Origin of the sequence: Parabacteroides sp. PH5-46 (assembly GCF_029892785.1) — a bacterium.
Classification (GTDB): domain Bacteria; phylum Bacteroidota; class Bacteroidia; order Bacteroidales; family Tannerellaceae; genus DFXE01.
This window is the reverse complement of record NZ_JARXXA010000001.1, coordinates 403698-461368: the sequence shown is the minus strand read 5'-3', so window position 1 is coordinate 461368 and position 57671 is coordinate 403698. Positions and strand designations below refer to the sequence as shown.

The following is a 57671-nucleotide window of genomic DNA, read 5'->3' as shown; positions in this document are numbered from 1 at the left end:
GATTCAGGCAATCAGCCCGAAAGGATTTGATATAGCCAAAGGAAAGATCCGATGCTGTGATGAATTGAACAAACCGGAACATTGGAGGGATGATGAATCTGATCGATAATAGTACAATAATCAGAGGGATTCGTCCCTCTGAATTTCCTTTAATTATTCTCTTCTCCCTTATGGATTAAAACTATTGATAGTGGCCGGTTCCATATCCATGACTTCGCTGATAATCGGCAATCAATCATATATTTTTTATCGGCTCACCTATGTGAACTAAGTGGCTCACAGGGGTGACCTACTCGGCTCACCTAGGTGAACCGATATAGTTCACTAAGGTGAACTGATTAATTAATTGGTACAAAAACACAAAATAAATGCAAGTAGAACTATACTGATTTCCCTCCATTATCCAATTAAGAGAATTGCTCCGCTTGCCATAATAATATATCTCTGATCAACTCTTTGGGGAACGGCTTACTCCAGGGAAGTTGCACAGCTCCTTTCGAGGTCTTATAATCAACCAATCGTGCCTTGAACACCACGATTGCTTCTTCACCCGGATAGAAGCCAAGATGATGTTTATGTGTGGCAAAATGTGCAAGATTCTTGCCCTGTAGTTTGAATGTAGGCATTCCCCAACTGATGGTTTCCTGAAGCTGAGGAACCGTTTGTAGAATCAGATATCTGATTTCGTTTAAGCGCGCATGGGTTTCTTCGGGAGAAGCGGCAATATAAGCATCGATATCTCTTTTACCTGTTTCATTACGGATATAATCTTCCAGTCCGGTTTCTAACTTGATCGGAATTATATCACTTTTGGGCTTGTCTTCTCCGTCAACCAAAGTTGCTGTCATAGCCGCCATATTCTGTGCGGCATCAGTAGAAAAGCCGGCACTAATCAGTGTTTGTACCCACTCCTCACGCGGTATCCGATTTGGCACAACTTCCCGTTTGTAATATTTGGCGTAAACACGAGCGACGTCTTGTGTACTATAATCCTGTGGTCCGGTAAGTTCAAAAACCTTTGTGGTAAAGGTTGGATTCGTGCAAATGGAAGCGGCAAACCGGGCTATATCCTGTGGTGAAACCATCGGGATTTTCTGTTCAGGTTCAAAGAAAGTGGGTAAAATGCCATACTCTTTCACCACATCGGCGTATGCTAGCCAATTACTGAAATAATAGGCCGGACGAATAAAAGTAGTTTCGACAGGCAGATACTCAAATGCTTCCTCCAGCCAGTGCGAGATCATCAGGTTGCCCGTACCGTTTCCCAGATGAGCACCCATAGAAGACAAGCCAATAATCCGCCGGATACCTGTCTGTTGGATGGCCTTGCGGTAAGCGGCAATTATCCGTTGGCCGTCTCCAAGTACATCTTCCGAATGAAAATTCTCCGGAGTAAGCAGGAATACAGTTTCTCCACCATGGAAGGCTTTAATCAGCGATTCCGCATCAAACACATCGGCAATCCGTACCTTCACGTTTGAATCAAATATATTAGCCTTGCTCTGATTCCTTATAACGGCAGTAACAGGCATTCCGTTTCTATTCAATTCTTTTACTAATGCCGAACCTACCTGTCCGCTGGCTCCTGTAATTATATTCATATTATTGGTTCTTTTGTAAGATTACAAATCTAATAAATACTTTACTGTAATTGAGTACTTTTATCCTCAAATTAAAAAACTATTCAGATATTTACGGACTAAAAGATATCTTTATTTTATGAGTAAATACTTTGAGTTTGATGCGATTATTCAGAAAGTACCGGATATGGACGCCGCTTATGTGGAAATCCCATTTGATGTGAACGCAACCTTTGGAAAAGGTCGCGTTCCAGTCGATGCAACCTTTGACGGCGTTCCCTATCAGGGAAGTTTGGTAAGAATGGGAACTCCCGGCCATATTATTGGCATACGAAAAGATATACGTAAACAAATCGGTAAGCAGCCCGGCGATACTGTTTCTGTTACTATAAAGGAGCGAGAATGATATGAATTTAAAATAACTGAAGTAATTATGGATAATAACAAAGTGTACAAAATGTCTTTCGCCCGTGTATATCCGATGTATGTTCAGAAAGCAGAGAAAAAAGGTCGGACAAAAGCGGAAGTAGACGAGATTATTTTCTGGCTGACAGGCTACGATAAACAGACGCTGCAACAACAGATTGATAATAACAACGATTTTGAGACCTTCTTTACCCAAGCACCCCGGATCAATCCGAACGCTTCTAAAATTACCGGAGTTATCTGCGGCTATCGGGTGGAGGAAATTGAAGAGAAACTGATGCAGCAGATTCGCTATTTGGATAAATTAATCGATGAATTAGCCAAAGGAAAGGCTATGGATAAGATATTAAGAAAGTAATGTTATGACACCAAAAGAAATTCTTGAAGAGTGGATAAGGTTGTTCAATGCAGCAGAAGCAGAGAGTATTGCCGAACTCTATCATGATGATGCCGTGAACCATCAGGTAGCCAACGAACCGATTATTGGCAAAAAAGCGATTAGAGAGATGTTCCAGTCTGAATTTGCTACAGCCGAAATGGTTTGTATTCCCGAAAACCTGTTTGAGGATGGCGAATGGGCTATTCTCGAATGGCGCGACCCGCTGGGATTACGAGGCTGCGGTTTCTTCCATATTACAGACGGAAAGATTAAATTTCAAAGAGGGTATTGGGATAAACTATCGTTCCTACGCCAACATGGCTTGCCGATACCAGAGTAAGATTTTGAGGGAAATCGGTTATACATTGATTTAGTACAAAATTTCTATTTATTTCATTCGTAATTTTGCGAATTACAAATCTATTCGTATATTTGCGAACTGAAAATAATTAAGTAATGAAAAAACAAGAACTTACAAAGGAACAGGAACAAATGGCACGATTTGCTAAAGCAATGGGGCATCCTATACGGATTGCAATACTCCAGATGCTTGCCAACCAGACATGTTGTTTTCATGGAGATATGTCAGAGCTACTACCTATTGCGAAAAGTACCTTATCCCAGCATTTGAATGAACTGAAAGATGCTGGATTGATACAAGGAGAAGTTGCACCTCCGACAGTTAAGTACTGTATCAACCGAGAAAATTGGGCTTTGGTGAAAAAAATGTTAGGTGGATTTATAGAAAGTGTAGCTACTTCAAAAAGTAGCTATTGATAGCTATTTTTTTTGGCTTTAATGTTCGTATGTTTACGAATTACAAACAATTGATTTAAATATACCTAAAATGGAAATAAGAAAAGTAACATTGGACGATGCCCGTAGGATTTGCGAAATATATAACTACTACATAGAGAATACGGCTGTAAGTTTTGAAACTGTTCCTGTTTCGGAAAAGGAAATGAAAGAACGTATCAAAGGAATAATTGATTCGGGATTTTCTTATTATGTAGGCGAAGTAGAGGGCCATATCGTTGGATATTATTATGTCCATAAATGGAATAACAGATGTGCTTATTCATCTACAAAAGAGGTTACAATTTATTTAGATAAAGACCAAACCGGAAAAGGGTTCGGCACAATGCTATATGAGCATTTATTCCAAAATTTAGATAAAGAAAATAGCCATGTATTAATTGCCGGAATCTGTATTCCCAATGAAGGTAGTGTGAAGTTGCATGAGAAATTCGGATTCAAACAAGCTTCCCACATGAAAGAAATTGGTTGGAAACTTAACCAATGGCAAGATGTCGGTCATTGGCAACTTATTATTAATAATAAAAGGACAAACTAACATATCACTAACCAATAAAAAGATAAAAGATGAAGAAATCTATTTTAGTAGGATTTTTAGCCATATTGCTGGCTGCCTGCGGTGGTAACACACAGAAAAACAATGAACAACCTACAGGTACCGAAACAAAAGGACAGATGGTGGATACTTCTGCTGTGAACGTTTATTATTTCCATGGCAAACAACGTTGCAAAACGTGTATTGCGGTAGGCGATCTGACAGAAAAGACTATAAAGGAACTTTATACGGATAATCCTCATGTGAAATTTATTGAAGTAAAAACAGAGGAGGAACAAAATGCTTCACTTGTAGAGAAATACGAAGTAACCTGGAATGCCCTCATAATTGCTAAAGGGAATAACCATATCGAAATAACCAAAGAAGCTTTCGCCAATGCTTTGAACAGTCCCGAAAAGCTTATTGACCTTATCAGAACCGAAGTCGATAAAAGGTTATGATGGATTATTTACAAAACCTTGCTGACGGATCGAGTTGGCCGCTACTAACGGCCTTTGTTTTAGGCTTGATGACAGCTATCAGTCCTTGCCCGTTGGCAACGAACATTACCGCAACTGCTTATCTGAGTAAAGATATAGGAGTGAAACACCGTGTATTGTTCAATGGCTTATTCTATACACTTGGACGGATGTTTACTTATACGGCGCTGGGACTTATCTTTTATCTCGGAGCAAGCCAGTTCCAGGTAGCACGTCTATTACAAAATATCGGTGGTCTGTGGTTGGGTATAGCACTTATTGTTATCGGGATTCTGATGCTCGATATAATCAAGTGGAATATTCCGGCAATGGGAAAACTGACTTCTAGACTCGAAAAGAAAGAAGGGAGGAAGAGTTACCTCGATGCGTTTCTGCTCGGATTACTCTTTGCTCTTGCTTTCTGTCCATACAGCGGTGTACTTTACTTTGGAGGTTTGATTCCTCTGACTATTGCAAGCCCGTCGGGATTGCTACTTCCTCCGGTATTCGCTATTGCAACAGGGCTTCCGGTCATAGTCATAGCATGGCTGTTGGCATACAGTGTCAGCAATGTCGGCAAGTTCTATAATAAAATGAACATCTTTCAAAAATGGTTTAAGCGTATAGTTGCAGCCGTATTTATTCTGGTTGGGATTTATTATGTCGTAATAAGTATTTAGAAATAAATTTAATATATCAAAGTATGGAAATTATCGTATTAGGTACAGGTTGTGCCAAATGTAAAACAACCTATGAAACAGTAAAGAAAGTAATCGAGGAAAACAATCTGGACGTAAATCTCTCCAAGCAGGAAGATATTATGGAAATCATGAAATATAACGTGATGTCCTTGCCTGGAATTGTTGTAGACGGCGAAGTAAAGATCAAAGGTCATGTGCCTTCCGAAAGCGAAATCCGCAAGTTGTTAGGAGTATAATATACTACGAATGGAAACTAAAAAAGAGTTGAAAATCCTATTCTGGATGGTCGCTGTCTTCGCAGCGGTATTTTTCCTGCCGCTGGGAAGTGAACGTTTTATGACAGCGATTGATGCTACGCTCGACTTATCGAAATGGTACGCACAGGAACATGTTGTAATGTGTCTTCTGCCTGCTTTTTTCATTGCAGGTGTGATAGCCGTCTTTATCAGTCAGGGCGCGGTATTGAAATACTTCGGAGCCAATGCAAAAAAATGGTTGTCTTATACGGTTGCTGCCGTTTCTGGTGCGATATTGGCGGTATGCTCCTGCACCATTCTCCCGTTATTTACCAGTATCTATAAGCGTGGGGCAGGATTAGGACCAGCTATTGCATTTCTCTATTCCGGCCCGGCGATCAGTATACTATCGATCATTCTTACATGGCGTATCCTCGGAACAGAGATGGGCGTTGCACGTATGATCGGTGCGATTCTCTTTTCTGTCATCATCGGTTTGGTAATGGCTTTTATCTACCGGAAAGAAGAAAAGGCAAAAAAGGAAGAACAGATGAATATAACAGTTCCTCCGGCTAAACGCCCGATGTCGCAAACGATGTTTCATTTCTTCACATTAGTTTTGATACTTGTCTTTGCGAATTGGGGGGCTCCGGCTGCGGATGATACGTCAAGTGTTTGGTTTTATATATTCACCTATAAATGGTATATCACAGGGATATTAGCTCTTATGCTTGCTTATTCGCTTATTGCCATTCTGAAGATTAAATGGCAGTGGGTTGTAACGGGAGTTGTTGTTACGACAGCTTCGGCCGTATTAGCCAGCCTGTTTATACCGAACCCGAAACTGGTTCCGCTCGTGCCTATGATAGTCGGTATCGCCTCACTGTCGCTTATGACGCTACGGGATAAACGTGACCCTGAAAACCGCGAATGGACACTTTCGGCATGGGGATTTGCCAAGCAGATTATGCCACTCTTGGCTATTGGTGTAGTAACGGCAGGTTTCCTGCTTGGCTCTACCCACGACAATACCGCGATTGCGGGTGTAATACCCAATGAATGGATTGAGTGGGCGGTTGGCGGAAACTCCCTCTTATCTAATTTCTTCGCCAGTTTTACAGGAGCATTTATGTATTTTGCTACCCTTACAGAAGTACCGATCATTCAAGGATTACTTGCTTCCGGTATGGGGAAAGGCCCCGCGTTGGCTTTGCTGTTGGCAGGCCCTTCGCTTTCCTTGCCGAATATGCTTGTTATACGAGGTGTGATGGGGACGCAAAAGACCATTATCTATGTAACCTTGGTTATTATCATGGCAACGATCTCCGGTCTTATTTACGGAACATTTTTTTGATTACATATCTATCTTCACTTCAATAAAATAAAAGCAAAACAATGAATCAAAGATCATCCTTAGGTAATAAATTCTATATTATAACAGGAGGACCAGGGGTAGGGAAGACCACTTTGTTGAATGAGCTGAAAATTGAGGGTTATGAGGTAATACCCGAAGCCGCAAGGGATATCATCAATGAACAGGTAGATAGAGGAGGAGTGGGGATTCCTTGGAAAGATAACAGTCTTTATACAGAGCTAATGCTTCATCGTTCTGTGGAAGATTATATGACTGCAAAAGCCCGTCAGCACACTAAAGCCGTTTTCTTTGACAGAGGAATCCCCGATTCTTTATGTCATTGGGTGATGAGTGGGAATCCGATTACCGAAGAAATGGAAGAGGCTGTCCAAAAGTGCAGGTATGAAAGTATTGTGTTTATACTCCCTCCCTGGAAAGAAATATACTGTACGGACGAAGCCAGGAAACAGGATTGGGAGGAAGCAGAATACACCTATCATAAGATGGTGGAAATCTATGAAAGCTATGGTTATCAATTAGTCGTTGTACCCAAAGATACTCCGGAGAATCGGAAACGTTTTATTTTGAACCATATTTATGATGTTGAATGATATCCTCCTATGCGTCTGATTTATGAAAAATATCAATAACTTTCAATCAAATTTACCTTATTTTGAAAATGAAAAGCGATTATTTGCAATTCTATAAATAATAATGTTTTGTTTTGGATTATTACCTTTAGGATTTCCAGGGGTTTTATATTATTATATGTTGAAAAATAAACAGTTATAATATTCATTTATTCTATAATTTGTTTCATTGTTACAATTTTTCTTATATATTTGTACATAAATCTAATTTGTTACTGTGTTTAATCGTTAGTGAGGCTGGACAAGTGCAAATTTAAGTGTGATTTCTATAATATCCATTTGTGTTGATTTGAGCAATAAAAACAAATACTTTGAGTCGAAAAATCACATATATTATTGGATGTATCATCGCGTTGGTGAGTTTTATTAGCTGCATAAAAGATGATACTAGTGGCTGTTCATCCAAAGGACATTTACCTGTAGATGTGGCCATCCATTGGGATGATATAGCCGATGATAGTAAGACAACTCTTCCTAAAGACATGACTGTGCATTGGTATCCGACAAAATATTCTCTTATCTCCTCCGATATGGGTTTATATGGTGGGCGAGAGTGGCTTGATCCTGATATCTACGATGTGATGTGTATGGATTTTTCAGGAAACTCCAATCTTGCTTTTCGAAGTGATGGTACGCGGGAAGACTTTGAAGTCTATAATATCCGTATGACAAGTACATACAATGAATTGGTCCCTCCACTTCCCGGTGGCGAGACAACCGTAGCGGAAGCATATCCCTATCAATTTTATATAGATAGCCGTTCACAAAATATTACGGTTAATACTCTGTCTAAAGACACGGTTAAGGTAGATTTTTATCCCCAGAATGTGTTGAGAGAATTTACTTTTTTAATATATGATGTAGCGGGAGCTCAAAACGTGAATAAAAATAGTGGTGCTATATCCGGTATGTCGGGTTCCTATTTCCCGGCAAACGGTCGGTTGGCTTCTACACCTTCCACGATATTGTTCTCTCGTGTGGATACTATTCACAACGCTCAAACCAGTTCGCGCTGGACGGAAGAAGAGAAAGCTCTCTTTGCTGCTAAAAACTCCCATTGGGAGGATACTGATACGCTTGTAGGCTGGACGCGTGACTGGATAACCGGTAAGTTCGTTACTTTCGGACCTCTTGATACAGAAAAAAATCGATTTCGCCTGACAGTGGAAGCCTACAGCAAGGCCAACAACCAATACCACGGCTCGTGGGGATACTGGCATGGCGAATGGGAAAATACCGTTGCCGAGCAAATCCGGAACGCGATGGGTGAACACGGGACACTGGAAGAACAGTTAGCTTGGCGGCAACGCAACGGTGGATATGACATTATACTTTACAACGATCATCGCCTGATTATACCTAATGGTGACAATGGCGACAGTGGCAGCAATAAGCCTTCAAACGGTGGCTTTATGGTAAATGTAGATAACTGGGGTGATATAATAGACATACCAATGGGAAGAAACGCGCGTAACAGTGCCTCTCTTGCTCCGAAAACGCGTGCGACCGTAAATACATATGCCACCATTCCCGACTTTGTGGTGAACGGGGTACATACCGATGGCAGCGACTGGTCGTTTATTTTCCATGAACAGTATGTATACAAACCCGAAAGCGGCTTGATATGGGATTATCAACCCACAAAATACTGGCCACAATCGGGTACAGTTGATTTTTACGCCTATGCCCCCGCAGGAGTGAAAAACTTAGTGAAAGGACTTAATAATAATGGCGACAATAGCAATCCTCCTGTTATTGAATATACAATGCCATACAAGGAGTACGAAGAACCGCCCTACGGAACCGGCGAGCCGACCGCTCCTCTGGTAGTAGACGACAAGCAGGATGACTTGTTGGTAGCGGTAGAACGTCTCTCAGCACCGCAAACGGATGCTGTTACGATGCACTTTCGTCATGCTTTCAGCCGGGTAGTCGTAAAGGCAAAGACCGAGCAGAATTACAGTAATTATCGTGTAAAGGTAGTACGCCTGGATTTGCGCAATGTTTATACAAGCGGTAAGCTGAAACTTGATAACAGTTCAAGTTGGTCTGAGCAGGCAGACTTGGCTAACTATCGTTTCAACCTGTTGGCACCCGCAGTAACTGTAGAAAGTGAATACACCACGCTGCTGAACGATAATGACGGTATATTCGTTATCCCGCAGGTAGTACCAAGTGGAGCCGAAATATATGTAGAATATGATATTTATACGGTCTCGTCTACAGCCGGTGAGCAATATCATACAACGGTAAAAAAACAACTACCCCTTGCTTCCGGACTCACCTTTAATATAGGTAAGCAATACCAGTTACAGATACCATTGAATATAGATAACCCATAATAATAAATAACCCATAAATATTAATAACCCAGTAAATTAGAACGATTCGGAAAATAATTTTATTTTAAATTCAAAATCATGAGACAAAAAATCATTTTAGGAGTCTCCCTTCTGGCGATAGCCGGAATGTGGACAGGATGTTCAAATGAAGAAGATGCAACCACCTTCTCTACACCCAAAGACGCTATTTCATTCCGTACGCAAGGTGGTATGCCGGAATCCAGAGCGACAGAAACGACAAAAGACCATGTAGATGCTTTTGTAGTGTATGGTGCTGATACTGATGCCAGTAATAATACGACTACTCTTTTTGATGGTGTAACTGTTGCACGCCAGGCTGGTACTGATAATTTTGCCTATAGCCCTATAAAGTATTATAGTGAAGGTGCTACAACTGCTGATTTTGTTGCGTATTCGCCTGTAAGTAAAAAGATAACAAACCCGGTAACGGCTTTTACAGGAACCGTGAGTTTTGATTATGAGGTAGATGTTCCTGTCGCTACAGGTAAAACGTCCCAAGAAGACCTATTGATTGCGGGTACGCATGTAGATCCAGTTTCAGCTACGGTATCACTTGGTTTCAAACATGCTCTTTCACGCATATTCGTGAAAGCTACAAACGCATTGAGTGAAACTGTTGTGATCAAAGGACTAACACTAAAAAACCTAAAGTCAACAGGGAAAATTAGCAGTTCTTCCACCGCATGGACATGGGCTTGGAGTGATCAGAATGATCCAATTGATTACGTCTATGTACTTGCGCCAACAGGTGTTGCTGTACAACCTGTTGTTGCCCCATCAACGCCAACACCAACTCTTGTCACTTCTATGGAGCAAGGAATGATGGTGCTGCCACAAAAGACTGTAAATCCCTCTAACGATCAAACATTCGATACTGGCGACTTCGCCCTTGAAGTAGAGTATGATGTGGCAAACCTTACAAGTCAAAAAGCGTATGTTTTACTTCCGGATGAGTATGAATTTAAAATGGGTAATCAATATGCTATAACGGTAGCGTTTAATCCGACTTCTATTCCTAACTTGATTGAAATCACCTTTAATATTACTGTTGCTGCATTTGAAAATGATCCAGACGGAACATATCCTGTAACTCCCTAATAAGTCTTTAAAGGTTCTTTCTGCATAAGCAGTAAAAGACTTGAAAGATATACCCATACGTCCTTGATTGGACGTATGGGTACAAAACACTGTGTAAAATTCGTTTGACAATGGAAAGTAAGGAACACCTATTTAAATATATATGTAGCCTGCGATTGTGGTTGTTTACCGCTTTGCTGATTGTTTCGCATGGTTTTATACAGGCACAACAAATTGTAATTACTTATGACAACCCAAATTCAGCTCCCGGAGCGAGTTCTTCAGGTAACTCAGAACCAAGTGCTGCATACGCTTTTAGTGCCCAGATTCCTGTAAGCGCTAACGCTGTAACAGGAAAAGCATACGGTGGTGGTGGTGGTGGCGGCAGTAGAGGTTCTGGATCGGTTTACCATGCTGGTGGTGGCGGCGGTGGTGGTTATATAGAAAAAATATTCGGAAATATTACGGGTTTTGCTTTCGGACAAGTTGGTGCAGGGGGGAAAAGAGGAGAGCTCAATGGTCTATCTGGAGGCCCCGGTAGTCCCGGCTCACCAAGTCATATCTCATTTGGAGGTATTACCATTACTGCTAATGCTGGTACTGCCGGCACCAACAACGGAAATGGGCAAGGAGGAGGAACTTCGGTAACTGATGGAACTGCGGATTATTCCCAATCTGGCACGAATGGTCAAAATTATGGTTCCGGCAATGGTGGTGCTGGTGGAAATAGCGGAGGTTATCCTGACTATGGCGGTGGTGCCGGTGGTGGATATCCAACAGAGGCTTCTTCAGGTTATAATGGTTATAATCCGGGTGGCGGTGGCGGCGGTGGTCGAGCTAATATTATTACTCCCAGTCCTGGTGGGCATGGTGGTGGCGGACGGGTTATCCTGTCGTATACTATCAGTGAACTTACTGTTTCCTCCTCAGAAACCAGGTGCCAGGGTAGTAATATAACCCTTACGGCCTCTTATGGTACGGAAATGAACATTACTATGCAGTGGTATAAAGATGGCGCGCTTATTCCCGGTGCTACAGAGACTACATATACCATCTTCGATGCTCAGGTAGCTGATAATGGTAGTTATACCGTCAAGGCAACCTATAATATTGATTACTCCTCTGCTACCAAGGTTACAGGAAGTTCGCTTCCAAGCGGTTTGTCGGTTTCCGGTACCAGCCTTGTAGGAACTGTTACTTCCTCTCCATATAATCTAACAATTAGTCCTATTCCGGTTATATCTAGTAGTAGCTACATTGCTTGTAGTGGTGAAAACATAAATTATACACCTTCGTCCGCTATGAATATTATTCCTGTGGGGACAACGTATTCGTGGAAGGTGAATTCAGTTACAGGAACAATAAACCCAGCTCCCTCAGATGGCTCGGGTAGTAGTATCAACTTAGGAGCATTTACTAATAATACAGCCGGAAACACTACCGTAGTTTATGATGTTACACCTAAAACAACCGCAGGCTGTGAGGGCACACCCTTTACTTTTACTGTTATTGTCACTAATGTTCCTACTATACTATCTACTCAATCAACTGTTTGCAGCGGTGATACCCTGCATTTGTGGTTGAACAACCCTGTCGGCGGAACGTATAGTACTTCTGATGAAAGTATTGCATATGTAAATCCTACTACCGGAGTGCTTCATACTGATGTGGAGCTCATAAACGGTATTCCTACTCTACGTCCTTCTCACAGTGTCAACGAAGGCAAGGGAGGTACTGTTACCATTACTTTTACGACCAGTGGAGGGTGCACCACAAAAAAAGTGATAACCGTAAAACCACGTGTGAAGACTCCACGTACTCGCTGGGATTTCAATAGCATTTGTCCTGTGGACGAAGAAACAGTAGCGCATACCAAACAAGATTCTCTGAATATTGCTACTCCGCTGAATCCTGGTGGTGTTTATTTTGCTAACCACATTGTATGGGATTCATTAGTAATAAACAGCGGGAATAAGAATATTGACTTGTCACAAATAATGTGGTATGCCGATGCAGCAAAGACTACCTTTATTCGTCAGGGAGGAACGGCTTCACCGGCAGTGGGTTCGGGAGGGCAGATGGCTAACTTCTGGCAAAACAAAGCGCACACATCAGAAACGTATTGGGCTACTATAACGCATCCAGACAGTTGTGAAAGCCGTCCCATTCGTGTTACAGTTCATATTTATGATAATCCTGAGCAGATAGGTATTACTGATTTAATAGGCTATGTGCAGCCGTCGGGCACCTCTCATCTCGATTTATCGGATTATCTCAACCTCAACCTTGATGAGTCGGAGCAGCTGTTATGGTACACCCAAGCAGACACGGCCGCTACGAACAGAATAGAGGAACCTCCGGCACTTGACCCTACACAACCCATAAATATAACTTATTGGGTTGTTAAATCAGACGTATACGGTTGTCGTTCGTTAGCTACGCCATTCCGTATATGGCTTGTTCCCATGCCTAAAATAACGATTAAACCCGATACGCTTGTTTGCCCGGGAGAGTCGGTAAATATCAGGGTCAATATTACCGACGGTACGGCTCCTTACAACTTTAAAATAAGCAATATGGCTACGGGAGCCGTTGATTCTAAAATAAATTGGAATGATGATACGTATTCATTCGCTACCAATTCGCTGGTTAGTGTTACCCGGCGCATAACCGAATTTACCGATGCTCATAGCTTGCGGGTTACTTATGAACCGTATGGTTTACGTGTTCCTGAAACGGGTTATTTTTCCCAAAATACATTATCTGTAGTAGTAACCGAGATAACCAGTATAAGTCCCGCTTCAGGTCCTACTACCGGAGGTACCTACACAGGCAATCCCGATACTCCTGTCAACCCCAATGGTACAGTAACCATCAGTGGAAGCGGTTTCAAGCCGTTTGACGATTCTATTGTATCGTTGATTACTTTTGATGGTACGCCTGCAACAAACATAACGGTAATAAACGATGATACAATCACTTGTACTCCTCCTGCTCATGTATCCGGCTATGTTACCGTATCCGTAACGGCTGGGTGTGGAACCACATCGTTTACAAATGGTTATTATTATGAGCCTATCAATATTTCCGTGCTTGAACCCGCTTACGCACCGGTAACCGGAGGGACACGTATTACTATACGGGGAACAGGCTTGCTGGCAGCGTCGAAAGATTGGACTTCGGTAGAGGTTACCCTTGCCGGTGTGCCTGCTACGGTTGAATCCGCAAACAATACTGTAATTGTATGTATAACAGGTCCGTCCGATTATTCATTGTTGGATACAATCATTATTAATAACGGTAGCGAAATACGCAAATTTCCGGAAAGATTTACATATTACCCGGTAGAATTTATTGAAAACGGTAAGTGGAGTGAGCCTCAACGATGGAAAACGCATACGGCCGACCATATTCTTCCGTATCCCGGTGCGCGGGTTCATATCAAAGCAAATTGTTTGCAAGATATCACTGTGGATATGGACAGCATTACGGTACATCCGTCAAAAGCCTATACACTCAATAATAATACGATACTTGAAGCCAATGTATTTACGCTGAAAGAGAATGCTTCTTTCCTCAATAACCATCCCAATAACGGAAATATGCAGGCCGTGCAGCAAAATGTAGAACATATACTGGCCAAAGGCCGTAATTGGTATGTAAGCAGCCCTGTTAAGAGCAATGTGACAACCCCTACGTATATATATCCTACCCTTGGCAAAGATGTATCAGGTAACGACCTGACAGGATGGCGTATGGAGTCATACAACGAAGCTCAGCATGCCTGGGTGAGAGAGGATAAAAACAATCCTTTTGTTTCTGGTTTGGGTTATACAGCCTATTCCGAAAATGCTAACATAGCCGTAAAATTCTCAGGAGAATATACGGATGGCGATCAAACAACACCGTTTAATGTAACTCGCCAAAACGATGAACATGCCAAAAGTGGCTTTAACCTGGTGGGTAATCCTTTCCCTTCGTATTGGCATTGGACATCCGAAATTGCGCAGCAGTCCAATCTGTACAGTACGATATGGTATCGTACCTGGGTAGGCGGTGTGTATGAATTCTGGTCATACAATGCATCGGGTGATGTGGCAGTAGCACCTAGTTGGATAGACGCGACACCTACCGGTTCTTATTCGTTGGGCTACATACCTCCCATGCAGGGCTTTTGGGTACGACTTAAAGAGGGAGCCACTTCAGGGATACTGACTTTCAGTAATACAGGTCGCACACATTCCGATCATGCTAGTAATATGCTGAAATCTGCAGCAGAAGAGAATAATACGGAAAGCCGTCCGCTGCTGCGTCTTGTGGCTGGTAATGACAAAAGACTAGACGAAACAGTAATATATGCCGAGCGGGAAGCTACAACGGGATTTGACACGTATGACAGCGATAAATGGTTTGTTGATCAGGGGGTTGAAATATTTACCTTGCCGGATTCTTCTACGCGCGGATTGGTGATAAACGGACTTCCCGAAATTGTAGACAAAACGGAGATACCTCTTGGCTTCCAGGCGGATGAAGACGGAATATTCAATTTCCACGCGAAAGAAATACTGAATTTAGACAGCTTGGATGTGTTCTTGTATGATAAATGGCGTAAGGAAGAATGTAACCTTCGCGATGGCGATTATAACTTCACGGCGAGCAGCACGTTGATTACCGATCGTTTTAGCATCATCTTCCGAACTGCTAATGCAACAGATATTGAATCAGTACCGGAAATTGATACCAAAACAGATGGCAATATGCTGATTTATGCCAATAAGAGCGGACAGATGATTGTATTATTACAGCTCCCCGGAGAAGAAGAAAGAAAGGTGAATGTGTCGGTATTCGATATCATGGGACGTAAACTAGCCGAACAACCTGTAATAGTAGGTCAACGAACCACCCTGAGCGGAACCTTCCTGAAGGGTATATATGTGGCACGTGCCGGAAAGCTAGCTGGCAAAATAATGGTCGGTAGATAAATTAAGTATTGGATCAATTGAACCACTCTTTAAATTCACCAACTCTTGATTTCGTTATTAGGATTTTATCCTTTGGCTGTACAATGAGATTGACTGATAGTCTGCCGTTGAACCAGTAATCGATATCTGTTACTGCGTCTTTGGCGATAATGTATTGTCGGTTGGCACGGAAAAAATGTTTGGGGTCCAAACATTCTATCAATTCTTCTAGTGTGTAGGGGATGATGAAGGAATCGTTCTTTTTAGTAGTTGCTTTCACAACTCCGTTGTCTATATGGAAGCAGGCGATGGATTCTGTGGCTAATGGCAGAAGCTTACTTCCTTTATTGGGTATCAGGAAGTAGTTTTTATATTGTTTTTGTTGGCTCATTGACTCTATCAGTTGGGCTAAAGAGGGGTTTTCGGACTGTTTATTTTCTGTCAGCAAATCCAGTTTCTCCATTGCTCTTTGAATATCTTTCTCGCCAATGGGTTTGAGCAGGTAGTCGATGCTGTTTACTTTGAAAGCGCGAAGCGCATATTCGTCGTAAGCAGTGGTAAAGATTATTGGACAGGTTATCAGGATATGTCCGAATATCTCGAAGGCAGAACCGTCGGCCAGGTGTATGTCCATGAAGATAAGCTCCGGCATAGGGTTGGCACGCAGCCATTTGATGCTTTCAATAATAGAGTCGGTTATACCTATCATCTCGCATTGAGGGGCAACGTCTGTCAATAAAGCTTTCAGGTTGTTTACAGCCGCCCTTTCGTCTTCAATTATCAGTGTTCTCATGGTTGTTATCCGGCTTTATTAGGTGGATACTGACACAAAACAAGTTGTCTGTATTGTCAATAATGACTTCTTTATCAAAGAGCAGTTGATAGCGCTTTACCAGATTATCCAGTCCGATACCGGTACCCGTACTGTTTGTCAGTTTGGGTTGTATCCGGTTGCAGACGTGCAACATACCGTCTTCACTTGTTTTTATGCTGACTTTCAAGGGATGGCGACTACTGATTTCATTGTGCTTCACGGCGTTTTCTACCAAAACCTGTAACGACATGGGTGGAAGCAGGTAGCTATTGAAACGCTTATCGGTTTCTATTTCAAAGATAAGCGTGTCTTCATAGCGCATTTCGAGCAGGAAAGTAAATCCCTCGATAAATTCCAGTTCTTCGGCAAGAGTGGTTTTCTGCGAATCATTTTCTTGAAGCATATAACGCAATACATTAGACAATTCCTGCGTGTAATTCTGCGCTTTAACAGGTGCTTCGCGTATCAGCGACCGCAAAGTATTCAAGGAGTTGAACAGCATATGTGGATTAAGCTGGCTTTTGAGTGATTCGTACTGGCTCAGGATGTTTTCCAGTTTTAACTGCTGGTTCTCCAACAGTATTTTTTGCTGTCGGCGGGTAATATAAATAATGTAACAACTACCGGTAACTACACCCGAGATAATGAAATCACGGATGGGGTGAAGGTAATGGTGAACCGTGGATTGTACGGCCAGTATGTCGAAAGACTTATGTAAGTGGTAGAATATATTACTCAAAATAGTACTGGCCATCCAGCATGTAAGAAAGGATAATACAAGATTTTTCCAGCCTATCTTTGCCGTTGTTTTATTGAAGTGAAAAACAACAGTATTCAACCAAAAAAGAAAAAGAAGCGCCAGAAAAGAAAAAATAATTTCATTAACAACTTCTAATGCCTGAATACCTGGAAATACATTATGATTTTCAAACTTACCCAACAGGTCTATCACCTCAGGTATATGGATAAGAATACTTACCCCCACCGATATGATAGCCAGTGACAGTTTGTATTTATTCCCGTATTTGTTTCCGGCATCTTTCATAGGAAACAAAAGTAGTTATTTTTGCACAATCCTTGCATTAATGTACATGCCCGGACGAAACAATTCGTTATTTTCCATTACTTTGGCATACACTTCGAGCGAGCGGTTGATGTTGTCTACCGATTGCCCTACGGAAATAATTTCGCCGCTAAACACATCTTCTCCCATGCCGTTGACTCTGAATTCGATGCGTTTACCTATCCTTATTTTGCCCAGATCTTTTTCATACGCTACGAGTTTGATAAGTATATTATTTTTATCGATTATCTCGCACAAAGGTTCTCCGGCTGTGATATGTTTGCCCATATTCATTTGCAGGTTGGAGATATAGCCGCTTATCGGGGCGCGAACTTCGAGCAGCGGCTCGATACCCTTGCTGTTTAATGATGAAGCAGATACGCCCAGCATACTTAGTTGTGCGGCAGCGGCATCTTTCCGGCTTTTCATAGACAGATAGTCGGCCTTGCTTTGCTGGAACTTCTTTTGAGAGGCCGCTTCTTCTTTCGAAAGTATTTCCTGGCGTTTGTATTCCGCTTCCAAAAATTCGCATTGCGCGGCAGCATCCAGATAGCTCTGTTGTAGGTTGATAAATTCTGGATTTTCAAGGGTTGCCAGCAGTTCTCCTTTTCGGACATATTTACCCGGAAGCAGTGAAGTATTCTTTACTATCCCATCGATGGACAGAGTAACAGATGCCTGATGTTGGGGAGAGAGGATAAGAGTACCGTTGAATACCGCATCCTTCCCCAGGGATGTAGCGGATGAAACAGCATCAAGCTCTTCTGAGTCCTTGGTTTGAGGTTCAACTTGTACGACTTCAGGCTTGGGCTCGGCTACCTGCACGGTAGTTTCATTTTTCGGATTGCTGCATCCGCTTATGAGTAACAGAGCAGCTATGGGGATATAAATTGCTTTCATTATTTACTTATTAGTTATTATATAATTCATATTCCAAAGCAGATATGTTATATTGATATATCATTTCTATATACGACTGTTTGATATCCAAAGCGCTATTCATACTTTGTATAAAATCGCTGATATCCGTTTCACTATGCTTCCATTGAAGTTCGGCGGAATGTATCATGGCATCGGCTTCGGGTAATGCCGAATTCTCAAAAAAGCGGATACTTTCATCATACCTTCGCAAGTCGGTTTTCAGCTCATATACTTTGTTTTGGAGTTGCCGAATATTATCTTCGGCCTCGTACTTTGCTATGTAGGCATTATACCGAGCCTGTTTCACCCGGCTTCCCTGTGCATTGAACACAAGGGGGATGGATATTCCTACAGTCCATGAGTTTAATCCTTTATCAGGTAAGATATTTTGTCGCTGATACCCTACGTTAAACTCAGGAAAAAAACGGCTTTTTTCTACTTTTACCTGTGCTTCGGATTCAAATACTTTGCTGTTGAAATAAGAAAGGTGGGCATGGGATAATTCCGAACCTATGATATCCGTATCGTACTTAGCCAATATCGTATCGGCAGGAACTACCGGAACATCGGAATAGCAAACCCATTGCAGACGGGCAGCTGCTACCTTAAACTCTTCTTCCGCCTGAAATACTTTATTCTTCATGGAAGCCGCTAACGTAGATGTCATGTTTTTTTCGAGTAAAGTGATTTCGCCCTGACGGTATCGCAACTCGCCAGTACGGAGAAGCATTCCAGCCAGTTCGCTTTGCTCGTTCAACATTTGTTTTTTATGCCAGGTATATTGATAATAGGCCCAGGCACGTTTGGCTTCGGCAATCACTTCTTTTTCTACCATATCACGGTAAAACGTACTGCTATTTACCTGATGTTTTACAAGCGAGTTTTTATAAAAGGGAGTAACGAATGAGCCTAAGGATTGGGAGATGTCTAATTGACGGTCGCTTCGGGTGGTTCCGTTGAGCTGCCCCCAGGAATAATCAAAGCTGGTAGTTCCCAAGTCCCACGATTCGCCCCGGGCTGCTTTGTTTCGTTCAATCGCGCCAGCAGCCGATTTAAGCCGGGGATTGTTTTCCTTCGCCATTGTTATCACATCATCCAGAGTTACAGTTTGTTGTGCCTGCATCTGGCTTGGGATAATCAGCAATAAGGCTATCAAACCGGCATACGGAATGAGTTTTCTTTTCTTCCATTTCCGTTTAGAAACAGAGAATACACCTATCAGACGGTAGAATACGGGAATGATTATCAGTGTAAGGAAGGTTGAAACCAACAATCCCCCGATAACTACTGTTGCAAGCGGACGCTGAACTTCCGCCCCTGCGGAGGTAGCTATAGCCATGGGTACAAAGCCAAGCGAAGCAACCAATCCTGTAAGGAATACGGGGCGTAGCAGATGCGGAGTACCTTTCTTTATTATTCTATCTGTTGCCATTTTATAGGTTGAGCTTTTCGATAAGACTTTAAAGTGATTCAACATCAGGATACCATTTAATACCGATACACCGAACAGAGCGATAAAACCTACACCTGCCGATATACTGAACGGTAACCCTCTCATCCACAAGGCAAGCACACCACCTATCATTGAAAGAGGTACGGTACTGAACACCACAAGGGTATACGTAAGGCTACGAAAAGCAAAGAACAGCAATAGCAGGATTAGCAATAAAGCTATCGGTATAACTACCAGCAGGGTATCGATGGCGTTTTGCAGATTCTCGAACTGCCCGCCATATTCAAAATAATAGCCGGGTTGGAGTTTTATGTTCTCATCGAGCAAGGTCTGGATTCTGCCCACTACCTGCTGTATGTCGGCATCGCGCACGTTTACACCAATAACAATACGCCGTTTGGTCGCATCTCGGTTGATTTGCAGGGGGCCGCTGATAAGCTTTACCTGTGCCAGTTCGGTAACAGGTATCTGAATACCGTCGGCCGTACGGATGAAGAATTTATTAAGATTGAAATCCTCTACTTTTTCATGGTCTATACGTACCACAAGGTCGAAGCGGCGTTCGTTCTCAAAGACGGTTCCGGCTATTTCTCCGGCATAGGCGGTACGGATAATATTATTCAATTCTTCCACGTCTACGCCATAGCGAGCCAGTCTGCTCCGGTCGTAAGTCACAACCAACTGTGGCAGCCCCATTGCCTGCTCTACCAACACATCATCGGCTCCCGGTACTTGTTCTATGTATTTGGCAGCTTCTCTGGCTTTGGAGTAGAGTTCTTCCATGTCTTCGCCGTATAGTTTGATGGCGATATCGGCTTTGGCTCCTGTCATCAACTCATTAAATCGAAGCTGGATAGGCTGACTGAAATTGAATTCCACATCGGGTATGATATCCAGTGCTGCTTTCATCTTTTCTACCATTTCAGCGCGTGAGCTGGCACTTGTCCATTCTTTGAAGGGCTTCATTACTATCATAACGTCGGCATCTTCTATTGCCATGGGGTCGGTGGGGACTTCTGCCGTTCCTATCTTTGCCACTACGTGTTTTATTTCCGGAAACTGACTCATAAGTACCTTTTCGGCTTCATCGGAGGCTTCTATGCTGCGGGTAAGCGAACTTCCGGCAGGCAGAGTCATCTGCATAGCGAAGTCGCCTTCGTCGAGAGTGGGAATAAATTCGGCTCCCAGTTTGGTAAATAACATGATGCTGCCTCCCAAAGCAAGGAAGGCTATAGCAACGGTAGTGAGACTAAAGCGCAGGCATTTGTTTAATAGCTTCCGATATAATTTGTTCAACCCCTCAAAAAAGCGGTCGGCAAAGGTACGGGTTTGCTTGATTGTTTTCTTCAGGAACAGAGAGGCCATCATAGGCACGTATGTAAGGGATAAAATCAAAGCCCCGATAATACAGAACACAAGTGTCTGAGCCATGGGCGTGAAGTATTTACCTTCTATCCCCTGCAGCATCAGGATAGGGAAGAATACCAAAAGGATAATCAATACAGCAAAGGTTGCCGAATGAACCACGCCTTTTGTTCCATTTACTATTTCATTATCCATCGACTCGGGCGACAGTTTTTGCCCATAAAGTCGTTTTGTGTACAGGTGGGCAAGTATCCCTTCCACTATAACAATGGAGCCGTCTACTACAATACCAAAGTCTATTGCCCCAAGGCTCATCAGGTTGGCCGATACACCAAACAGCCGCATCATAATAAAGCCGAAGAGCATGGAAAGGGGAATTACAGACGCAACAATAAGTCCCGCCCTTACATTTCCAAGGAAGATTATCAACACAAGAAAGACTATCAGAGCGCCTTCTACAAGGTTTCGAATAACGGTAGAGATATTCCGGTTCACAAGCTCGGAACGGTTCAGGTAGGGCTCAATGCTCACACCTTCGGGAAGCATTTTTTGCACCAATTCTACTCTTTTCTCCAGCTCGGCGGTCACTACATTGGCATTGGCTCCTTTCAGCATCATGGCTATACCACCTACACATTCGCCTTGTCCGTCTTTAGTCATTGCACCGAAGCGTTTGGGTGAGCCATAGCGTACAATGCCGATGTCATCAATATGGATAGGGATGCCGCCGCGATTGGTAATCACTACCTGTTCAATATCCGTCAGGCTTTTTATCATACCTTCGGAGCGGATATAATAAGCTTTGCTGTCTTTCTCTATATAGCTTCCTCCGGTATTCTGATTGTTTTTGTGCAAGGCATCAAATACTTCGCCGATGGTAATATTAAGCGAATAGAGCGCATCCGGGTCTACTGCCACTTCATACTGTTTCAAGTATCCACCAAAGCTATTGATTTCTACTATGCCGGGGATACCGGAGAGTTGGCGTTTTACAATCCAGTCTTGTATGGTTCGCAGTTCCATGGCGTCGTACCTGTCCTCATAGCCCGGAGCTACTTCCAGTACATATTGGTATATCTCACCCAGCCCTGTTGTAATGGGCATTAGTTCGGGAACGCCAAGTTCGGAAGGGATTTCGCCGGCTACGGTTTGTATCTGTTCGTTTATCAATTGCCGGGCATCTAAGGTAGGTACGTTCTCTTTAAAAACAACCGTCACCAACGAAAGGCCGAAACGGGAAACAGAGCGTATCTCCACCACATTCATGATGTTACTCATCGCCACCTCGATAGGGAAGGTGATGAGCTGTTCCACTTCCTGTGGAGCAAGTGTGGGAGATACGGTTACGATTTGTACCTGATTGTTTGTTATATCGGGAACGGCATCTACGGGAAGCGTTAACATAGCGTAAATGCCTGCAACGAGGAGGATTACAGTCATGAACCCAACCAGTAATTTCCTCTTTACTGAAAAACGTATTATTTTATCAAACATACAAATTGTTGTTAATAAATTTGCATGTAAAGATACGGTTAGCAAAGGTTTAACCTAACTGTAAAGTTAGTGAACCGGCCTATTTGAAGGGTGAATTGTCTTATTTTGATATTGAAAGACTCTCAAAGTAGACAATTCACCCTAAAACCAGCCTGATTACTCTTTAATCATAGTCAGCAACATTTTGAAACGTTCTACGGCTTGTAAGGCATGCGGTTTATCGGCCGGCATGATGATCATATCTCCGGTTTTCAGCTTATATTCTATTCCACTGATCCGAATCTCTGCTTCTCCTTCAAGTAGCTGTACCAAAGCATCAAAAGGGGCGGTATGTTCACTTAAACCTTGCCCTTTATCGAAAGAAAACAAGGTGACGTTACCTGCTTGGTTTTTCAATACTTGTTTACTGATAACCCCACCGGCAGAGTATTCTATTTGTCCGCTCAGGTTATAAACTTCTCCTTTTTCGAATGCGTTGTCCATAATTATAAATATTTGTCAGATAATTAGTTCAAAAACATTTTAATATCTTCATCTACTGTTCCTATGCCGGCAATGCCGAAGTTGTCGATCAATACCTTTGCTACATTGGGTGACAGGAAGGCCGGGAGCGTTGGTCCGAGATGGATGTTTTTCACACCAAGCGACAACAAGGCGAGAAGCACGATAACTGCCTTTTGTTCGTACCAGGCAATGTTGTAAGCAATGGGTAACTCATTGATATCGTTAAGTTCAAAGACTTCTTTGAGCTTCAAGGCGATCAGCGCCAGCGAATAACTGTCATTGCATTGTCCGGCATCCAATACACGGGGTATTCCGCCGATATCTCCTAAAGGTAGTTTATTGTAGCGATATTTGGCGCATCCGGCGGTGAGAATAACGGTATCTTTCGGGAGTTTTTCTGCAAACTCGGTATAGTAGCTACGATTTTTCATACGTCCGTCGCAGCCTGCCATCACAAAGAACTTGCGGATTGCGCCCGACTTTACAGCATCTACTACCTTATCAGCCAATGCGAATACCTGTTCGTGGGCAAAACCTCCGATAATTTCCCCTGTTTCAATTTCTGTCGGGGCTTTACAACGTTTGGCATGTTCTATCAATTTTGAAAAGTCTTTTGCCTTCCCTTCTTTGCGGTCTTCAATATGTGGGTATCCACTGAAACCTGCTGCTCCTGTGGTGTATACGCGATCAGCATACGTAGAAGTAGCACGGGGTGGGACGATGCAATTCGTAGTGAAGAGGATTACTCCATTAAAGCTCTCAAAGTCTTCGTTCTGCTTCCACCATGCACTTCCATAGTTACCAGCAAAATGGCTGTATTTCTTAAATGCCGGATAGTAATGGGCCGGAAGCATTTCGCTATGCGTATAAACGTCTACTCCCGTACCTTCTGTCTGCTCCAGAAGATCCTGCATATCACGTAAATCGTGACCGGATATTAATATGGCCGGGTTATTGCGTACCCCTATATTTACTTTAGTTATTTCCGGGCTGCCATAGGTTGAAGTGTTGGCTTTATCAAGCAGAGCCATTGTTTTCACACCGTATTCGCCGCATTTAAGCACCAATCCTGTTAATTCATCAGCAGACAGATCTTGTGTTGTTGCTACCAGTGCTTCTTGCATGAAAGCATGGATATCCTCTTCCTCATGTCCCAGATTAGAAGCGTGTTCAGCGTATGCTGCCATCCCTTTTACACCATACGTCAGTAGCTCCCTTAGTGAGCGGATATCTTCGTTCTCTGTTTTAAGCACACCTACGGTTGCAGCTTTAGCTTCCATTTCTTCCAATGTATCTGCTTGCCATGTCAGGCAGTCGCAGCCTGGATGAGAGTCTGTCACATTCACTTTGCCTTCCAGCTCGTCGCGCAAGGCAATGGCTTCGCGTATGCGCTTTACAAACCGTTCTTTATCAAAGTTGGCATTGGTTATCGTCATAAATAATGACTCCATTACAAAACGGTTTGTGTGGGCAGAAACGGGGATATTCTTTTTCCGCAATTCTACCGTGTGAAGCGAAATACCTTTCAGCAGGAATATCAGTAAATCCTGCAAATTGGCTACATCGGAGGTTTTTCCGCATACTCCTTTTAAGGTACAGCCTTTATTCTGGGCTGTTTCCTGACATTGATAACAAAACATACTCATTGTAATTGATTTTTAATTGTTTATATCCAGTTTTTTTCTATTATATCTCCTTGTATTCCTATAACAACTCTTTTTACGGGTACTTTGTTCGATGCCTGTTCCAAAGCCATCTTTACAAGCTGTAATAATCCTCCGCAACAGGGAACCTCCATAATGATAACTGTTAGGGTATTTATCTGTGCTCCGTTTATCATATCAACAATCTTTGATACGTAAATATCTTTGTTGCTGTCGAGTTTCGGGCAAGCAATAGCCAATGTGCGGTTTCGCAAAAAACGCTCATGGAAGCCTCCGTAGGCATAAGCCGTACAGTCAGCAGCCAGCACTACATCCGCACCTCGGAAATAGCCGGCTTGCGGATTCAGTAAATGAAGCTGTACCGGCCATTGGCGTAACTGCGAAGGCGTATTACCGGTTGGAACTGCCGGACCTACCGGAGCAAATGACATTTCCTTACTTCCGGGACATGCAGTGAAAGGTATTTCCATCCGATCCATCACCAGAGCTTCGTTATAAGGTTCTGCTTCCCGTTCTTCAAGTTCTATCGCTCCTACAGGACAGTCTCCTATACAGGCTCCCAAACCATCGCAATACATATCACTAATCATCCGAGCCTTGCCGTCAATTAGCTGCAAAGCTCCTTCATGACAGCCTTTGACGCAGATTCCGCAACCATTGCACAGCTCTTCATTTATTTTTATAATTGTTCTTTTCATTCTCTTTATCATTTATCTTTCTGCAAACATACATGTATAAACAGATATGACCCGTAACATTTGTTACAGTCTTGAATAGTTTCACTATAGAGTATCGGGTGGAACTAAAAGTTTCACCTCGGTGATCTTTAGGTATCCTTGCGGTGATCTTTAAGTATCTTCGGAGTGATCTTTAAAGATCACCCTGGGTGAAACTTTTAGTTTCAGGGTATGAAAAATAGTGAGACTCGCAATCCTCTGTCTCAACGGTTGTTACAATAATGAAGATTGCTTATCTTTGTCGAAAAAAAGATGGATGTGGATTTACTCTTCTTTTGTACCACGTGCCGAGGGAAATCTCCGGAGGAGATAGCCAGCTTAAGATGTACAATCGAACATAAAGTCAGAACCTACAAAAGAGGGGAGTGTATAGCTGTTCAGGGAACCCGAATTTCTTACCTTTATATGCTTACGAAAGGGAAGGTAAAGACCGAGATTATTTCCAACTCGGGGCTTACTCTTTCTGTAGAAGAAATTTCGGCTCCTTATCCCTTGGCAGCTGCTTTTGTGTTTGCCGAAGATAATCGGTTTCCGGTAGAAGTGACAGCTTTGGAGGATTGTGAAGTCATCCTTTTCAGCAAAGACTCTGTTGAAAAACAAATGGCTAAATGTCCCGGATTCCTGAGAGGTTTTATGGCATTTACAGCCAATCGTGTACAGTTTTTATCGGAAAGGCTGAAGATATTTTCTCAAAAAGGTATAAAGGCCAAAATAGCATATTATATTTTACAGAAAGACAAAAAGGGCTCCTTTGAACTGGGGAGAAGCATAGCCTCGCTTGCTGAATATTTTGGGGTAGAAAGGCCTTCTCTCTCAAGAGCCATCTCTGAAATGGTAAAGGAGGGAGTGATAGAATTCGAGGGCGGAAAGGGCAAAATACTTAATTACAAAAAGATAGAAGAAAAACTTCTATAATAATTTTGCTATAGTTTGATTATCGATTTCAATGATTCCGGGATATTAAAATCGGCACATTTGATTGATTCGAGCTTTTTACGTCCCAATTCAGTCATTGTAAAGTACATCTGACGTTTATCATCTTTCCCTACAATACGCTTTATGAGTCCTTTCTTTTCTACCGACTTTATTACCTTCGAGGTATTTGAGTTACTAAGTCCCAAAACACCGGCCAATTCATTTGACGAATACTTTTGCGTATTCAGGGAGCATAATAGCATCCCTTCATTCAGCCCTAGATTATATGATTGCTGAAAATCCAGCTCAAACTCATAAATAGCTCTGTATATATCCCTGATCTGGCATAGGGTACTTACTTGCGAATTATTCATATTTATGTGCATTTTTATATCTTGTTATTCTTTTTGTTATTTAAAAATTTAGCCAGCTTCCGCCATTATATACTTCCGGAAAGCCTTTCGATTTCAAAAGCGCTACAGCACTACGGCTACGCATTCCACTGGCACATACGGCAATAATAGGTTTATCTTTTTTCAGTTTTGATAAATTATTACTCAAACTGTCCAGGGGAATATTGATGGAATTACCTACTGCCCCTTGTTTATATTCTTCTTTTGTTCGAACATCCAGAAGGGTAGCTCCGCTTTCTAAAAGGGCTTTAAAATCGGCTTTTTCCTCTAATCCGAACATCTTGCTAAAAAATCCTGCCATTATGTTTATTCTTTTATTGTTCTTTTACTTTACTACGTTTAAAACTCCCTCCCAACAAACCTCCTATCAGTACACCATATAATGTACTAATAGTAGGCGATGAAGTTATGGGGCAAGTCCCCGTACTACATCCAATGTGTCTCCAATATAGATATCCACCTATTGCTCCCAACAGAGCTCCTAATATATATGTCCAGTTATTCTTTATATGTTTCATATTCTCTTGTTTTTTATATTTAAAATGCAAAGATATGTAATTATTTCTAATGGAAAATACTTCTGAAAGATATATTTTAAAAAATATTCATATATGCTCTGAATATTAGTATGTTAATGCTGTATTTATCAAAGGTGAAATAACTTTAAATAATATTTTTCGCTGGAAACTTGTGTATTTGGAAAATAATATTTTCCTTTGCGTTATATTTCCATTGGAAATCAATTTGAGTGCATGATAAACAAGAATAGAATATAGTAAAAATGAAGAGAGCAGTTATCATTACATGTAGTACAATTTGGCTTGGTCTTTCGGCTCAAGCGCAAAATTATCAACACATTACGGTAGATCATGCTGTAAATATTGCTGTTGAGAATAACAACAATATCAAAATGTCAAGTTGGGACAAGAAAATAGCCAATGCTGAATATCATCAGACAGACGCCATTTTTCTGCCCCAAGTTACAGTGGGATACACGGCATTGTCGACAAACAATCCGCTGAATGCCTTTGGTTTCCTCTTACAGCAAGAATCAGTTACGGCTATGGATTTCGATCCGTCTAAATTGAATAATCCAGGGGCAACGCAAAACTATAGTACCCAGGTAGAGGCTAAATTACCTTTATTGAATCTGGATATGATTTATGCCCGAAAAGGCGCTAAAGCACAGGAGGATATGTACAAATATAAAGCCGAACGGACGAAAGAGTATATTGAATTTGAAGTACGAAAAGCATATACGCAATTACAGATGTCTTATCAGGCACGGGATATTCTCAGAAAATCACTTGAAGATATAAAGCAAATACACCAATCGGTTACTAACTTTTATAGTCAAGGTTTGGTACAGAAATCGGATGTTTTAAATGCTCAGGTACAGGTTAATACTATTGAGAGTGCTCTGACAAAAGCCGAAAGTAACATATACAATGCTTCAAACGGACTTCGTCTATTGATGGGGGAGGAGATTAATGATGAAGTGTATATAACTGATTCTTTGATACAAAAGATAGACATATATCCGGAAAACACTCTTTCTTTATTTCGGTCTGATATTATGGCACTCCAAAAAGCTGTAGATGCAACGGATATGATGGTTAAATCTTCAAAAATGACATTCCTACCACGTATTAATGCTTTTGGCTCGTATGGCTTGAATGACTCTAAAGCCTTTAAATTCAGAAACGATTCTTACCTGATTGGCATCAACTTAAGTTGGAATATCTTCTCAGGAAACCAGAACAGAAGCAAAGTAAGAGCAGCTCAATTCCAGAAAAACAAGATGCAAGAAGAATTAGGCTTGCATATAAAAAAGGAGCAACTGGAGTTGAGTAAGGCTAAACGCGATCTCAGCGATTCACAAGTAGATATCAATAAACAGCAAATAAGTGTTGAGCAGGCAGAAGAAGCTTTACGTATTCTTGCTAATCGCCATAACGAAGGCCTGGCAAGTACAACGGATCTACTGATGGCTCAGGCTCAGTTCTCTCAGCAAAAGCTTTTGTTGTCACAATCTATTATGACATACAATATTTTAGAGGCATACCTCCATTTTTTATCAATCACTAAGTATTAAATAATAACAGATAAATAGATATGAAAATTTCAAGAAATGTAGTTTTAGGACTTGCAGCAATATCAATTATTTCTTCCTGTTCTTCAGCCGGTGAGCAAAAAGAAAAAAGTCAGGTGGCCGTAAATGTAGAGGCATACTATCCGACTCAGTCTACAAACGAAGGCTTTTATCTTAGTGGAGAAATTACTGCCCGGCAAACAGCCTCTATCAGCACACGTATGATGGGCTATATAAATAAAATATACGTAAAACCAGGCAATAAAGTTTCGGCTGGACAGCAATTAGTTTCCATCAGTAGTGATGAGATTCAAGCTAAAAAAGCACAGATACAGGCGATGATTACTGAGGCCGAAGCAGCAGCTAAAAATGCCGAGCGAGACTATGAGCGGTTTAAAACGCTACATGCACAAAACAGTGTATCAGATAAGGAGCTGGAAAACGTAGCCTTACAGCATACTTCCATGCAGGCTAAGGTTCAAATGGCACATCAGCAGATGAATGAAGTAAATGCATTGTTGACCTATACGAATATCCGCGCCCCATTTTCAGGTACAATTACTCAAAAGCTGATGGATGAAGGAAGTATGGCAAATCCGGGGATGCCTATCTTGATGATGGAGCAAAGCGGTGAGTTACAGATTATAGCCTCTGTTCCGGAAAGTTACATTCCGTATGTGAAAGTAGGAGATATGGCTCAAATTGAAGTAAAATCGTTAGGTACAACCATTCCCGGAAAAGTGTCGGAGCTTAGTCCTTCGGCCTACCGCACGGGAGGACAATACGCCATGAAATTAGCTATTGATACCAAAGATAAAGAAAATATCCACTCAGGGATGTATGTCAATATACTAATTCCCAATAAGGTAAAAGAAGATATTGCATCAAGAATAATGATAGATAAAAACTCTCTTGTTTATCGGGATCAGCTTACGGGAGTCTATGTTGTAGATGACCGGAATCAGGCAAACCTACGTTGGGTGCGTTTGGGTAAAATAGCGGGTAATCAGATAGAAGTTCTTTCAGGTTTGAATCAAAACGATAAAGTAGTATTGAGCGCTGAAAGTAAGCTGTATAACGGAGTAAAAGTATCTATCTCTAAATAAACAGAAGTTATGGAAAACGGAATTTCAGGAAAAATAGCCAATGCATTTATTAAGTCAAAATTGAGCATTTTACTCTTTGTTGCTTTCATGCTGTTAGGCTTATTCAGTATATATCTTATCCCGCGCGAGGAAGAGCCACAGATTGATGTCCCCATGGCGGACATTATGGTAGGCTATCCTGGTGCAACGCCTCAGGAGGTGGAATCAAGAATCATGCAACCGCTAGAAAAGGTGGTTTCCAACATCAAAGGGGTTGAACATATCTATTCAACCTCCATGAATGATATGGGGATGCTTACTGTGCAATTCTATGTGGGTGAAGATGTGGAGCGCTCATTGGTAAAGCTCTACAACGAAATCATGAAGAATATGGACCGTATGCCGCAAGGTGCAACAATGCCTTTGGTGAAATCGCGAGCCATAGACGATGTTCCCGCACTGGCATTTACGCTCTGGAGTGAGGAGATGGGTGACTTTCAACTACGCCAAGTGGCTGAAGTGGTTGGTGACGAAATAAAGAAGATACCCGATGTAGCTCAGGTAAACATTATCGGAGGACAGAGCCGCGAGGTAAAAGTAATGCTCGACAAGAATAAGATGGCGCAGAGCAAGCTCGATTTCGGGGCGATAACTCAAGCCTTGCAAGCGAATAACTCCCAGATGCAGAGTGGCAATATCATAACAGGCGATATGGTTTATTCGGTACAGACCGGTAGCTTCTTCGCCCATGTGGAAGAGGTGAAAAACCTGATTGTAGGAACGAATGACAATCAGCCTGTATATCTTTATCAGATAGCAGAGGTAGAAGATGGCCCCGAAGTGCCTAAGCAATATGTTTCGTTCGGATATGGCGCTGCGTCGAAAGATAAAAAGGACGCGATGCCTGATGATTACTCAGCTGTAACTATATCAATTGCCAAGAAGAAAGGTGCCGACGCCATGAAGTTGGCTGATATAGTAAACGATAAAGTGGAACATCTGAAGAAAGAGGTGATAACAAATGAGGTACATGTAGAGATTACCCGCAACTACGGCGAAACAGCTTCTGATAAGGTATTCGAACTACTGTCACATCTTTCTATCGCCATCATTATAGTAACGTTGTTTGTGATGTTGGCTATGGGATGGCGTGGCGGATTGGTTGTATTCCTTTCCGTGCCGGTAACTTTCGCTCTTACCTTGTTTGCTTACTACTTCCTGGGATATACCCTAAACCGTATTACTTTGTTCGCATTAGTGTTTGTAACAGGTATTGTAACAGATGATTCTATTGTGATTGCCGAAAACATGCACCGGCATTTCAAGATGAAGAAACTGCCTCCGCTGCAAGCTGCCTTGTATGCTATTAATGAGGTAGGTAACCCTACGATTCTGGCAACGCTTACTGTTATTGCCGCCGTACTGCCTATGGCTTTCGTATCGGGAATGATGGGACCTTATATGAGTCCTATGCCTATCGGAGCTTCTATAGCTATGACCTTCTCATTAATAATAGCTTTGACACTCACTCCATACTTTGGTTATCTATTTCTCAGACATAAAGATAAGAAAGGAAAGAAGGAGGAAGAAAAAGAGTCTGATTTGAAAGAAACGAAGATGTACCGGTTATACGCCAAGACAATTACTCCTTTTCTGGAAAACAGAAAATACCGTTGGGGCTTTATGATTGGCCTGACAGTTATCTTGCTTGGCACATTTGTACTGTTCTACACAAAGTCGGTTCCCGTGAAGATGTTGCCTTTTGACAACAAAAACGAGTTTCAGGTAGTGATAGATATGCCTGAAGGTACTACACTGGAACGTACAGCGGCAGTTACCAAAGAATTAGCTGTATACCTAAGTCGGAACGAAAAGGTTACTAATTATCAAACGTACGTAGGTACGTCTGCTCCCATTAGTTTTAACGGTTTGGTGCGCCACTATGACATGCGTATGGGTGATAACGTAGCCGATATACAGGTCAACTTGGTAGGCAAAGGTGAGCGTAGCGAGCAAAGCCACGATATCGCTTCCTCTGTGCGTGCCGATTTGCAGGCCATCGCCAAGAAGTATAATGCCAACGTAAAGGTAGTGGAAGTTCCTCCCGGCCCTCCGGTGATGTCTACTATAGTAGCTGAAATCTACGGTCCGGATTACGAACAGCAGATTGATGTAGCCCGCCAGGTAAAAGACATACTGGCTGCGACGGACAATGTGGCTGATGTAGATTGGTCGGTAGAAGATACGCAGATTGAATATAAGTTTGAAGTAGATAAAGATAAGGCTATGCGATTAGGGATTCCTAACGCGCAAGTAGTACAGAACATACGGGCCGCCCTATCAGGCATGTCCGTAGGCGTGTTGCATCAGCCTGCTTCCGTCCAACAGGTAGGGATTGTGCTTCAATTGCCCGAAACAGAAAAAGCAAGCCTCGAAGATGTATTAAGTATGAAGGTTCTCAACCAGCAGGGATTAGCCGTTCCAATCAGCGATTTGGTAACGGTTACCAAAGGTGAGAAGGCAAAAAGCATCCAGCGTAAAGACCAGAAACGGGTGGTGTTTGTCTTGACTGAAGTAGCCGGAGACCTCGAAAGCCCTATATACCCGATTACTACGGTATCGGATAAGTTGTCTGAAATAAAACTTCCGGAGGGATATACCCTGTCGGAAGAATACAGTGAGCAACCTAAATACGAAGATAATTTCGCCTTGAAATGGGATGGTGAATGGCAGATAACCTACGAGGTATTCCGCGATTTAGGTTTGGCCTTTATGTTGGTATTGATCATTATCTATGCATTGATTGTAGGCTGGTTCCAGAACTTTATCACACCGCTGGTACAGTTGGCGGCCATACCGCTGTCGCTGATCGGGATTATCCTCGGACACTGGGCTTTCGGCGCTTATTTCAGTGCGCCTTCCATGATCGGGTTTATTGCCCTGGCCGGCATTATGGTGCGTAACTCGGTGCTGTTGATCGACTTTATAGATATCCGTCTCAAAGACGGTGTCCCGTTGAAACAGGCGGTGATTGAGTCCGGAGCTGTACGTACTACCCCTATCATATTGACAGCCGGAGGTGTAGTGCTGGGAGCTATCGTTATGCTATTCGATCCCATCTTCCAGGGCTTGGCCATCTCATTGCTCGGCGGAACGCTTACCTCTACTATACTGACATTGATTGTCGTTCCTTTATTGTATTTCAAGATGTTAAAGAAAAAAGTGAAGTAATCATGAAATTATTAGTCGTATTAAGTATTAAAGAGTATCAGGAGCGGGTAGCCAGCCTGCTCCAGGATGCCGGAGTGAGGCGCTTTAGTGTAACCGACATTACTGGTTATAAAAAGAAAAAGGAGAGTTTAGGATGGTTTGCAGCCGATTCCAGTAATGCAAAAACAAACTCCATCATGCTTTTCAGTTTTCTCACAAAAGAAATAGCAGACAAAGCTATTATGGAGATTGATACGTGCAATATAGAAACGAAAAACCCTTTTCCGGTACATGCCTTTATTCTTGATGTTGAACATTTTTCTAAACTGCTTTGATTATGAAACGTGAATATATTATCCGCATAGTAGCGGGAACAATGGTACTGACTGGTATTTCCTTAGCTTATTTTGTCTCTATCAAATGGCTGTTACTGCCTGCCTTTGTAGGAGTAAATCTTATACAGTCATCGTTTACTAAGTTTTGTCCATTAGAGAAATTGCTTGATAAATTGGATGTCAAACAGTGAATTGATCAGGTATTTGAAACCCCATTTTCTCCTACAGAAGAAAATGGGGTTTCATATTATAAAAAGTGACAAATAGTCAACTTTAAACTGTTATTTCAGCTTTATTTATGCCAGAACAGTTTCTTATCAGTGGCATTGTTCCCACCATCGGTCGCTTTGTTGAAATTATCTAAGTTATAGTTCTTTTCGCTTTCAGGGTAGGGGACTTTATGAAAATTATAGTCTGCCGAATTATATGTACCTGACTCATCCCGAGGAGTATTCAGTGTTCTTCTGTATAAGTTGAATGATACCCAGGGCTGACGGAAAGAGTCGATCCACATTTGTTTATAAATTTGCTTCAATGCGGTTGCATCATTACTGCTAAATGCTTCACGTTTCAGGTATGTAGTTTCCTGCTCGCTTGTTAGCGTTGGCTTATAGAATATCCATTGAGCGCATGGTTCAACCACTTTGTCATACCAGAAATGGAGAGATGATTTTATCCCTGCTTCGTACTCTGTCTCTGCGGTAGCAGTATTCTTTGATACGCCGATTCCTCTTGTGTATGCTTCTGCACGTAAGAAATGTACTTCGGCGGCAGTAACCATGATTTCAGGTATATAGTCCTCATTGGATGCCAGATAGAAGTTTACAGGAGAGAAACGGCATGCTTCTGTTTTGTTGTTCCATTCCTGTTCAGTAGCTCCTTTGCCACGACCTGTCGGGTAATTCTGGTTGAAATACGGGCCAAGTCCTTGCCCTTCTCCAGATGCAGGCGTTCCGTTCTGCGGATGCGCCTTCCATTCGCCATCATTGTTCGGTTCAAAGAATACGAAGCAGCGGGGATCGAATATACCACTACCATCTACATTGTCATTGTCCGACATTGCTTTCCACATAGTAGTTCCCAGGCAGGATGTGTTGTTTTCGCGATAACTCCAGGGGTGATTTTCAAACAGTGTATTGGCCAAGTCTTTGGGCCATAATCCTATAATGTCTGTTCCTGACAGCATTGGATATTTTCCCGAATCGCCTAACAGTTCACCAACCAATGTTGTATAGGCGGCATCAGCATCTGCCAGTTGCATACCATAGCGTAGCAGGATAGAGTTTGCAAACTTTTTCCATTTGCTTATATCCCCTTTTAAGAACGTATCACCAGAACTGAATGAATATTGGTCGCCTGTAGCGGTAGATAATGCCTGGCTGGCCTGTTTCATTAAATCGATACAATGTTTGTATACCTCTTCCTGTTTGTCATAGGCTACCATATAGTAGGCTGTTCCATAGAGCCCCTGACCGGCATTGAAGAACGGCATATCACCAAAGTAGTCGAGCATATGCAAAGTTTTGTATGCCAAAAGGATATCAATACAGGCTTTCGCATTATCCTTTTTTAGATCCGTTTGGTAGGCATCCAGTTCTTGATACAGCAGGTGTATGTTTTTCAGGTTGTAATAGTAATTATTCCACAGGTCATTCGAACCGCTAGCCATCGGATACTCCGGTTTTGCATTTGCCAGTTGCTGTGTCTGGAAGTAGTATACACCATGATGAACAGCTGTTATTTCTTGTCCCACCAATGGTAGAGTGCTGATTATCTTATTAAACAAAGATGGCATACTTGTCTGAGTAGGATTTTTGGGATCTTTATTCATATCTTCAAATCCATCCGTGCAGGATTGGGTAAATCCGGCTACTAAGACCAATAGTAAAAGATATATTTTTATACGATTTGTTTTCATCTTCAATATAGTTTAATATTTCACAATTAGAATCCCGCTTTCAATGTAAAACTGAATGTACGCATACCGGGCAAAGCTCCGAATTCCAGACCTTGAGCATTACCGGCTGAGTTACTCAATGCCGCAGGGTTCAGGTTGTCGGGTAATGAGGAATAAATATAGAACAGGTCACGGCCACTGGCCATCAGGCTCAGGCTCTGGAAGATTTTCAGGCGTTTCACCCAATCCTGAGGAAGGTCATACGAAATGGTAATTTCATTCATCTTCACCCAGTTATTCTCCAGAATAGAAGGAGTAGTCAGGTTACCGGCACCCCACGAACCTAATTGTCCGTATTTCCATGCATAGTGTACCACATGTGTGTTAGGCGTTCCGTCTGCCAGTACGCCATCCATGACGATACCATGATTGGCTGTTGTTCCGTCGGAATAGGTGTAAGGCAGTCCGCCTCCGTTACGCTCATACAGTGTTTCAGGACTTAAACCCGAAGAAAGAGATGTAGCATACGTACCACTCCATAAGTCGCCGCCATAGCTGAAACCTACCAAAGCATAAAGACTTAAATTCTTCCATCGAAGATTAGCGTTCAATCCTCCGATCACATCAGGTGTTATATTACCTATCTTCACCCGGTCTTTTGTTGTTTTGTATTTGGTTCCCGCTACTTTGTTCGGTTCGTTTTTATCGTAGATAACATCAATGATTTTATTTCCGTTAGCGTCGCGTTCATAATCCCATCCATAGATATTTCCATAGCTATCACCTACTTCTACCTGGATGATCGGTCCATTACCGGAGAATATCTGTCCGATTTCAAACACATTTACCCCTTCGCCCATGGAAAGTAGCTTATTCTTGTTGCGAGCCAGGTTTAGCTCAAATCTTAAATCCCAATCCTTATTCCTTACTGCATGATAACCAGCTATTATTTCAATCCCTTTATTCTCCATCTTTCCGGTATTGAAACGTACACTGTTGTAGCCGGAAGAACTGGGAACAGGACCTGCCATAATTTGATTGTAAGACTTGGTATGATAATACGTAAAGTCGAAGTTGAAACGATGCTCAAACATAGATAATCCCAAGCCAAACTCATACGAGTCGGCACGTTGCGGCTTCAGGTTGCTTGGAGGAATCGTTTCTCTGAGTCCGGCAATCGGTGCGCCTCCAAATGAGCCTGTCTGGTAAGTCGGTACTACCTGGTAAGGGTCGGCATCGGTAGCTGCACTAGCATAGGCCAGACGTATTTTGCCAAAATTAAACCAGTTTGGCATGTCTAGTAATGCAGTTGGAACAAAGCTCAACGATGCCGACGGATAGAAATAAGAGTTACTTCCTAGCGGTAAAGTGCTAGACCAGTCGTTACGTCCGGTTACCTGCGCATAAATAAAATCACCATAACTTAAATCAAGGAAACCGTATACCGAATTGATTCGTTTGTTCAGGATATCTTCTACCGGTATCTGGTCGCTCTGAATAACGCCACTTTGCTTACTCAGGTCATAGTTGCCAAAGGTATATATATAGGGATCTTTAAAGTATTTTCCGGATGTTTGTCCTTCCATCTGATAGTATTTACGATCCCAACGGGTAGCTCCCAAAGAGAAGCTGGCATTAAATTTATCAACAAACAGGTCATTCTTCCGGGCTGTAGCGATGAAGTCGGCATTAATGACTGATTCTTTGTTTAATTTGTGTTGATAATAACCGGATTCCAAGCCATAAATATCAATAGGCGCTCTTTTATTCACAATATCCCCTACGTGATAGTCTAAACCTACCTGTCCGGAGAATGAAAGCCATTCTACAGGGCTGTAGGTTAGTTTTACAGAACCTAACAGCTGGTCGCGTTCGTAATCGTAGGAGTTTTCATATAAGTTCCAGAATATGTAATGTCCTTGTCCGCCATCTCCGTAGTATTGACTACGACCCGGACGAGAACCGTCTGCATTCTTATAATTGGCATGTGCCAATGAAGGTTTATAGTCGGACGGGAAAATATAAAAAGCCTTGGTTATACCGTCATTGTCGCCCCCTATTTCGATGATATTGTGACGATCATAGTTGTTGTAAGTGGCATACACTTCTGCTTTCAATTTTCTGGATATATTCAGATTAGCACCTAATGTAACTGCCGTACGGTTAAAGTCGCTGTTATCTATTACGGCGCTATGGTCTTCACGGGTTAGCCCTACGCGAACAGTACCAAACTCTCCACCTCCGGAGAAGGATACATTGTGCGTATTTGTATGTCCGTTCTTGTAATAGTATTTTTCATAATCCGGATCGGCCACATGTGGACGCATCTCTCCATCCCACCATTTCACCATTGTTCCGTCCATCTTAGGCCCCCACGACATAGAGTAAGCATGCCAGGAGAACTGATCATAGGTCATATAACCATTCGGCATTCGTCCATAAACAACGTCCCATCTGGGATCAGCCCATGTGTTTTTGGGATACAGATAGTTGCCATCAGCATCTTGCTGGTATTTGGTTACTGCTGAATACATCGGATAATGCAAACCTCCATAACCATATTCTGTTTGTTGGTCACGAAACTTATATGGGTTGATTATCTTTGTAGTAAATGAATAATCTACTCCCAGGCCTTCCTTCTTAACTCCCTTTTTTGTCGTAATAAGGATTACACCATTCGCCCCACGTGCACCATACAAAGCTGCAGCAGCCGGCCCTTTCAATATACTCATGTCTTCGATGTCATTGTTATTGATGAAGTTCAGTCCTGAGCCTAAGTCGCGTACTTTATCTGTGGCTTCTGATGTGGAGCCGCTACTTATATTCACTGAAGGATTATTTTCTAACGGCATTCCGTCAATAACAATCAAAGGCTGGTTATTTCCCTGTATATTATTATTACCACGAATCACAATACGGGAAGATCCTCCGTCTAACTGGTTGGCATTGTTAATGTTTACCCCTGCTATTTTACCGGATAATGCACTGGCTATATTAGCCGTATTGGCACGTATAATCTCATCTCCCTTTATTTGTTGTGCGGCGTATCCGATAGCTTTTTGCTCGCGTTTAATACCTAATGCCGTAACAACTACTTCTCCCATTTCAAGCGCATCTTCGGTCAGTCTGACATCTATTGTTGTTTTTTGCCCGATTGCAATGCGTTGTGTAGCAAAACCAATGAAAGAGAAAACCAGGGTGGAATTTGGCGTTGCATTGATTGTGTATTTTCCGTTATTATCAGTAATGGTTCCGATAGAGGTACCTTCTACTATTACAGTAACACCAGCCAACGGATCCCCGTAAGCATCCAACACTGTTCCGGTAATAGTAGGCATTTGCTGTAGCTTGGAAGCTGTATAAGGACTGATAATAATAAGGTTATCCATAATTTTATATCCCAGTCCGTGTGGTGATAGAATGTTGTTCAATAACTGATCAATCGTTGCATCAACTACATTTACCTGAACATTGCGTGAAAGATCAGTCACGTCATCACTAAAGAAAAAGCGATAATCGCTCTGGTCTTCAATCTTCTGCATTACTTCCCTAAGTTGTGCGTTTTTCATGGAGACTGAATACACCTGCGAATAAACTTCTGCATGGACAGACAATAGACCTGCCATAACAAACACAAACATTAATTTCATGATTCTGAAGAATTGTAGTATCCATCCCGATTTTTGGCATGAATACATGTGGGTTTTTGATTTTTTCATTTACATTTGTACTTGATTTATTAGACAATCGAACCTTTGTTTTCTGCCGTCGAAAGTGAAAAACTTGGGTTCCTTTATTCTCGTTAGCAGGATGTTCTCAGCATCCTGCTAATTTTTAAAATGTGTTCATCATTGCTGTATCATAGGCTTTTGTTTTAACAGTATATAGTTTGTTTTAATAGTTAACAAAAAACATTATTTCATCTTTTTCAGGTCAACATAAATCTGCACATTTTTTCCTTTGACTTCAAACAGTATAGGAGAGGATAATTGCATAGCGGTTAACACCTGCTCCAGTGATTCATCTTTCAACGTTCCGGAATATCTATAGTTTTTCAATAGATCATCTACTTGTATTTTTACATCATATCTTCGTTCAAGTTTTACAGCCAGGCTTTGCAGTTCTTCTCTTTCAATCCGCCAGTTACGCTCTTTCCATGATACTTCTGCATTGGCCACAACAGCAGGTAATTGCTTTATAACCGGAGCAGTTAATATTTCTTGTTGCAGGTCTGTCTCTTCTTCCGGTTTAGAATCCATATAGGCCGCGACGGAAAACTTCTGTCCAGGCTTTAATTCTACAGACTTTTCAATTGTTGATGGCTTATCTCCTTTATCAATAACTACTTTTCCATTGATTAGCATTGTTTCCGCCACTCGTTCGTCGGGATAGGCTTTTACGTTAAATTCTGTACCCAAAGCCCTTACCTTCATCATAGCCGTATGGACAGTAAAAGGTTTATCTGTTTGTTTAGCAACTTTAAAATAGCCTTCTCCCTCCAGGAAGATGTCACGGCTTGTCTTCCCATAGTCGGTAGGGTAGCGCAGCTTGCTTCCGGCATTTAGCCATACGATACTCCCGTCCGGTAATTTAATTTCGGATTTTGAGCCTAAGGGGATGATATTCTCTACATAAGTAGTGGCTTTTGCCGGAGATTTTGAATAATATATATGTGAGATTGTTCCCAAAGAAAAACTAATAATAAATACAGCCGCAATACGAAGCAGAGTCGATAAATAAGACTTCTTGGATTGATGTATTTTAGATGTATCGGCTTTAAGTGAGGCATCTTGTTCCAATCTGTATATAAAGCGTTGATATGCATCTTCCGGTTGATACTTCTCTGTGTTGTCGAGCGTTTCCGCCATATCCCAAACGTTAAGCCATTGCTTAAGTTGCTCTCTGTGTGCCGGATCAGCATCCAGCCACTCCCGTAATTTCTGTATATCTTCGGGAGATTCTTTCCTTGAAAGGAAATTTAATATGGAATCATTTAGCAGATCGTTCATTTAAATAATTATCTTACTTTAATATATATACAATTGAGAAAAGAATGTGGGTAGGTGGTATGAGAAAAAAATTAAAAAATATAGTCAATAAAAAGGGCAAACCAGATTAAAAATTCGCTTAATCCGTCCCGTAGTTTCTGTAGGGCTACTTTTATATGATGCTTTACGGTATTGACAGATATATTCATCTGGGTAGCTATTTCTTCATAGGTGCGGTTTTCGGTTCTGCTCAACAAAAAAACCTTTCGGCATTGTTCCGGTAAATGATTGATTAAATCATGATATTTTACTTCTATTTCCGACAAAATAAGATCGTTTAATGGTGTTTCGTCTATCAATTCATGCCGGAGTTGTTCCGCCCATTCGTCAGCCAGTCTGCGTTGGTTTTGTTGCTGTGTCAGATAATTTATAGCCGTATTGCGAGTAGCCGTATATAAATATTCCCGGAACGTTTTTGCTTGTATATAGTGTCTGTTTTGCCATATTTTATATAGCACATCGCTTACTATTTCTTCTGCAATAGTAATACTTTCTACATATCGTTTGGCATAATTACATAATGGAGCATAATACAGCCTGAACACCTGCTTCATTGCCTGGTGATCGTCAAGGTGTAGTCTGTTTATTATCTCTTCACTCATCCGCTATAAAAGCTCATTCAAATACAATTATAATAATAATATTCTTTAAAGATACGGACTACTTATTATATTTTCTAATATTTTTTTAACGAAAATACTTTGATTGGCATTGCAGTCGTAAAAATGACAGGCTACTATACGATATGTAACAACAAGTTATATGAAGAAAAAATTGCAGCCATGCAATTAAAAAAACGCATGGCTGCAATTATAAAAACGCATGCATGCGATTTTTTAAACGTACGCATGCGTTTTTTTAAGTGGTGTATCGTTAGCTAATACAAGTGTTTTTCATGCTTCCGGTTTTGATAAAAGTATTATGAAAAGCAAAGGCGTTTTGTAAGTTAACGGGGGTTTGGCCTTTGGCTCCACTTTCCAGATATTTATACAAAAGCGGGCGATAGTCGGGATGCGAACAGTTTTCGATAACACAAACAGCCCTTTCTTTAGGCGATTTTCCGCGCAGATCGGCTACTCCATGTTCCGTAATAATCACTTTAACAGAATGTTCGTTATGATCTACATGCGATACCATCGGGACAATCGCACTTATATCTCCATTTTTGGCGGTGGATGGAGTTAAGAATATAGAGAGGTAGGCATTCCGTGTGAAATCACCCGATCCACCCAGTCCGTTCATAATTTTACTTCCGGTGATGTGTGTAGAGTTTATGTTTCCGAAAATATCCGCTTCAATAGCAGTATTCATGGAAATGATACCCAAGCGACGGATCACTTCCGGATTGTTGGATATTTCGGAAGTTCGTAGTACAATCCGTTCTTTAAAAAACGGAAGATTCTTGTAGATTCGTTCTATATACGGGTTACTTACTGTTAGCGTCCCCCCGCTGGCATAAGTAATACGCCCTTTTTCCAGCAAATCAATGATGGCATCCTGAATAACTTCCGTATAGACTTCAAAGTTGGGAATATCCTTATTATCTCCCATAGCTGCCAACACGGCATTGGCTATATTTCCTACTCCGGACTGTATAGGAAGGAACTTCTTCGGAATGGTTCCCCTACGTACTTCATTTACCAGAAAATCAGCTGTATTTTTCCCTATCCGGGAGGTGATATCATCTACAGGAGCAAAGCCGCCTCCATCATTCGGAACATTGGTTTCTACTATCACTATCTTAGCCGAGTCTACCTGTATATAGTCCTTTCCTATGCGTGATTTTACATTCGTAATGGGTATTTCTTTACGGTATGGAGGGTCTTGCAAATCCAATAGGTCGTGTATTCCCCGTAATTCTTTGGGATGCCAACTGTTTAGTTCTACAATTACTAGTTTTGCCATCCGGACAATAGTAGGAGCAATGCCTACACCACTGGTTGGTATTATTTTGCCATCCTCTGTAACATCAGATGCTTCGATAACAGCAACGTCTATATCGCCGTAAAAGCCATAACGTAAGTCCTGTGCCAGGGAAGAGAGGTGTAAATCAAAATAGCTTACTACGCCTTTGTTTATTTCATTCCTTATATCGTTGTTTGTCTGGTAAGGGGTGCGAAACTTAATGGCATTAGCCCGTGCCAGTGCGCCGTCTATATTGTCACCTGTAGATGCCCCTGTAAAGACAGCTATTTCAAACGGATTTCCTTTCTCGTGTTCCTCCTGAGCCAGTTTGGCTATTTCCAAAGGAACTATCTTCGGGCATCCTGCATGTGTAAAACCGCTGAAACCCACCTGATCATTATGTTTGATCCGCAAAGCTGCCTCTTTTGCTGTAATTCGTTCTATTGCCATAATTCATTGATTTATTAATTGCCAGCAAAAATAATGTCTGTTTCCTTTGTCTCAAATGACAATAATACGTCCGATACTGCCAAAAGAATATTACATTTGCATTGTCTATGAACAGTTGTATTAGACATATCGTATTCTTGATTATACCTGATGCTACTTTATTGGATATAACAGGCCCTTATGAAGTCTTTTCCCAAGCCATAGAATATATTCAAACCCAGGAGAAGAAAACAGATTTCAGCTATGAACTCCATTCCGTATCGGTTGATAAAAAGAAGAATGTGCGTACGGCATCGGGAGTAACGATGCTTTGTTCCGAAAATATTAAAACAATTAATTATCCGATTGATACCCTGATTATACCGGGTGTTTCAAACACTCGGATAGAAGCATATAAACTATCCGGGGATGTCCTTAAGTGGATAGGGGAACAATCAGGGAAGGTGCGTAGAATCTGCTCGATATGTACAGGTAGTTTCTTTTTGGCCGAAGCCGGCATATTAAAGGATAGGAGGGTAACGACCCATTGGGAGAAATGCCATGTGCTGAAGAGCAATTATCCGGAAGTAGAAGTAGACAGTGATCCTATCTTCATAAAAGATGATCATATATACACTTCGGTAGGAATATCCAGCGGTATGGATTTAGCCCTGGCTCTGGTAGAAGAAGATCTTGGGAAGACAGTTGCCTTGGAAGTGGCCAAACAAATGGTGCTCTATTTAAAACGCCCCGGCAGCCAATCCCAGTATAGTTCTATCCTAACTCACCAACATACGGATTACAAACCCATACAGGAAGCCTGCTATTGGATTCAGGAACATTTGCAGGAAGATATAACAATCGACTCTTTATCAGAGATCGTTTCTATGAGCCCCAGAAACTTTTCCAGGGCATTTGTGAGGGAAACAGGGATTACTCCTGCTAAATACCTGAACAAACTAAGGGTTGAGACGGCTTGTAGATACCTGGTAGATACACATTTATCACTGAAAGAAATTTCCGAATTATGCGGACTCGGCTCTCCCGACAATATGCGCAAGGTATTCTTTAAATGTATGCAACTATCTCCTGCCGGGTATCGAAAGAGTTTCAGAACGACTTTTTCTTCCGATAACCTTAAGCTTATCTGAGCAAATAGCGTACATTTGCACGCGCAAAAAGATTGATATCGACAATGAGGATAAAAGGTTATATACTGGCAGCCTTGTCTGCTATTACATACGGATTGATACCGCTATTCGCTATTCCGCTTAAGCAAACAGATTTTTCTTTTGATACGGCTCTCTTTTACCGTTTCTTGCTTAGTACAATCATGATCGGCCTGTTCTTGTTTTACCAGAAAGTTGATTTTAAGATTACATGGAAAGAGGGTGGGATGCTGGCAATACTCGGACTGATGTATTCCGGATCTGCTTTATTTTTGTTTACCGGATATGATTATATGTCGGCAGGTATTGCCTCCACAATACTATTCCTTTACCCGATACTGGTAGCTTTGATTATGGGTTTGGGCTTTAAAGAAAAGATATCCGGAGTAATATGGGGAGCTATATTCTTGGCCTTTTTAGGAGTATTGTCTCTGAATGGTGGAGCAGAAAGGATTCCGCTTATAGGCTTTGCTGTTGTTTTCCTTTCAGCGCTTACGTATGCCCTTTACATGGTTATCGTGAACAAGTCTAACCTGAAACATGTGCAAGGAACCAAAGTTACCTTTTATTCGATGGCTTTTTGCACCCTTTTCTTTTTGTGTAAATCATTGTTTGACGGTAACTTTCAGGCTATACCCTCTTTTGAAATAGGCATAAACCTGACGTTGTTCGCTTTGGTTACAACTGTTATATCACTTATATGCCTGGTCTATGCCATCAAATACATCGGTTCCACTCCAACAGCTATATTAGGATCCATGGAACCCCTTGTAGCAGTAGCCGTTAGTGTTATCATCTTTCACGAAACATTTACCTTTTATTTGCTGTTGGGAATCTCCCTGATTCTTATAGCTGTTTTACTAACTGTTTTATCCGATAATCTACTCCGGATTGTATCAAAAAAGAGAAAGGTTATTTAAGACATTCATTGCTTCTGTGGCATCTTCTTTCTTGACAAATATGTGATCGTGATAATAAGCGGCAACGACGTTACAACTGATATCAGCAGCAGACAGAGCATTAGAGAAAGCTGCCGTAAGTCCAACTGCTTCCAAGGAAGAATGAACCGTCAGTGTAATCCAGGCGGCTATAAAAGAATAATCCAATTGTAGTTTATCCGCTATTTCCCTTTTGAGAATAAGAGTCACACCTTCTTCTTCCTTAAAAAAACAAGTAATATCCTCAATGTTGATCGATGACAGGTCTTTAACAACACAGAACACATAATCGCCTGGATTGATCTTCGGCTTTATAGACTTTAATAATCTGCTCAATTCTTCATTCATCATTTTGCATTCTTTATTTAATTAGTGCGAAACGTATTTCAGACCGATAATAGAGCTGATTAATGTAATGATAAAGAAGATTCGCCAGAAGGTGGCGGGTTCTTTGAAAAAGAAAATTCCCATCAATACAGTGCCAACGGCGCCTACTCCGGTCCATACGGCATAGGCTGTTCCTATCGGTAAGCTTTGGATAGCCTTTATCAACAACAACATGCTAATGACTAATGAAATGAAAAAACCAACCAGCCAGCAGTACATCTCCGTTCCGGAAGTTTCCTTTACTTTTCCCAGACAAGAGGTGAATGCTACTTCAAATAAACCTGCAACAATTAATATTACCCAATTCATACCTATTATTTTCCGGCAAAGGTCGTAATAGGGAATGGATTAAAATTTTACATAAGATAAAAAATGAAGCTATTTAATGTCAACCCTTATCCGGCTCAGGCTGACTTGTGTAATCCCCAAATACGAAGCGATGTGTCCGAGTTGTACTCTTTGTATTAGGTCCGGATTATTTATCAATAACTCTTTATAGCGTTCCGATGCAGTCCTGAATTGTCTGGAAATGAATCTTTTTTCTGTTTTAATGAGCTCTTGTTCTGCAAACTTTCTACCCCAGTTGGCAATGTGTATGTCTTCAAAATAGAGCTGTTGCAAGTCCCTTGAATCCACCTCGTACAACTCACAGTCTTCCAGCAGTTCGATATGTTCATACCCTCTTTGGTTCTCAACATAGCTACTCATAGAAATAATTGCATCCCCCTCTTTCCCAAACCAAAAGGTAAGCTCATTCGCCAACGAATCCGTATATGCCCGTACAAGCCCTTTCTTTATCAAATAAAGATAATGCTCTACCTTATTGGCTTTCATTAATATATGCCCCTTCGGATAACGAACCTCCACAATATGCTCCTTAAGCCTCGACAAAGACGCCTCCGGCAGCGTATATATATTATTAATAATCTGATCTATATTCATGTAAATCCAAAATGTTTTATGCTGTTACTTAAAAATATCGCAAAAATACAAACTCTACCGAGTAAAAATCAAATGATACTACCGGTATACAAAATTCAGTTGAGTATAATGCGAATATAAAGATAAAATCTGTTCTGTAACATGATTTGAACCAATAGACAAATATTTAAACATACAGAACAACCACTTTGAACCTCCAGACAAACTATCTGTACAAAACAAACATCCTCCCCCACAGAAATACACTAATATTGCAGATGCAATAACATAAAAAACAAACAAAATGAAGAAAACAATCCTATTATTATTTATTGCCGCATTTACATGGCAGGCAAATGCACAGTATCCCGGCTGGGGACCCCAAAGCAAAGTAGTAACAGATAGTATTTACAGCAAAGTGCTGGAAGCACACAGAGCCTATAGCATCTACCTGCCCAAAAGTTACGACACGGAAACAAGCAGAAAATATCCTATCCTCTATCTGCTCCATGGCATGGGAGGAACAAACACCGGTTGGTTCTACGACTAGCAAGCCAAAGATGTTATGGATCGGTTAGTAGCCTCCGGCGAAGCATGTGAAATGATCATCGTAAGCCCCAATGCAGGAGGGGATTTTTCCGCCGGTGCATGGAACGGCTACTTTAATATGCCCGGATGGTCGTACGAAGACTTCTTCTATCAGGAATTCCTACCCTACATAGAAAACACCTACCGCGTAGAAGCAAACAAACAAAACCGGGCCATAGCAGGACTATCCATGGGAGCCAATGGGGCAACCAGTTATGCACAGCGCTATAGCGATATGTATTGCGCCGTATATGCCATAAGTTCAGGCATGACCCTACCGGATATGCCGACACCTCCCGGACTGTCTTCTGATGGTAAAGAAAAAATGACACATCTCATCCGGTCCGTACAGCAGCACAACTGCATCACCTACGTAGCAGAAGCAGACGACACCCGCAAACAGCAACTGCGTACCATCCAATGGTTTATAGATTGCGGAGATGATGATTTTCTGCTTGATACCAACATCGATTTCTTCAGGGCAATGCGTGCCAACCAAATCCCCTGCCAGTTCCGTGTACGCGACGGCGGACACGACAACGAATACTGGCACTCAGGACTCTACTTCATCCTCCCATTCGTAAGCCGCAGCTTTGGAAAATGACAAAAAATAAAACTATTTCAATCCTTTGTTAATTTATTTATAAATTCTATGTTTGCAAATAGATAACAGAGTTGATTATAAGCATGAAAACGTTACAATTTGCATGTCTGACAGGAGCTTTCCTTCCTGTTTTAATCGGATGTAAAAGTAAACCTTCCGAGGTATCAGTACCAGTTAATGTTATCATCATCCTTGCAGATGATATAGGTTACGGAGATTTAAGTTGCAATGGCGAGAAAACCATTCATACACCGAATGTAGACCGCTTGGCCTCGCAAGGAGTACGCTTTACAGATGCTCATGCCGTGGCGGCCACCAGTACACCTTCTCGTTATTCTTTGCTTACCGGCCAATATGCCTGGCGAAGGAGTGATACCGGTATCGCTGCCGGAAATGCCGGTATGGTGATCCGCCCCGAGCAAACAACCATCGCTGATGTATTTCGTGAAGCAGGATATACTACCGGAGCAGTTGGCAAATGGCATCTTGGTTTGGGTGACAAAACCGGTGAACAGAATTGGAATGGATTTATCACTCCCGGCCTTACGGATATAGGCTTTGACTATTCATATATTATGGCTGCTACAGGTGATAGAGTGCCTTGTGTGTTTGTTGAAAACCAACGAATCGTAAACCTCGATCCCAACGATCCGATAGAGGTAAGCTATGACGACCCATTCCCTGGTGAACCCTTGGGGAAAGATCATCCGGAGATGCTGTATGTACTGAAGCCAAGCCTCAATCACGGGCACGATCAGGCCATCGTAAACGGAATATCCCGCATCGGATACATGAAAGGGGGTAAACAAGCTTTATGGGTAGACGAAAATATTGCCGACAGTATTACCGGAAAAGCTGTGCAATTTATTGAAAACCATAAAGATGAACCTTTCTTCCTTTACTTTGCCACCAATGACATCCACGTACCCCGCGTACCGCATCCCCGCTTTGCAGGGAAAAGTGGTATGGGTCCTAGAGGTGATGCCATCCTTGAATTCGACTGGAGCGTAGGACAGATCATAGAAACGCTTGAAAGACTTGGGTTGGCCGATAACACATTGATAATCTTATCCAGTGACAACGGGCCTGTAGTAGATGATGGCTATCAGGATCAAGCAGTAGAGCTGTTGGGCAATCATCGTCCCTGGGGAGATTTCCGTGGAGGGAAGTATAGCAATTTTGAAGCCGGTACACGAGTCCCTTTCATTGTCAACTGGCCTTCCAAAATAGAACCTGCCGTTTCGGATGCTTTGGTCTCTCAAATAGACCTCTTTGCCTCTTTGTGTAGCCTGTTGGGAAAAGATATCCCCACCAATGCAGCACCCGATAGCAAAGATCAACTAAATACATTATTGGGAAAAGAGAAGAAAGGGCGTGACTATATTATAGAACAAGCCGGATCTATCTCTATATCCAACAAAGAATGGAAATACATCGCGCCAAGTAATGGAGCAGCTTATAATAAACTTACAAACACTGAATTAGGAAACAGCAAAGAGCCTCAATTATATCATTTAAAGAGTGATATAGGAGAACGAGTCAATGTCGCTGAAAATAACCCTGAAAAAGTAGCGGAACTTCAAGCGATATTCGAATTAGAAAAGTGATTTTACTCCGTTTTATTTAATCCTGCACGGATGCGGCTGAGTGACTGGGGAGTTACTCCGATGTATCCGGCAATCTCTTTCAAGGGGACATGTTGGAATATTTCCGGCATTTTCTTCAGGAAAGCCAGATAGCGTTTTTCTGCTTTCGGGCAGTAGAGGTCAATCAGTTGGTCGTCTGTATTGAGGAGTATATCCACATATAGACCCTGAAGCCAGTTGGAAAAGTCCTGCGAAGATGCCGATAGTTGCTGTATCGTACTCTTCTTCATTTCAATAGCGACACTGTCACAGGAGGAAGAAATGCTAAAGCGAGAAGGTAATCCCCTGATATATCCCCATGAGGAGAAGATGGTTTCTCCGGGAACGGCAAACCATAAGGTGTAATCTTCTCCGTCTCGCTGTATATGTGCCCTCCAGATACCCTGGCTGATAAAATAGATAGAATCGTCGATCTTGCCTTCACCTATAACGACACTCCCCTTGGGGAAGTGGAGTGTACGTATGGTTTGGCGGAGTAGCAGGAGTTCCTGTCTATTCAGCTTGCAATATTTCTTGATTCTGTTTATCAGCTCTTCCATATGTATATGCCTTGTCTTTCAACAGCAAAATTACAATAATTACTGTTGTTGCAAAATCGCCGGTAGCAACAGAAAGCCATATTCCGGTAACTCCGAACCATAAAGGCAGGCAGAAAAAGAACAATACAGGTAATATACCCCGTAATATTGTAAGCCCTATTGCCCGCTTTACCCGTTCGATACTGGTATAATAGCCGATGGTAATGATATTGATACCAAAGAATACATAATCAATAGCAAACAACGGCAAGCCAAATGCGGCATATTCCCATGCATTACCTGTCTTTTCCGGTAAGAAAAGCGATACAATACCATTGGCATAGAAAGAGAACAAAGCTGTAATAAACAAGCCAAAAACGATTGCATAGGTAAGCGACAAGCGCGTAGCCTGATTGGAACGTTCCATCTGCCCGCATCCGTAATTATAGCTTATGATAGGCTGGGCAGACTGCACCATCGCATTGAAAACCATGAATATAATAGGAAACAAGTAACAGATTATGCTGTACGCAGCCACCCCGTCGGCTCCCAGATGATGCATAAACACATAATTACCCGTAATAGCCATTATAGCTAATGTGATTTCACTCAGGCATGAAGAGATTCCCAGTTTGAGAATATACCAGGTATTCCTCATAGTCAAAAGTATACTCTTGGAGCTCATTTTCAACTTTGCAAATCTTACCATTACGCTGGGATATAATAAGTAGACAAAAAGCATGATTGCCCCAACAGCTTCACCGATACCGGTAGCAACAGCAGCACCGAACAAGCCCCATTCAAAAATGAAGATAAATATATAGTCAAGCACTATGTTGATAACTGTAGCTATCAGCATAGCCCACATGGCATAATTCGGATTGGTTTGCCGGACAAAGAAGGGTAGAGAAACCGTTAATACCAGGAACGGGATACTTAATGCAAACCAGAAAAGATATTCTACAGCCATCGGCAGCAGATAGTCGTCGGAACCACATAAAGTTGCTGCTTTGTGAGGAAACAAAGTGAGCAATAAAGTCATTATCAAAACGAAGATCAATAATACCGAAGTAGCCTGTGTTACGTTAATATTCGCCACTTTAGGCTTACCTCTGGAGAGATTGATCGATGAAAGAATACCACCTCCCATACCAAACATCAGCCCAATACCGGCCGATATCATAGCTATCGGAGCAGCAATGTTAACAGCTGCCAAAGCATCACTACCAATGCCACGTCCAACGAAAATACCATCAACTACTGTAAACAAAGCCGCAGATATCATCCCCAACAGAGCAGGAAAGAATTGTTTTGTAAATAACTTGCCTACGGCTAATGTTTTAAAATCAAGACTATCTCTTTGCATATTCTATTTTTTTCAGAAAACGGATGCAAAAATAGGTCTTATACTTTTGATACTACTTACCAATTGGTAATAAATGCAGGCAGCTGTCTATAATATTACTTGATTTTATAAGCCATTAATGCACTACCATGACGAATATACAATATACCATTTACGATGACAGGATGCGCCCAATGCGGACCTTCGCCCTTTGTGATACGAAATTCACTGACAACATCAAATTTATTAGCCGTAGGACGTACTAAGCCTACACCTCCCCGGCGTTCGTCATAGCAATAAAGCATGCCATCGGCAGAAACAACAGATCCCTTCCCTTTACCTCCGCTCCAGGCTTCTTCATATTTTGTTTCTCCGCTATTCCAGTCTACAGCTACCCAATTCCCTTGGTTGTTATTAATCCAGTTGGAACCATAGATTATATCATTTACAAGTACATAGCCTCCATGATGTGTATCCAGGTCATTGTTATTCCATAAGAGCGTTACACCGCTAAGGTCATCATTCAATTGCAGCATATACGCACCAATGTCATACCCATGGCAGAAGAAGATACGTCCATCTTTGTATAAAGGGCTGTTTGGAGCGATATTCGGCCAATCGCCACCCCGTCCTCCTTCTCTGGCAGGGGGTGCCCATTCCCTGAATGTCCAATCGATATCTCCGGTTTCAGGATTCACGCCAAATACACTTTTTGCTGTAGAACCAATAATCTGTCTTTTCCCTTTATATGTTATTAAAAGAGGTGATACATAAGCGCCTATATCTCCTAATGGCTTGCTTTTCCAGACGGTTTCTCCGGTTTCAGCATTGAGTGCTACGATTGTAGTTTGATCACCGGCTGGTGTATAGATCATTTTATTGTCAAATACCAGCGGACATTCGGAAGTACCCCAGGTTCCTGTTTTATGCTCAAAAACGTCTCCTCCGTTTACCTTCCATACAATAGCTCCATTTTCAATATTCAGGCATACAATTTCTCCCGTCCCACTCACCATATACGCCTTGTTTCCTTCAATAGTTGGTGTAGTGCGGGTTTCCGGATAGGTTTTATCCCAGGGTTTACCATATTCTACTTCATACAGCTTTTTTCCATCCAGGGTATAAGCCGAAAAGATCTCCATTGTTTCATCTTCATTCATTCCGGTTATATACAGATGGTTATTTACAATAACAGGGCTGGAATATCCTTTTCCGGCATCCAGTGTTTCCCATAATAATTCCGGGCCTTCGGAAGGCCATGTCTTCAATAATCCTGTTTCAGGATATATCCCATTTCTTGTTGGTCCTCTCCATCCGTAGGGAGACTGTGCATTCATATACGATGGAATAAGACTGATTACGAAAAAAATAACTGCGATTTGCTTCATACTCATAAACTTTTAATAATATGTCAATTAGTTGTCATTAACAACCCATGATTTAAATTCTGCTGCTTTATTTTTACTGATATAAATACGTTCAGGGGTTTCTATATCCAATGTTACCATCAGGCGGTTGTCAAACCAGATCGTAATATTCTTCACACTGTCACGAGAGATAATAAATTGCTTGTTGGCACGGATAAAATCAGCCGGATTCAATGTAGAAGCAATTTGCTCCAGTGTCTTGGAATAGGCATAACAATTACCGTCATTCAGGTAGATTTGTGTGTTTTTATCTGTTGTATAAAAACAAGAGATGTCTTTCATATTTATCGGCAGCAATTTGTCTTTGACAGGTATAAGCATTTTATCTTTAAAACGGCTCATCTGAGGCAAATTGGTCATTTGTGCCATATATTGTACTACCTCCGTACGGGTCCATTTTCCAAACTTAAACAAGGCGCGCTCCAATTCCTCTGCCTTGATAGGTTTCAATAGGTAGTCAATACTATTCACTTTAAATGCCTCGATAGCATACTCATCATAGGCCGTTATGAAAATAATAGGTGTTTCTACGTTTATGCTCTGAAAGATGGCAAAAGCCGAACCATCCGACAGGTGGATATCCATCAGTATCAGGTCTGGGGGCGGATTATTCAGTAACCATTGAACTGTTTGAGTGATACTTTCTGTATTTCCAAGTATCTCAATAGCCGGGTTAATCTCGTTCAGAATATCCGTCAGGTTCTCATAAGCAGCCGTTTCATCTTCTACTATCAATACTTTCATAATTCTGACTATTACTTTAAGGGTAAGTAAACATTAAATATTTCTCCGTCGTTTTCAATTCGGATCTGTTTATTCATCAGTAAAGAGAATCGATTTTCCAGATTCTTGATCCCTGTTCCATTGGTGTCGCTGGGGGATAATTTAGGGTGGATTGGGTTGGAAACAACCAGTTCCGAACATTCATTCAGGCGGATGGAAACTTCCATCTTGTGTTGTGAGTCGATTGTGTTGTGTATAACTACATTATCTATTAGCGGAAGCAAAGAAAGAACCGGAATTCTGAGTTCCTTTCCCTTTGTGTCAACCTGTATGTCGAATGACAGTTTATTAGCAAAACGAACCTCCATCATATAGCGGAAGGCATGTACAAACTCCAGTTCTTCTTCCAGTGTAACCAATCCTTTTTTATCGCTTTGTAAAATATACCGGAATACGTCCGACATTTTGTTTACATAAGCCAGTGTTTTTTCGTCATCTTTTTTCCGGATTAAGGCTGTTACCCCATTCAGCGAATTAAAGAAAAAGTGAGGATTAATCTGATTAGTCAAGGCATCATAGCGGCTTTTCAGATTCTCAACTTTGAGTTGTTCTATTTCCTGTTCTTTCTTTCGCTGCACATTATACATCATGAATACGTGTCCTGCAAAAGTAGAAACAATATGAACCACAAAGAACTGAAACAACAATATGCTACCGAAACCATGGATGCTTTTATTATAAAGATATAAAATAAGAACAAAGAGTAAATAAGCCGGAACTGTTATCAGAAGCGTCTTTAAAAAGCGCTCCATAAAAGGTAGATCCTTTTTCTTTTTCAGGTTATAAATTAATAGCAACCATATCAATACAACAAAAAAGAAATACCTTATAAAGAAAAACAACAGATGACATCCATGCTTCGAGTCATCCATGAAACTCAATTCCCATGGAAGGAACGCAATATTGGGATATACAATAAAAATTGCACTAAGCAGACTGATGAGTACCAACCTGTACGAACTATATATATCTGTGATTTTCATGTTACAAATTTGAAGATCATTTATTATTCCACTTCTGTTTTTACTATTTTCTTGACAAATAGGATGATGCACCCGATAAAGAAGGCTGTAAAAAGGAAGGCCAATAGCCAGACCCATATACCGGTATTCATAAAGCTGATACTTACTCCTACAATGGAACTGATAACTCCGGTTGCGATAGCGTAAAGTGGTATAAGTACGTTTTCTTTATAGAGGGTTTGTTCTATCTTCTGATGGGTAAAGCCAAGCGTTTTGTACAGCTCTATTTCCTTTCTGCGCATGGAGAGGTTTTTGCGGATAACGATAATAAAACTCATGATACCTACTAACAAACCTAAGCCTCCTAATGTCAGGAAGATAGTCAGGTAGGTATCGGTTACGCTATTGAACTGTTTCAGCCTGTCATTGGTCGTAGTAACGCGTACTCCGTATTCATTGAGTGCCTGAGAAAGAAGTGTTTTCACCTCTTCTCTTTGCGATTCGTCTACTTTCAGAAGGAAGACTTCGCTTCCGCTTGTTTCTTCCCATATGTCAGAGAAGTATTTCTTGTCTATCAGGATATGTCCCTGAAAGATAGAATTAGAGAGTGTTCCGGATAAGCGAATCCCCACGCGCTGCCCTCTGTCTCCTTCATAAAAGAGCGTATCTCCCAGAGCCATCCCAAGGCTCCAGGTAAGCACTGTTGCATCTACCAAAGCGGGATATACATCCTGTACCTCGTTTAACGGATAAGGATTTTGCTCTATCCGGAAATCATGCGTCAATAGGGCATCCATGTCTACTCCTAAAACGGTAGGGGTAGAGACTTTATTCAGGTTCAGACAGCTGGCGTCATCTGCGCTATAACGCAGGCATTGCATAATCTCGGCATCATCAGGCAAGGCTGTGAGGGATAGCTTTTCACGCCCGGCTTGTGTCGACATATTGTGATACACAGGAACACTACTTTCGCACCAGAGGGAGAAGCCCCCGGTTCCGGTTTTAATCTGCGAACTATCAGCAAAACCTTTCCGGTTTAATCCTACGGAAAAGACGATAAAAACACCCATTGTCAAGGTTACGAACGATAAGATAGCCTGCTTCTTGTTGGCCAATAAGGTACTCCATATCAGTTTCTCAGAAGTAAAGCTGTTAGTAGAAGGGGTGCCATTCCGGCAAATCAGATAATCTCCCCACAAGGCAGCAGTTCCAATCAGGATAATCCCCACTAGTACAAAGAGGATTACGGATTGCAAAAAGAAGAAATTAAATCCGCTTACTGCCAGGGCAAGGATACTTGCTGTTATAGCCAAGCCTTTTTTATATTTCAGTGAGTGCTTTCTTCGTTTATTATCAACCTTTTTATCTTTCAGACTACGTACTATTGTACGACGAAGCAGCCATAAGGAGAGAAGGATACCAACTAGAAATCCCAGCGCTATAGTAAGGAGATGGGGATAAACCGCGAATCCTTCGGTATGGGTGGCCCCTTTCCACACATTACCCAATAGCCACATTATAAGGCTGGTGTAGAGTATCCCTAGGATCACTCCACCTACAGAGGAAGCCAATACAACAGGGGCAGCTTCCGTCCAAAGTATCCTTGTGATGCGCTTTTGTGTATATCCCAAAGACTTCAATAGGGCGATTTCATGGCGTCGTTGATACAGCATTTCCGATAAGGGTATAATCAGTAACAGCATGGCTGACACAATGATAAAGAATCCCAAAGCCAGAAAAAGGCTGGAGAAATCCACTCCGTTTTTCGCTGCATATAAACCGGCTTCCCGGGGATGAATCAGTTGGATACCAAACATATCGGATTGTAATTCAGACAAGTCGGGCGCTGTATTTAACATACGCACAGCCGTAGCATTTCCGTAAGCATTTCCCCAATGGCCGGCCACTGCCTCATAGGAGAGAATGGCTTTAGGAGTACTGCGATACTGCTCCCAATAGGCCTCGTCTTCATCGCTTATCAGGCTCATATCGATGGGTAAGTCGCTATCCCAGTCGGTACAGCGTTCTACATTGGAAAGGCCCGGAAAATCGGCACTTAAACTCTTATCTTCCTGCAGTTCGCTTAGTGGGACTATCTTTTTCACCAACAAAGAGAGCTTCTCTGTCTTCAGGGTTTTTAGGTCTTGCGAGGTGAAATAACTTACTGTCACCCAGTCTCCCGGCTTCGCTTGCAGGCGGTTGGCCGAATAATCCGAAAGGATGATCTCGTCTTTTTGCAGCACTTCTCCCTTATAGCGATCCATGGCCGTTACAAAAGAGTAGGGGATAGATGTACTATCCCGTTCAATAGCGTTGGCCAGATAGGAGAACAGGCGGTTGGGCTCACGATTGTTCCGGCTGATTGTTTCTACCACCTTTTCTTGCAGGAATACCCGATCTGAGCTTATTTCCGTAAATCCTTCTTTCTGAGTTATAAATAAACCTGAGAATGAGTAATTCCATACCTGTTTCAACTCCTCCTCCGATACTTTTTTGTCGCTTAATATCAGGTTGATCTTCCCTTCCGTTTCCATCGCTTCAGCCAGTTCTTTCCGGTTTACGAAGATATTGAGAGGAATAAGTTGTTCGTTCTTCATGCTGATATTGCCCCCTTCTTCCAGGCTTACAAGGCCATCGTAAGCCAGGCGCATACTGCTGGTATAGTTCTCCGTAACAAACAGAGAACCCGAAGGAACCAGTCCGGAAGCAGGCAGCCGAAGTATGATAGCATCCGGCTTTTCTTGCCCTAACTCCTTCAGCAGAGCCGGGTTGACCTTGGCTGCACCACCTGATATCGGGATATCATCAACACCCCATACAAAGACAGGGACTAACTTTCCGTTTTGAGAAATAAAACCGTTTGTCAGCAACATACCTCTGGCCGATCCATCAAACAAAGGGCTGTCTGCCAGCTTCTCATCCATGAATGACTGACGGGAAAAGAGGATAGATTCGGTATTCCCAAGCCGCTCTGTTACACGCTTGACAAGTGTTGTACGCACAGAATCGCCTACTACCAGGCTACCCACGATAACAGTTACAGCTATAAGGACAGCCACAGCTATAAGCCTGTAGTAACGGGTATAAAACCGTATGTTCTTATATGACAGATCGCTGAACTTCACTGTAAAACACCATTTTTAAGAGTAAGTATGCGATGGGCTGCCGAAGACGTTTCCTCTGAATGGGTTACCATGATAATCGTGGTACGTACATGCGTATTTATCTCGGACAACAATAGGGCTATATTCCGGGCATTTTCAGCATCTAATTGTCCGGTCGGTTCATCTGCTAAAAGTAGCAAGGGCTTCATAATCAATGCGCGGCAGACGGCAACACGACTGGCTTCTCCCCCCGATAAGGTATGCGGGTATTGATTTGCCACACCGGTAATATGTGTCAGTTCCAACAGATGCCTGGCATACTCAACCTCTTCAATACTAGCCTGAGAGCGATAGGCAAGGGTAGGCAACAGTATATTT

48 protein-coding genes and 1 pseudogene (1 of these 49 only partly in view) are annotated in these 57671 nt (G+C 41.9%); 23 read left to right on the top strand and 26 right to left on the bottom strand.

The window, feature by feature from the left end; all coding sequences use genetic code 11:
• Nucleotides 1-407: 407 nt before the first annotated feature.
• The gene (locus tag M2470_RS01900) at nucleotides 408-1601 is read right to left on the bottom strand and encodes an NAD(P)H-binding protein (protein WP_280742997.1); all 1194 of its coding nucleotides are present in this window, start codon (nucleotides 1599-1601) and stop codon (nucleotides 408-410) included.
• A 118-nt stretch (nucleotides 1602-1719) separates the two neighbouring features.
• Between M2470_RS01900 and M2470_RS01895 the strand changes: the two genes are divergently transcribed.
• The 13 genes from M2470_RS01895 to M2470_RS01835 all read left to right on the top strand — a co-directional run bounded on the left by M2470_RS01895 (nucleotide 1720) and on the right by M2470_RS01835 (nucleotide 15578).
• Nucleotides 1720-1986 (top strand): DUF1905 domain-containing protein, encoded by a 267-nt coding sequence (locus M2470_RS01895; RefSeq protein ID WP_280742998.1) that lies wholly within the window; start codon nucleotides 1720-1722, stop codon nucleotides 1984-1986.
• 27 nt (nucleotides 1987-2013) lie between these two features.
• On the top strand, nucleotides 2014-2364 hold the full coding sequence (locus M2470_RS01890) for a DUF2200 domain-containing protein (RefSeq protein ID WP_280742999.1): 351 nt from the start codon (nucleotides 2014-2016) through the stop codon (nucleotides 2362-2364).
• A 4-nt stretch (nucleotides 2365-2368) separates the two neighbouring features.
• Nucleotides 2369-2725, top strand: coding sequence for a nuclear transport factor 2 family protein (locus M2470_RS01885; RefSeq protein WP_280743000.1), 357 nt, complete (start codon nucleotides 2369-2371; stop codon nucleotides 2723-2725).
• Nucleotides 2726-2841: 116 nt separating this feature from the next.
• Nucleotides 2842-3162, top strand: a complete 321-nt coding sequence (locus M2470_RS01880; protein ID WP_280743001.1) for a winged helix-turn-helix domain-containing protein — start codon at nucleotides 2842-2844, stop codon at nucleotides 3160-3162.
• Nucleotides 3163-3232: 70 nt separating this feature from the next.
• Entirely contained in the window at nucleotides 3233-3739 is a 507-nt protein-coding gene (locus M2470_RS01875) for a GNAT family N-acetyltransferase (RefSeq protein WP_280743002.1), read from the top strand.
• Nucleotides 3740-3768: 29 nt separating this feature from the next.
• Nucleotides 3769-4197: a nitrophenyl compound nitroreductase subunit ArsF family protein gene (locus M2470_RS01870; protein WP_280743003.1), complete on the top strand. Its 429-nt coding sequence runs from the start codon at nucleotides 3769-3771 to the stop codon at nucleotides 4195-4197.
• A complete protein-coding gene (locus M2470_RS01865) occupies nucleotides 4197-4895 on the top strand; it encodes an aromatic aminobenezylarsenical efflux permease ArsG family transporter (protein WP_280743352.1) in 699 nt (232 codons plus the stop codon). The genes M2470_RS01870 and M2470_RS01865 overlap by 1 nt, the downstream gene beginning before the upstream one ends.
• 23 nt (nucleotides 4896-4918) lie before the next feature.
• Complete coding sequence (locus M2470_RS01860; RefSeq protein ID WP_280743004.1) at nucleotides 4919-5152, top strand: thioredoxin family protein; 234 nt, start codon at nucleotides 4919-4921, stop codon at nucleotides 5150-5152.
• Nucleotides 5153-5162: 10 nt separating this feature from the next.
• A complete protein-coding gene (locus M2470_RS01855) occupies nucleotides 5163-6506 on the top strand; it encodes a permease (protein ID WP_280743005.1) in 1344 nt (447 codons plus the stop codon).
• Between the two features lie 41 nt (nucleotides 6507-6547).
• Nucleotides 6548-7117 (top strand): AAA family ATPase, encoded by a 570-nt coding sequence (locus M2470_RS01850; protein ID WP_280743006.1) that lies wholly within the window; start codon nucleotides 6548-6550, stop codon nucleotides 7115-7117.
• A 350-nt stretch (nucleotides 7118-7467) separates the two neighbouring features.
• Nucleotides 7468-9498 carry a fimbrillin family protein gene (locus tag M2470_RS01845; protein ID WP_280743007.1) on the top strand — a complete coding sequence of 677 codons (2031 nt, stop codon included), beginning with the start codon at nucleotides 7468-7470 and terminating at the stop codon, nucleotides 9496-9498.
• A 78-nt stretch (nucleotides 9499-9576) separates the two neighbouring features.
• Nucleotides 9577-10617, top strand: a complete 1041-nt coding sequence (locus M2470_RS01840) for a fimbrillin family protein (protein WP_280743008.1) — start codon at nucleotides 9577-9579, stop codon at nucleotides 10615-10617.
• 110 nt (nucleotides 10618-10727) lie between these two features.
• Entirely contained in the window at nucleotides 10728-15578 is a 4851-nt protein-coding gene (locus M2470_RS01835; RefSeq protein WP_280743009.1) for an IPT/TIG domain-containing protein, read from the top strand.
• Between the two features lie 13 nt (nucleotides 15579-15591).
• Here the strand turns inward: M2470_RS01835 and M2470_RS01830 are convergent, their stop codons facing one another.
• From M2470_RS01830 to M2470_RS01800, 7 genes are all read right to left on the bottom strand, one after another.
• Nucleotides 15592-16350, bottom strand: coding sequence for a LytTR family DNA-binding domain-containing protein (locus tag M2470_RS01830; RefSeq protein WP_280743010.1), 759 nt, complete (start codon nucleotides 16348-16350; stop codon nucleotides 15592-15594).
• On the bottom strand, nucleotides 16331-17416 hold the full coding sequence (locus M2470_RS01825) for a histidine kinase (protein ID WP_280743011.1): 1086 nt from the start codon (nucleotides 17414-17416) through the stop codon (nucleotides 16331-16333). The genes M2470_RS01830 and M2470_RS01825 overlap by 20 nt, the downstream gene beginning before the upstream one ends.
• A gap of 15 nt (nucleotides 17417-17431) precedes the next feature.
• Complete coding sequence (locus tag M2470_RS01820; protein ID WP_280743012.1) at nucleotides 17432-18334, bottom strand: efflux RND transporter periplasmic adaptor subunit; 903 nt, start codon at nucleotides 18332-18334, stop codon at nucleotides 17432-17434.
• 10 nt (nucleotides 18335-18344) lie between these two features.
• Nucleotides 18345-22667 (bottom strand): CusA/CzcA family heavy metal efflux RND transporter, encoded by a 4323-nt coding sequence (locus M2470_RS01815; protein WP_280743013.1) that lies wholly within the window; start codon nucleotides 22665-22667, stop codon nucleotides 18345-18347.
• A 156-nt stretch (nucleotides 22668-22823) separates the two neighbouring features.
• Nucleotides 22824-23150 (bottom strand): cupin domain-containing protein, encoded by a 327-nt coding sequence (locus tag M2470_RS01810; protein ID WP_280743014.1) that lies wholly within the window; start codon nucleotides 23148-23150, stop codon nucleotides 22824-22826.
• 23 nt (nucleotides 23151-23173) lie between these two features.
• Complete coding sequence (gene hcp / locus M2470_RS01805; protein ID WP_280743353.1) at nucleotides 23174-24811, bottom strand: hydroxylamine reductase; 1638 nt, start codon at nucleotides 24809-24811, stop codon at nucleotides 23174-23176.
• Between the two features lie 26 nt (nucleotides 24812-24837).
• On the bottom strand, nucleotides 24838-25533 hold the full coding sequence (locus tag M2470_RS01800; protein ID WP_280743015.1) for a 4Fe-4S dicluster domain-containing protein: 696 nt from the start codon (nucleotides 25531-25533) through the stop codon (nucleotides 24838-24840).
• 291 nt (nucleotides 25534-25824) lie between these two features.
• Between M2470_RS01800 and M2470_RS01795 the strand changes: the two genes are divergently transcribed.
• Entirely contained in the window at nucleotides 25825-26487 is a 663-nt protein-coding gene (locus M2470_RS01795; RefSeq protein ID WP_280743016.1) for a Crp/Fnr family transcriptional regulator, read from the top strand.
• Between the two features lie 8 nt (nucleotides 26488-26495).
• Here the strand turns inward: M2470_RS01795 and M2470_RS01790 are convergent, their stop codons facing one another.
• From M2470_RS01790 to M2470_RS01780, 3 genes are read right to left on the bottom strand one after another with little or no spacing between them, the layout of a single operon-like run.
• Nucleotides 26496-26873, bottom strand: a complete 378-nt coding sequence (locus tag M2470_RS01790) for a winged helix DNA-binding protein (protein ID WP_280743017.1) — start codon at nucleotides 26871-26873, stop codon at nucleotides 26496-26498.
• A gap of 28 nt (nucleotides 26874-26901) precedes the next feature.
• Nucleotides 26902-27201: a rhodanese-like domain-containing protein gene (locus tag M2470_RS01785; protein ID WP_280743018.1), complete on the bottom strand. Its 300-nt coding sequence runs from the start codon at nucleotides 27199-27201 to the stop codon at nucleotides 26902-26904.
• A 13-nt stretch (nucleotides 27202-27214) separates the two neighbouring features.
• Nucleotides 27215-27418, bottom strand: coding sequence for a DUF6132 family protein (locus tag M2470_RS01780; RefSeq protein WP_280743019.1), 204 nt, complete (start codon nucleotides 27416-27418; stop codon nucleotides 27215-27217).
• A 263-nt stretch (nucleotides 27419-27681) separates the two neighbouring features.
• Between M2470_RS01780 and M2470_RS01775 the strand changes: the two genes are divergently transcribed.
• Genes M2470_RS01775 through M2470_RS01755 form a run of 5 tightly spaced genes read left to right on the top strand, consistent with a single transcriptional unit; the run spans nucleotide 27682 to nucleotide 33813 of the window.
• Nucleotides 27682-28995, top strand: coding sequence for a TolC family protein (locus tag M2470_RS01775; protein WP_280743020.1), 1314 nt, complete (start codon nucleotides 27682-27684; stop codon nucleotides 28993-28995).
• A gap of 20 nt (nucleotides 28996-29015) precedes the next feature.
• Nucleotides 29016-30098 (top strand): efflux RND transporter periplasmic adaptor subunit, encoded by a 1083-nt coding sequence (locus tag M2470_RS01770; RefSeq protein WP_280743021.1) that lies wholly within the window; start codon nucleotides 29016-29018, stop codon nucleotides 30096-30098.
• Between the two features lie 9 nt (nucleotides 30099-30107).
• Complete coding sequence (locus M2470_RS01765; protein ID WP_280743022.1) at nucleotides 30108-33308, top strand: efflux RND transporter permease subunit; 3201 nt, start codon at nucleotides 30108-30110, stop codon at nucleotides 33306-33308.
• A gap of 2 nt (nucleotides 33309-33310) precedes the next feature.
• Nucleotides 33311-33622 carry a hypothetical protein gene (locus tag M2470_RS01760; protein WP_280743023.1) on the top strand — a complete coding sequence of 104 codons (312 nt, stop codon included), beginning with the start codon at nucleotides 33311-33313 and terminating at the stop codon, nucleotides 33620-33622.
• A 2-nt stretch (nucleotides 33623-33624) separates the two neighbouring features.
• Complete coding sequence (locus tag M2470_RS01755; protein WP_280743024.1) at nucleotides 33625-33813, top strand: DUF2892 domain-containing protein; 189 nt, start codon at nucleotides 33625-33627, stop codon at nucleotides 33811-33813.
• Between the two features lie 101 nt (nucleotides 33814-33914).
• Here M2470_RS01755 and M2470_RS01750 read toward each other — a convergent pair whose 3' ends face one another.
• The 5 genes from M2470_RS01750 to M2470_RS01730 all read right to left on the bottom strand — a co-directional run bounded on the left by M2470_RS01750 (nucleotide 33915) and on the right by M2470_RS01730 (nucleotide 42922).
• The gene (locus M2470_RS01750) at nucleotides 33915-35540 is read right to left on the bottom strand and encodes a SusD/RagB family nutrient-binding outer membrane lipoprotein (protein ID WP_280743025.1); all 1626 of its coding nucleotides are present in this window, start codon (nucleotides 35538-35540) and stop codon (nucleotides 33915-33917) included.
• 26 nt (nucleotides 35541-35566) lie between these two features.
• Complete coding sequence (locus tag M2470_RS01745; RefSeq protein WP_280743026.1) at nucleotides 35567-39169, bottom strand: SusC/RagA family TonB-linked outer membrane protein; 3603 nt, start codon at nucleotides 39167-39169, stop codon at nucleotides 35567-35569.
• A 264-nt stretch (nucleotides 39170-39433) separates the two neighbouring features.
• Nucleotides 39434-40528, bottom strand: coding sequence for a FecR family protein (locus M2470_RS01740; RefSeq protein WP_280743027.1), 1095 nt, complete (start codon nucleotides 40526-40528; stop codon nucleotides 39434-39436).
• A 71-nt stretch (nucleotides 40529-40599) separates the two neighbouring features.
• Entirely contained in the window at nucleotides 40600-41169 is a 570-nt protein-coding gene (locus M2470_RS01735) for an RNA polymerase sigma-70 factor (RefSeq protein ID WP_280743028.1), read from the bottom strand.
• A gap of 271 nt (nucleotides 41170-41440) precedes the next feature.
• Nucleotides 41441-42922 (bottom strand): succinate CoA transferase, encoded by a 1482-nt coding sequence (locus tag M2470_RS01730; protein WP_280743029.1) that lies wholly within the window; start codon nucleotides 42920-42922, stop codon nucleotides 41441-41443.
• Between the two features lie 107 nt (nucleotides 42923-43029).
• On the opposite strand from M2470_RS01730, the gene M2470_RS01725 reads away from it, so the two are divergent.
• Nucleotides 43030-44052, top strand: a complete 1023-nt coding sequence (locus tag M2470_RS01725; RefSeq protein WP_280743030.1) for a helix-turn-helix domain-containing protein — start codon at nucleotides 43030-43032, stop codon at nucleotides 44050-44052.
• Nucleotides 44053-44096: 44 nt separating this feature from the next.
• The gene (locus M2470_RS01720) at nucleotides 44097-44990 is read left to right on the top strand and encodes a DMT family transporter (RefSeq protein ID WP_280743031.1); all 894 of its coding nucleotides are present in this window, start codon (nucleotides 44097-44099) and stop codon (nucleotides 44988-44990) included.
• On the opposite strand, the gene M2470_RS01715 is transcribed toward M2470_RS01720, so the two are convergent.
• The 3 genes from M2470_RS01715 to M2470_RS01705 all read right to left on the bottom strand — a co-directional run bounded on the left by M2470_RS01715 (nucleotide 44967) and on the right by M2470_RS01705 (nucleotide 46337).
• Nucleotides 44967-45359, bottom strand: a complete 393-nt coding sequence (locus M2470_RS01715; RefSeq protein ID WP_280743032.1) for an ACT domain-containing protein — start codon at nucleotides 45357-45359, stop codon at nucleotides 44967-44969. The two genes, M2470_RS01720 and M2470_RS01715, sit on opposite strands and share 24 nt — an antisense overlap.
• Before the next feature lie 18 nt (nucleotides 45360-45377).
• Entirely contained in the window at nucleotides 45378-45704 is a 327-nt protein-coding gene (locus M2470_RS01710; protein WP_280743033.1) for a multidrug efflux SMR transporter, read from the bottom strand.
• A 69-nt stretch (nucleotides 45705-45773) separates the two neighbouring features.
• Nucleotides 45774-46337 (bottom strand): Crp/Fnr family transcriptional regulator, encoded by a 564-nt coding sequence (locus M2470_RS01705; protein ID WP_280743034.1) that lies wholly within the window; start codon nucleotides 46335-46337, stop codon nucleotides 45774-45776.
• 283 nt (nucleotides 46338-46620) lie between these two features.
• On the opposite strand from M2470_RS01705, the pseudogene M2470_RS01700 reads away from it, so the two are divergent.
• Nucleotides 46621-47508, top strand: a pseudogene (locus M2470_RS01700) (alpha/beta hydrolase-fold protein).
• 83 nt (nucleotides 47509-47591) lie between these two features.
• A complete protein-coding gene (locus M2470_RS01695; protein ID WP_280743035.1) occupies nucleotides 47592-49115 on the top strand; it encodes an arylsulfatase in 1524 nt (507 codons plus the stop codon).
• A 2-nt stretch (nucleotides 49116-49117) separates the two neighbouring features.
• Here the strand turns inward: M2470_RS01695 and M2470_RS01690 are convergent, their stop codons facing one another.
• The 7 genes from M2470_RS01690 to M2470_RS01660 all read right to left on the bottom strand — a co-directional run.
• Nucleotides 49118-49693 carry a Crp/Fnr family transcriptional regulator gene (locus M2470_RS01690; RefSeq protein WP_280743036.1) on the bottom strand — a complete coding sequence of 192 codons (576 nt, stop codon included), beginning with the start codon at nucleotides 49691-49693 and terminating at the stop codon, nucleotides 49118-49120.
• Nucleotides 49647-51038 carry an MATE family efflux transporter gene (locus tag M2470_RS01685; protein ID WP_280743037.1) on the bottom strand — a complete coding sequence of 464 codons (1392 nt, stop codon included), beginning with the start codon at nucleotides 51036-51038 and terminating at the stop codon, nucleotides 49647-49649. Before M2470_RS01685 ends, M2470_RS01690 begins: the two co-directional genes overlap by 47 nt.
• Nucleotides 51039-51133: 95 nt before the next feature.
• Nucleotides 51134-52405, bottom strand: a complete 1272-nt coding sequence (locus M2470_RS01680) for a PQQ-binding-like beta-propeller repeat protein (protein WP_280743038.1) — start codon at nucleotides 52403-52405, stop codon at nucleotides 51134-51136.
• A gap of 27 nt (nucleotides 52406-52432) precedes the next feature.
• Nucleotides 52433-53188, bottom strand: a complete 756-nt coding sequence (locus M2470_RS01675) for a LytTR family DNA-binding domain-containing protein (protein ID WP_280743039.1) — start codon at nucleotides 53186-53188, stop codon at nucleotides 52433-52435.
• Between the two features lie 11 nt (nucleotides 53189-53199).
• Entirely contained in the window at nucleotides 53200-54210 is a 1011-nt protein-coding gene (locus tag M2470_RS01670) for a histidine kinase (RefSeq protein ID WP_280743040.1), read from the bottom strand.
• Between the two features lie 23 nt (nucleotides 54211-54233).
• Nucleotides 54234-57314, bottom strand: a complete 3081-nt coding sequence (locus M2470_RS01665; protein WP_280743041.1) for an ABC transporter permease — start codon at nucleotides 57312-57314, stop codon at nucleotides 54234-54236.
• On the bottom strand, nucleotides 57311-57671 hold the 3' portion of the coding sequence (locus tag M2470_RS01660; RefSeq protein ID WP_280743042.1) for an ABC transporter ATP-binding protein. Its footprint extends 305 nt past the window's final position; 361 of the gene's 666 nt are visible here — the last part of the coding sequence; its start codon lies off the right edge, out of view — the gene reads right to left on this strand; the stop codon is at nucleotides 57311-57313. Before M2470_RS01660 ends, M2470_RS01665 begins: the two co-directional genes overlap by 4 nt.

Excerpts from the sequence above, each read along its gene's own strand:
- M2470_RS01900 (WP_280742997.1), bottom strand. The coding sequence starts at position 1,601 with ATGAATATAATTACAGGAGCCAGCGGACAGGTAGGTTCGGCATTAGTA.
- M2470_RS01895 (WP_280742998.1), top strand. The coding sequence starts at position 1,720 with ATGAGTAAATACTTTGAGTTTGATGCGATTATTCAGAAAGTACCGGAT.
- M2470_RS01890 (WP_280742999.1), top strand. The coding sequence starts at position 2,014 with ATGGATAATAACAAAGTGTACAAAATGTCTTTCGCCCGTGTATATCCG.
- M2470_RS01885 (WP_280743000.1), top strand. The coding sequence starts at position 2,369 with ATGACACCAAAAGAAATTCTTGAAGAGTGGATAAGGTTGTTCAATGCA.
- M2470_RS01880 (WP_280743001.1), top strand. The coding sequence starts at position 2,842 with ATGAAAAAACAAGAACTTACAAAGGAACAGGAACAAATGGCACGATTT.
- M2470_RS01875 (WP_280743002.1), top strand. The coding sequence starts at position 3,233 with ATGGAAATAAGAAAAGTAACATTGGACGATGCCCGTAGGATTTGCGAA.
- M2470_RS01870 (WP_280743003.1), top strand. The coding sequence starts at position 3,769 with ATGAAGAAATCTATTTTAGTAGGATTTTTAGCCATATTGCTGGCTGCC.
- M2470_RS01865 (WP_280743352.1), top strand. The coding sequence starts at position 4,197 with ATGGATTATTTACAAAACCTTGCTGACGGATCGAGTTGGCCGCTACTA.
- M2470_RS01860 (WP_280743004.1), top strand. The coding sequence starts at position 4,919 with ATGGAAATTATCGTATTAGGTACAGGTTGTGCCAAATGTAAAACAACC.
- M2470_RS01855 (WP_280743005.1), top strand. The coding sequence starts at position 5,163 with ATGGAAACTAAAAAAGAGTTGAAAATCCTATTCTGGATGGTCGCTGTC.
- M2470_RS01850 (WP_280743006.1), top strand. The coding sequence starts at position 6,548 with ATGAATCAAAGATCATCCTTAGGTAATAAATTCTATATTATAACAGGA.
- M2470_RS01840 (WP_280743008.1), top strand. The coding sequence starts at position 9,577 with ATGAGACAAAAAATCATTTTAGGAGTCTCCCTTCTGGCGATAGCCGGA.
- M2470_RS01835 (WP_280743009.1), top strand. The coding sequence starts at position 10,728 with ATGGAAAGTAAGGAACACCTATTTAAATATATATGTAGCCTGCGATTG.
- M2470_RS01830 (WP_280743010.1), bottom strand. The coding sequence starts at position 16,350 with ATGAGAACACTGATAATTGAAGACGAAAGGGCGGCTGTAAACAACCTG.
- M2470_RS01825 (WP_280743011.1), bottom strand. The coding sequence starts at position 17,416 with ATGAAAGATGCCGGAAACAAATACGGGAATAAATACAAACTGTCACTG.
- M2470_RS01820 (WP_280743012.1), bottom strand. The coding sequence starts at position 18,334 with ATGAAAGCAATTTATATCCCCATAGCTGCTCTGTTACTCATAAGCGGA.
- M2470_RS01815 (WP_280743013.1), bottom strand. The coding sequence starts at position 22,667 with ATGTTTGATAAAATAATACGTTTTTCAGTAAAGAGGAAATTACTGGTT.
- M2470_RS01810 (WP_280743014.1), bottom strand. The coding sequence starts at position 23,150 with ATGGACAACGCATTCGAAAAAGGAGAAGTTTATAACCTGAGCGGACAA.
- hcp (WP_280743353.1), bottom strand. The coding sequence starts at position 24,811 with ATGTTTTGTTATCAATGTCAGGAAACAGCCCAGAATAAAGGCTGTACC.
- M2470_RS01800 (WP_280743015.1), bottom strand. The coding sequence starts at position 25,533 with ATGAAAAGAACAATTATAAAAATAAATGAAGAGCTGTGCAATGGTTGC.
- M2470_RS01795 (WP_280743016.1), top strand. The coding sequence starts at position 25,825 with ATGGATGTGGATTTACTCTTCTTTTGTACCACGTGCCGAGGGAAATCT.
- M2470_RS01790 (WP_280743017.1), bottom strand. The coding sequence starts at position 26,873 with ATGCACATAAATATGAATAATTCGCAAGTAAGTACCCTATGCCAGATC.
- M2470_RS01785 (WP_280743018.1), bottom strand. The coding sequence starts at position 27,201 with ATGGCAGGATTTTTTAGCAAGATGTTCGGATTAGAGGAAAAAGCCGAT.
- M2470_RS01780 (WP_280743019.1), bottom strand. The coding sequence starts at position 27,418 with ATGAAACATATAAAGAATAACTGGACATATATATTAGGAGCTCTGTTG.
- M2470_RS01775 (WP_280743020.1), top strand. The coding sequence starts at position 27,682 with ATGAAGAGAGCAGTTATCATTACATGTAGTACAATTTGGCTTGGTCTT.
- M2470_RS01770 (WP_280743021.1), top strand. The coding sequence starts at position 29,016 with ATGAAAATTTCAAGAAATGTAGTTTTAGGACTTGCAGCAATATCAATT.
- M2470_RS01765 (WP_280743022.1), top strand. The coding sequence starts at position 30,108 with ATGGAAAACGGAATTTCAGGAAAAATAGCCAATGCATTTATTAAGTCA.
- M2470_RS01760 (WP_280743023.1), top strand. The coding sequence starts at position 33,311 with ATGAAATTATTAGTCGTATTAAGTATTAAAGAGTATCAGGAGCGGGTA.
- M2470_RS01755 (WP_280743024.1), top strand. The coding sequence starts at position 33,625 with ATGAAACGTGAATATATTATCCGCATAGTAGCGGGAACAATGGTACTG.
- M2470_RS01750 (WP_280743025.1), bottom strand. The coding sequence starts at position 35,540 with ATGAAAACAAATCGTATAAAAATATATCTTTTACTATTGGTCTTAGTA.
- M2470_RS01745 (WP_280743026.1), bottom strand. The coding sequence starts at position 39,169 with ATGAAATTAATGTTTGTGTTTGTTATGGCAGGTCTATTGTCTGTCCAT.
- M2470_RS01740 (WP_280743027.1), bottom strand. The coding sequence starts at position 40,528 with ATGAACGATCTGCTAAATGATTCCATATTAAATTTCCTTTCAAGGAAA.
- M2470_RS01735 (WP_280743028.1), bottom strand. The coding sequence starts at position 41,169 with ATGAGTGAAGAGATAATAAACAGACTACACCTTGACGATCACCAGGCA.
- M2470_RS01730 (WP_280743029.1), bottom strand. The coding sequence starts at position 42,922 with ATGGCAATAGAACGAATTACAGCAAAAGAGGCAGCTTTGCGGATCAAA.
- M2470_RS01725 (WP_280743030.1), top strand. The coding sequence starts at position 43,030 with ATGAACAGTTGTATTAGACATATCGTATTCTTGATTATACCTGATGCT.
- M2470_RS01720 (WP_280743031.1), top strand. The coding sequence starts at position 44,097 with ATGAGGATAAAAGGTTATATACTGGCAGCCTTGTCTGCTATTACATAC.
- M2470_RS01715 (WP_280743032.1), bottom strand. The coding sequence starts at position 45,359 with ATGATGAATGAAGAATTGAGCAGATTATTAAAGTCTATAAAGCCGAAG.
- M2470_RS01710 (WP_280743033.1), bottom strand. The coding sequence starts at position 45,704 with ATGAATTGGGTAATATTAATTGTTGCAGGTTTATTTGAAGTAGCATTC.
- M2470_RS01705 (WP_280743034.1), bottom strand. The coding sequence starts at position 46,337 with ATGAATATAGATCAGATTATTAATAATATATATACGCTGCCGGAGGCG.
- M2470_RS01695 (WP_280743035.1), top strand. The coding sequence starts at position 47,592 with ATGAAAACGTTACAATTTGCATGTCTGACAGGAGCTTTCCTTCCTGTT.
- M2470_RS01690 (WP_280743036.1), bottom strand. The coding sequence starts at position 49,693 with ATGGAAGAGCTGATAAACAGAATCAAGAAATATTGCAAGCTGAATAGA.
- M2470_RS01685 (WP_280743037.1), bottom strand. The coding sequence starts at position 51,038 with ATGCAAAGAGATAGTCTTGATTTTAAAACATTAGCCGTAGGCAAGTTA.
- M2470_RS01680 (WP_280743038.1), bottom strand. The coding sequence starts at position 52,405 with ATGAAGCAAATCGCAGTTATTTTTTTCGTAATCAGTCTTATTCCATCG.
- M2470_RS01675 (WP_280743039.1), bottom strand. The coding sequence starts at position 53,188 with ATGAAAGTATTGATAGTAGAAGATGAAACGGCTGCTTATGAGAACCTG.
- M2470_RS01670 (WP_280743040.1), bottom strand. The coding sequence starts at position 54,210 with ATGAAAATCACAGATATATATAGTTCGTACAGGTTGGTACTCATCAGT.